The sequence below is a fragment of the Pseudomonas entomophila genome (assembly GCF_029478665.1).
Classification (GTDB): Bacteria; Pseudomonadota; Gammaproteobacteria; order Pseudomonadales; family Pseudomonadaceae; genus Aquipseudomonas; species Aquipseudomonas entomophila_F.
On the sequence record NZ_JARPQB010000002.1, the window covers coordinates 113,875 to 168,548 of the forward strand.

General features: G+C 65.2%; 40 protein-coding genes (1 of these 40 running past the window's edge). 22 read left to right on the forward strand and 18 right to left on the reverse strand.

Translation table 11 applies throughout. The features are described 5' to 3' along the window. From P5705_RS01975 to P5705_RS01985, 3 genes are all read left to right on the forward strand, one after another. On the forward strand, positions 1 to 1,221 hold the 3' portion of the coding sequence (locus P5705_RS01975; RefSeq protein ID WP_277459324.1) for an AMP-binding protein. 453 nt of this gene lie to the left of the window's left edge; only the last 1,221 of its 1,674 coding nucleotides appear in the window; its start codon lies off the left edge, out of view; its stop codon occupies positions 1,219 to 1,221. Continuing rightward, positions 1,218 to 1,751, forward strand: coding sequence for an acyl-CoA thioesterase (locus tag P5705_RS01980; protein ID WP_277459326.1), 534 nt, complete (start codon positions 1,218 to 1,220; stop codon positions 1,749 to 1,751). The genes P5705_RS01975 and P5705_RS01980 overlap by 4 nt, the downstream gene beginning before the upstream one ends. A gap of 200 nt (positions 1,752 to 1,951) precedes the next feature. Next, positions 1,952 to 3,478, forward strand: coding sequence for a sensor domain-containing diguanylate cyclase (locus P5705_RS01985; protein WP_277459328.1), 1,527 nt, complete (start codon positions 1,952 to 1,954; stop codon positions 3,476 to 3,478). Positions 3,479 to 3,501: 23 nt separating this feature from the next. On the opposite strand, the gene P5705_RS01990 is transcribed toward P5705_RS01985, so the two are convergent. Continuing rightward, positions 3,502 to 4,524 carry an aldo/keto reductase gene (locus P5705_RS01990; RefSeq protein ID WP_277459330.1) on the reverse strand — a complete coding sequence of 341 codons (1,023 nt, stop codon included), beginning with the start codon at positions 4,522 to 4,524 and terminating at the stop codon, positions 3,502 to 3,504. A gap of 92 nt (positions 4,525 to 4,616) precedes the next feature. Between P5705_RS01990 and P5705_RS01995 the strand changes: the two genes are divergently transcribed. Further along, positions 4,617 to 5,516: a LysR family transcriptional regulator gene (locus P5705_RS01995; protein WP_277459332.1), complete on the forward strand. Its 900-nt coding sequence runs from the start codon at positions 4,617 to 4,619 to the stop codon at positions 5,514 to 5,516. A gap of 300 nt (positions 5,517 to 5,816) precedes the next feature. Continuing rightward, on the forward strand, positions 5,817 to 6,278 hold the full coding sequence (locus P5705_RS02000; protein ID WP_277459333.1) for a bleomycin resistance protein: 462 nt from the start codon (positions 5,817 to 5,819) through the stop codon (positions 6,276 to 6,278). Here P5705_RS02000 and P5705_RS02005 read toward each other — a convergent pair. Then, positions 6,262 to 13,803, reverse strand: coding sequence for a glycosyl hydrolase family 18 protein (locus P5705_RS02005; protein WP_277459334.1), 7,542 nt, complete (start codon positions 13,801 to 13,803; stop codon positions 6,262 to 6,264). The two genes, P5705_RS02000 and P5705_RS02005, sit on opposite strands and share 17 nt — an antisense overlap. Before the next feature lie 480 nt (positions 13,804 to 14,283). Here P5705_RS02005 and P5705_RS02010 point away from each other — a divergent pair, with 480 nt between their 5' ends. The 5 genes from P5705_RS02010 to cprA all read left to right on the forward strand — a co-directional run bounded on the left by P5705_RS02010 (position 14,284) and on the right by cprA (position 19,277). Further along, complete coding sequence (locus P5705_RS02010; protein ID WP_277459335.1) at positions 14,284 to 14,469, forward strand: hypothetical protein; 186 nt, start codon at positions 14,284 to 14,286, stop codon at positions 14,467 to 14,469. A 160-nt stretch (positions 14,470 to 14,629) separates the two neighbouring features. Continuing rightward, entirely contained in the window at positions 14,630 to 15,319 is a 690-nt protein-coding gene (locus tag P5705_RS02015) for a response regulator transcription factor (protein WP_277459337.1), read from the forward strand. Further along, positions 15,319 to 16,500 carry a sensor histidine kinase gene (locus P5705_RS02020; protein ID WP_277459338.1) on the forward strand — a complete coding sequence of 394 codons (1,182 nt, stop codon included), beginning with the start codon at positions 15,319 to 15,321 and terminating at the stop codon, positions 16,498 to 16,500. The genes P5705_RS02015 and P5705_RS02020 overlap by 1 nt, the downstream gene beginning before the upstream one ends. Before the next feature lie 271 nt (positions 16,501 to 16,771). Next, complete coding sequence (locus P5705_RS02025) at positions 16,772 to 17,296, forward strand: acyloxyacyl hydrolase (RefSeq protein ID WP_277459340.1); 525 nt, start codon at positions 16,772 to 16,774, stop codon at positions 17,294 to 17,296. Positions 17,297 to 18,119: 823 nt separating this feature from the next. Further along, on the forward strand, positions 18,120 to 19,277 hold the full coding sequence (cprA, locus tag P5705_RS02030; RefSeq protein WP_277459341.1) for a cationic peptide resistance protein CprA: 1,158 nt from the start codon (positions 18,120 to 18,122) through the stop codon (positions 19,275 to 19,277). Between the two features lie 46 nt (positions 19,278 to 19,323). Here cprA and P5705_RS02035 read toward each other — a convergent pair whose 3' ends face one another. Genes P5705_RS02035 through P5705_RS02050 form a run of 4 tightly spaced genes read right to left on the reverse strand, consistent with a single transcriptional unit; the run spans position 19,324 to position 25,321 of the window. Further along, entirely contained in the window at positions 19,324 to 21,255 is a 1,932-nt protein-coding gene (locus tag P5705_RS02035) for a cation-translocating P-type ATPase (protein ID WP_277459342.1), read from the reverse strand. Between the two features lie 55 nt (positions 21,256 to 21,310). Next, positions 21,311 to 22,345: a protease modulator HflK gene (gene hflK / locus P5705_RS02040; RefSeq protein ID WP_277459343.1), complete on the reverse strand. Its 1,035-nt coding sequence runs from the start codon at positions 22,343 to 22,345 to the stop codon at positions 21,311 to 21,313. After that, a complete protein-coding gene (gene hflC, locus P5705_RS02045) occupies positions 22,338 to 23,360 on the reverse strand; it encodes a protease modulator HflC (protein ID WP_277459344.1) in 1,023 nt (340 codons plus the stop codon). Before hflC ends, hflK begins: the two co-directional genes overlap by 8 nt. After that, complete coding sequence (locus P5705_RS02050; RefSeq protein WP_277459345.1) at positions 23,357 to 25,321, reverse strand: protease modulator HflK; 1,965 nt, start codon at positions 25,319 to 25,321, stop codon at positions 23,357 to 23,359. Before P5705_RS02050 ends, hflC begins: the two co-directional genes overlap by 4 nt. Positions 25,322 to 25,615: 294 nt before the next feature. Here P5705_RS02050 and P5705_RS02055 point away from each other — a divergent pair, with 294 nt between their 5' ends. Continuing rightward, the gene (locus tag P5705_RS02055; protein WP_277459346.1) at positions 25,616 to 26,302 is read left to right on the forward strand and encodes a histidine phosphatase family protein; all 687 of its coding nucleotides are present in this window, start codon (positions 25,616 to 25,618) and stop codon (positions 26,300 to 26,302) included. Between the two features lies 1 nt (position 26,303). Beyond that, positions 26,304 to 27,137 carry a phosphatase PAP2 family protein gene (locus P5705_RS02060; RefSeq protein WP_277459347.1) on the forward strand — a complete coding sequence of 278 codons (834 nt, stop codon included), beginning with the start codon at positions 26,304 to 26,306 and terminating at the stop codon, positions 27,135 to 27,137. On the opposite strand, the gene P5705_RS02065 is transcribed toward P5705_RS02060, so the two are convergent. Next, the gene (locus P5705_RS02065) at positions 27,088 to 28,104 is read right to left on the reverse strand and encodes a transporter (protein ID WP_277459348.1); all 1,017 of its coding nucleotides are present in this window, start codon (positions 28,102 to 28,104) and stop codon (positions 27,088 to 27,090) included. The genes P5705_RS02060 and P5705_RS02065 overlap by 50 nt on opposite strands. A gap of 210 nt (positions 28,105 to 28,314) precedes the next feature. Here P5705_RS02065 and P5705_RS02070 point away from each other — a divergent pair, with 210 nt between their 5' ends. Further along, the gene (locus P5705_RS02070; RefSeq protein ID WP_277459349.1) at positions 28,315 to 29,277 is read left to right on the forward strand and encodes a ribonuclease Z; all 963 of its coding nucleotides are present in this window, start codon (positions 28,315 to 28,317) and stop codon (positions 29,275 to 29,277) included. Between the two features lie 79 nt (positions 29,278 to 29,356). Here the strand turns inward: P5705_RS02070 and ppk2 are convergent, their stop codons facing one another. After that, on the reverse strand, positions 29,357 to 30,175 hold the full coding sequence (gene ppk2, locus P5705_RS02075) for a polyphosphate kinase 2 (protein ID WP_277459350.1): 819 nt from the start codon (positions 30,173 to 30,175) through the stop codon (positions 29,357 to 29,359). A 233-nt stretch (positions 30,176 to 30,408) separates the two neighbouring features. Between ppk2 and P5705_RS02080 the strand changes: the two genes are divergently transcribed. Beyond that, positions 30,409 to 31,041, forward strand: a complete 633-nt coding sequence (locus tag P5705_RS02080; protein WP_277459351.1) for a hypothetical protein — start codon at positions 30,409 to 30,411, stop codon at positions 31,039 to 31,041. A 246-nt stretch (positions 31,042 to 31,287) separates the two neighbouring features. Further along, positions 31,288 to 31,485, forward strand: coding sequence for a hypothetical protein (locus P5705_RS02085; RefSeq protein ID WP_277459352.1), 198 nt, complete (start codon positions 31,288 to 31,290; stop codon positions 31,483 to 31,485). 14 nt (positions 31,486 to 31,499) lie between these two features. On the opposite strand, the gene P5705_RS02090 is transcribed toward P5705_RS02085, so the two are convergent. Then, positions 31,500 to 32,441 carry a DUF1848 domain-containing protein gene (locus tag P5705_RS02090; protein WP_277459353.1) on the reverse strand — a complete coding sequence of 314 codons (942 nt, stop codon included), beginning with the start codon at positions 32,439 to 32,441 and terminating at the stop codon, positions 31,500 to 31,502. After that, complete coding sequence (locus P5705_RS02095; RefSeq protein ID WP_277459354.1) at positions 32,438 to 33,292, reverse strand: hypothetical protein; 855 nt, start codon at positions 33,290 to 33,292, stop codon at positions 32,438 to 32,440. The genes P5705_RS02090 and P5705_RS02095 overlap by 4 nt, the downstream gene beginning before the upstream one ends. A gap of 430 nt (positions 33,293 to 33,722) precedes the next feature. Here P5705_RS02095 and P5705_RS02100 point away from each other — a divergent pair, with 430 nt between their 5' ends. After that, a complete protein-coding gene (locus P5705_RS02100) occupies positions 33,723 to 35,027 on the forward strand; it encodes an MFS transporter (protein ID WP_277459355.1) in 1,305 nt (434 codons plus the stop codon). Positions 35,028 to 35,199: 172 nt separating this feature from the next. On the opposite strand, the gene P5705_RS02105 is transcribed toward P5705_RS02100, so the two are convergent. The 8 genes from P5705_RS02105 to P5705_RS02140 form a co-directional block, all read right to left on the reverse strand. After that, entirely contained in the window at positions 35,200 to 36,687 is a 1,488-nt protein-coding gene (locus P5705_RS02105) for an efflux transporter outer membrane subunit (protein WP_277459356.1), read from the reverse strand. After that, positions 36,684 to 39,794 (reverse strand): efflux RND transporter permease subunit, encoded by a 3,111-nt coding sequence (locus P5705_RS02110; protein WP_277459357.1) that lies wholly within the window; start codon positions 39,792 to 39,794, stop codon positions 36,684 to 36,686. Before P5705_RS02110 ends, P5705_RS02105 begins: the two co-directional genes overlap by 4 nt. Further along, positions 39,791 to 42,889: an MdtB/MuxB family multidrug efflux RND transporter permease subunit gene (locus tag P5705_RS02115; protein ID WP_277459358.1), complete on the reverse strand. Its 3,099-nt coding sequence runs from the start codon at positions 42,887 to 42,889 to the stop codon at positions 39,791 to 39,793. Before P5705_RS02115 ends, P5705_RS02110 begins: the two co-directional genes overlap by 4 nt. Beyond that, the gene (locus P5705_RS02120; protein WP_277459359.1) at positions 42,886 to 44,178 is read right to left on the reverse strand and encodes an MdtA/MuxA family multidrug efflux RND transporter periplasmic adaptor subunit; all 1,293 of its coding nucleotides are present in this window, start codon (positions 44,176 to 44,178) and stop codon (positions 42,886 to 42,888) included. The genes P5705_RS02115 and P5705_RS02120 overlap by 4 nt, the downstream gene beginning before the upstream one ends. Before the next feature lie 211 nt (positions 44,179 to 44,389). Further along, positions 44,390 to 44,890, reverse strand: a complete 501-nt coding sequence (gene tpx, locus P5705_RS02125; protein WP_277459360.1) for a thiol peroxidase — start codon at positions 44,888 to 44,890, stop codon at positions 44,390 to 44,392. 167 nt (positions 44,891 to 45,057) lie between these two features. Then, on the reverse strand, positions 45,058 to 46,338 hold the full coding sequence (locus P5705_RS02130) for a serine/threonine transporter (RefSeq protein ID WP_248920014.1): 1,281 nt from the start codon (positions 46,336 to 46,338) through the stop codon (positions 45,058 to 45,060). A 280-nt stretch (positions 46,339 to 46,618) separates the two neighbouring features. Continuing rightward, a complete protein-coding gene (locus P5705_RS02135; protein WP_277459361.1) occupies positions 46,619 to 47,815 on the reverse strand; it encodes an amino acid aminotransferase in 1,197 nt (398 codons plus the stop codon). A gap of 349 nt (positions 47,816 to 48,164) precedes the next feature. Then, positions 48,165 to 49,190, reverse strand: a complete 1,026-nt coding sequence (locus tag P5705_RS02140) for an Ldh family oxidoreductase (protein ID WP_277459362.1) — start codon at positions 49,188 to 49,190, stop codon at positions 48,165 to 48,167. Between the two features lie 143 nt (positions 49,191 to 49,333). Between P5705_RS02140 and P5705_RS02145 the strand changes: the two genes are divergently transcribed. The 6 genes from P5705_RS02145 (at position 49,334) to P5705_RS02170 (ending at position 54,633) form a co-directional block, all read left to right on the forward strand. Beyond that, entirely contained in the window at positions 49,334 to 50,197 is an 864-nt protein-coding gene (locus P5705_RS02145; protein WP_277459364.1) for a MurR/RpiR family transcriptional regulator, read from the forward strand. Between the two features lie 26 nt (positions 50,198 to 50,223). After that, positions 50,224 to 50,976, forward strand: coding sequence for a transporter substrate-binding domain-containing protein (locus P5705_RS02150; RefSeq protein WP_277459365.1), 753 nt, complete (start codon positions 50,224 to 50,226; stop codon positions 50,974 to 50,976). Positions 50,977 to 51,129: 153 nt separating this feature from the next. Further along, positions 51,130 to 51,849, forward strand: a complete 720-nt coding sequence (locus P5705_RS02155) for an ABC transporter permease (RefSeq protein ID WP_213660993.1) — start codon at positions 51,130 to 51,132, stop codon at positions 51,847 to 51,849. Further along, a complete protein-coding gene (locus P5705_RS02160) occupies positions 51,846 to 52,556 on the forward strand; it encodes an ABC transporter permease (protein WP_277459367.1) in 711 nt (236 codons plus the stop codon). The genes P5705_RS02155 and P5705_RS02160 overlap by 4 nt, the downstream gene beginning before the upstream one ends. A 16-nt stretch (positions 52,557 to 52,572) precedes the next feature. Further along, positions 52,573 to 53,817, forward strand: a complete 1,245-nt coding sequence (locus P5705_RS02165; RefSeq protein WP_277459369.1) for an NAD(P)/FAD-dependent oxidoreductase — start codon at positions 52,573 to 52,575, stop codon at positions 53,815 to 53,817. Between the two features lie 24 nt (positions 53,818 to 53,841). After that, on the forward strand, positions 53,842 to 54,633 hold the full coding sequence (locus tag P5705_RS02170; protein WP_277459370.1) for an amino acid ABC transporter ATP-binding protein: 792 nt from the start codon (positions 53,842 to 53,844) through the stop codon (positions 54,631 to 54,633). The last annotated feature ends 41 nt before the right edge of the window (positions 54,634 to 54,674 follow it).

A 54,674-nucleotide genomic window follows, 5' to 3' on the forward strand; every position in this document is an offset into this window, starting at 1 on the left:
CCCTGCGATCACTCCGAGACCCGTTGCGAGGTCGCACTGGTCCAATACACCTCAGGCAGCACGTCGGACCCCAAAGGGGTGGTCGTGTCGCACAGCAACCTCATCCTGAACGTGCTCGCCATGCGCGAATCGTTCGCCATGAGCCCGACGTCCTCTGGCGTGACATGGCTGCCCTTCTTTCATGACATGGGCTTGATCGGCGGGTTGTTGCTGCCGATCGCCTCCGGGTCGGACGCATACATCATGCGAACCGCTGAATTCATAAAGTCCCCCCTGTTGTGGTTGAAAGCCATCTCTGATTTCTCGTTGGAAATTTCCCCGGCCCCCAACTTCGCCTACCGATACTGCCTCGAACGTCATGACCCTCAAGCGCCCTTGCAGCTGGATCTGAGCAGATGGCGCTCGGCAACCAGCGGCGCGGAGCCCATCAATCCGGGTGTCATGCGTGCGTTTTCGCAAGTGTTCGAGCCCCATGGTTTCAACCCCGCCGCGATCATGCCGTTGTATGGCATGGCGGAAGCCACCTTGGGCGCCACGTTTTCAACGCTGGGGCAAGGTATGCGAAGCGTCTTCGTAGACCGCGATGCCTTGCGCCAGGGCAACGTCTCGGTCGTCGCCGAAGGTGCCCCTGGCGCCAAGGAGGTTGTCTGCTGTGGCACACCTATCAGGCACGTTGCCGTGGCCATCCATGCCGAAGGGTCAGCCCCGTCGGCTACCCCCCTGCTGCTCGGTGAGATTGCCCTCAAAGGCGAATCGGTATGCAGTGCCTACGACAACGATCCCGCCAATACCGCAAGCATGCTCAGGGATGGCTGGTTCATGACCGGAGACGTGGGCTTCCTGTACAACGACAACCTCTATGTCGTAGGCCGGAACAAAGAAGTCATCATCATCCATGGTTCGAACTATTTCGCCAACGACATCGAAAGCTGCTGTGCCGAGGCCCCGGGCGTTCGCGGCGTGGCCGCCATTGCGCTGGTCGACTCGGACGAGGAAGGCTGCGCCCTGCTCGTGGTGCCAGCCAAAGGCACGGACCCGGCATACCTGGCCACCACCCTGCGACGCAAGATAAGTGGCGAGTTGGGCATCAATGTCCGCGACATCCAGTTCATCCAGGCCAGCCACCTGCTCAAGACCACGAGTGGCAAGATCGACCGCGCCAGGATGAAAGCTTTCTACATCGACACCTTCCTGACACCCATGGAGACTGCCGCGCCATGAACCTGTTCTTTCGCTTGCTGTGCCTGTTGCTGGTGGCGCTGTTGTCGCGTGGGAAAAAAGCGGAAAGCTATCGTCAGCCATCGACCCTTCGGCTGACCGTCGCTGCGCTGGATATCGATTTGAACATGCACATCAACAATGGCCGCTACCTCTCCTTGGCCGACCTGGGCAGAATCCAGTTCTTGCACAAGACAGGCGTGCTGCCAGGTATCCTGAAAAACCGCTGGATGCCCTTGGTGGGGAGTGTCGACATTGACTACAAGAAGTCGATCAAGCTGTTCCAGCGCTTCCATATCAAGACTGAACTGATGTACTGGGACGAGAAATGGTTTTATTTCCAGCACACATTCATCGTCAACGGCACGATTTCGGCGGTGGCAAACGTCAAATCGCTGCTGATCGACCGTTCACGCAAGACCGTGCCGCCAGCTGCGGTCTTTGCGCTGCTGGGCGACATCCCCACCCCACCCGAACTGCCCGAGAGCATTGCCGGCTGGGTGGCGGCCAAGGCCCCACGCCCTACCGCTTGAGCCCGGCCAGGCGCGGGACGCTTCACGTACATGCGGCCATGCGTACTGGCTACCTGGAAAACCTGTCCATCGATTCACTCGGCTGCTGAATCTTTGACGAGTGCCTTGTATCCTTGCCTGATTCGGAAAATAGCCTTGTGCCATGGCCATCAGGCAATGGCTGCCGCCACTGGCACTTAGACTTCCCTCCAGGTACTGACGTGAAGCGTGACATCCACCTTGTGTTCCTCCTGTTATTGGTCATCGCCTGTTCGCTGGCATCATTGACACTGTGGAAGGTGGTGGCTTCACGGGAACGGGCGCTGGAGGACATCAACACCCACAGCCTCAACTTGACCCAGGCCCTGGCTACCTATTCCGAAGGTATCGTCAAGCAAAGCTCGATGATCCTCCTCGGCCTGGTCGAGCGCCTGGAGACGGAGGGCAGCGGAGTGGTCCAGATCGAGCGCCTGAGCCAGTTGGTCAGCCGCCAGCAGCCCCTGATGCCGCAGATGAGCGGTGTCACCATCTACGACAGGGACGGTCGCTGGCTGATGTCCTCCAACCGGCCAATCCCGGCAGGCGCCAACAGCAGCGACCGCGCCTATTTCATCCATCACCGCGACGACCCGTCCCCCGAGCCCTTCATCGGCCCGCCGATCCGCAGCCGCTCCAACCAGGAGTGGGTGATCACCGTCAGCCGTCGGTTCAATGGCCCGGACGGCGAATTTGCCGGCGTGGTGGCGGTGACCCTGGGGATCGAGAACTTCCTGCGCCTGTTCGGCAAGATCGACGTGGGCCAGGACGGCGCGATCGGCCTGTCGCATACCGACGGTTCGCTGCTGGTGCGTTACCCGTTCCGCGAGCAGGACATGGGCCGCAATTTCTCCAAGTCGCCGATCTATGCCAAGTACCTGGTCGATCAGTCGGTGGGCACCGCGTCGTTCACCTCCAGCCTGGACGGCGTGGAGCGGTTGTACGCCTTTCGCAAGAGCGACAGGCTGCCGCTGCTGACCACGGTGGCCCTGGGCAAGCGCGAGGCGCTGGCGGCCTGGCGGCTGGAGGCGTTGCTGTCGCTGCTGGTGGTCGCCGGCCTGCTGGCCCTGACCGGGGTCATCGGCTGGATGCTGATCCGCGCTATCCGCCGGCGCATCACAGTGCAGGATCAGTTGCGGGAGGCGCAACAACAGTTGCTCGTCAGCAACCAGCAGCTCGAACGCCTGGCGATGAACGATGCGCTGACGGGCCTGGCCAACCGGCGCCGCTTCGACGAAACGCTGGCCCTGGAGGCCCGTCGGGCCCAGAGGGACGACACATCGCTGGCCTTGCTGATGGTCGATATCGACCACTTCAAGCGCTACAACGACACCTATGGCCACCCTGCCGGTGATGCCTGCCTGCAACGGGTCGCCCAGGTGCTGGCGGCGTGCATCCGCCGCCCTACCGACCTGCTGGCCCGCTACGGTGGCGAGGAAATGGCCGTGATCCTGCCCAACACCGACAGTGTCGGCGCGGCGGTGGTCGCGCAGCAGATGCTCGCTCGGTTGGCGCTTGAAGCGATCGTTCATCAGGGCAGCCCCTTCGCGCGGGTCACGGTGAGTATCGGTGTGGTCAGCGTTCCGGGGCCTGCACTGGATGGCTGGCAATCGTTGCTCGGCTCGGCGGACCAGGCGCTCTACCGCGCCAAGGAAGCGGGGCGCAATCGCTTGCAGATCGGCGAGTGCAGGCCCGTTGGCGCAAATCAATGACACGGTCACCGCAGAGCGGCGCCTCAGGCGGCCGGCTCGACCTGGGGGCCTGGCACATTCGTCCCCACGCCTTCAGGCAAGTACGGACGAATCTCCTCCAGTTCGTCGCTGCCCAGCCGTACCTGCATGGCCGCCAACAACCCCTCCACTTGCGCCGGACGCCGGGCACCGACGATAGCGCCCGTCACCACCGGCGCCCGCAGTACCCAGGCGATGGCCACCGCCGCGGCACTCACGCCGTGCCGCGCACCGATCTGCGCCAGGACCTCTACCAACGCCAGGTTCTTGCTCAGGCGAGGCTCCTGGAAGTCCGCGCTGCGTGATTTGCGCCAGTCATCCGCGGGCAACTGTGCAATCCGCTCGCGCGTCATGCTCCCGGCCAGCAGTCCGGACTGGAGGGTGGAATAGGCGATGACACCGATCCTGGCGGCCTCGCAATACGGCAGGATCTGTCCTTCGACATCGCGCATGAGCGCCGAGTACGGCGGCTGCAGGCAAGCGATCTCGGTCACCGCCTGGGCCCGTTCGAGTTGTGCGACATCGAAATTCGACACCCCGATCGCGCGAATCTTGCCCTGCTCTTTTGCCTTGGCCAAGGTGGCCAGGCCTGCCTCGATACCCTCACTGCTGCCGCCCGGCGGAAATGCCGGCCAGTGGATCTGGTAGAGATCGATCACCTCGACCGCCAGCCGCCGAAGGCTGTCCTCGATTTCTGTCATCAGTGATCGCGGTGCAAGCGAGTGGGAAATCTCACCGGTCGCACGGTCCCACACCAGGCTGCCCTTGGTAAACACCAGCGGGCGGCGCGAGCCCGGCAGCTTGCGCAGCAACTGCCCGACCACAGCCTCGGCATGGCCCAGCCCGTACACCGCCGCGGTGTCGATCCAGTTCACGCCCCGCGCCACCGCATGCTCCAGCGCCGCCAGGCTATCGGCGTCATCCTGCGCGCCCCAGCTGTACGCCCAGCCCTGCCCGGCCATGGCCCACGTTCCCATCCCGATGGGCGAAACCCACAAATCAGAGGTCCCCAGACGCTTCTTCTGCATAACCACCTCGTTTCAATGAAGGTACACAGTATCGAGGCGCCCAATACCAACGATAAGATAGGCAATCCAACACGAACTACTGAAGCAGGCTCATGAAAACACACTGCGACCTTTCCGAACTCGACGCTTTCGCGGCGGTCGCCCGACACCGCAGTTTTCGCAAGGCGGCGGATGAACGAGGTGTGTCGCCGTCGGCCCTGAGCCACGCCATGCGGGCCCTGGAACAACGCCTGGGGGTGCGCCTGCTCAACCGCACCACGCGCAGTGTGACGCCCACGCAAGCCGGGGACGAACTGCTGGCCACGCTGCAGCCCGCCTTGGCGGACGTCGTTGCCGCGCTGCAGAAGCTGACAGCCCGTCAGCAGGTCCCCACCGGCAATCTGCGGCTGAACGTCTCGCGCGCTGCCGCACGCCTCGTCATCGGGCCTTTGCTGGCCCCGTTCATGGCGGCTTACCCGCGTATCAACGTGGAACTGGTCGCCGACGATGGGCTGGCCGACATCGTGGCCGAAGGGTTCGATGCGGGGGTGCGCTTTGGTGAAAGCCTTGCCGGCGACATGATTGCCGTTCCGATCGGTCCCCCCCAGGTCTTCGTCACCGTGGCCGCGCCCGGGTATCTCGAGGCCCATGGTGTGCCACGGTCACCGCGCGACTTGCTTGAGCACCGCTGTATCGGCAGGCGTTTTCCCAGCGGCAAGCTCTACGCCTGGGAGTACCTGGCCAACGGGCAACCCACACGCCTGGCAGTGCCGGGAACATTGGTGCTGGAAGATGACGGGCTGATGGTCCAGGCAGCGAAGGATGGCGCAGGGATTGCCTATGTGTATGAGCAGTTGGCCAGGGAAGACCTGGCCCTTGGGCCGTTGCGGGAAATCCTCGCCGACTGCAAAGCCCTGCCCAGCCGGTTCTTCATCTACTACGCCAGCCGGCGCCACGTGCCGCCAGCGCTCCAGGCATTCATCGCGTTCGCGCGTGAGCGCACTGCGCCATGACCGCTCGCGCGTTGGCAACGAGGGGCCGGCTCACCCGACAACACCCGCGCGGTTCTTCAAGATGGCAATGACACCCTGGTCGGCACGCAGGTAGCCTTCGGCAGTCACGTGGTACTCCTGCAGCCGGGTGTTATCCCGAACCGATCCAGCGTATCGCTCGATCGCGCCGTCTGACGCGAATTCACTGGCTGAGTATCCGCCCCCCGGAACACGCCAATTGCCCCACCATTGAATGCGACAGGGTGATCACGTACCCTGCGAAACGCCCGCAAGACGGCCACATTGCCCATGGATGGAAGCATGTTCCCAAGAAGTAAGTTAGTTCCAGAACTGATCGTTACCGACCTTCAGAGAAGCTTGGCATTCTGGGTGTCTGATCTCGGTTTCCAAGTAGCCTATCGGCGCCCTGAGGAGGGCTTCGCCTACCTGGACCTAGGGGGTGCCCAGATCATGCTCGAACAAGTCAATCTGCAAGATCAATGGATCACCGGGCGACTGGAAGCCCCCTTGGGCAGGGGTATCAACTTTCAGATCGATGTCGGCGAAGTCGCACCTGTCATCGAGCGCCTGAACCGCCGTGGATGGCCACTGTTCCAGGCCTGCGAGGATGCCTGGTACAGGGCGGGGGCCGTCGAGGTAGGGCAGCGCCAGTTCCTGGTCCAGGACCCCGATGGGTACCTGCTCAGGCTTGCCGAACGACTCGGCGAACGCCCCCTGCCCCCTACAGCGCTCCCGTCGGATGCCGTCACTGCGCCGGCTTGATCCACACCCCCTCGAGCCAGACATCCTGCCCGCCCTGGGCGTCGCTGAAGCCCAGACTGGCCAGGTAATCGTCCTCGCCCTCAACAGCCAGGCTGACCCGCACCGCGACATCGCTGTCCAGGTCGATCCGTTGACTCAGCGTATGCCCTGCCACGCTGGTGGAGGTCAGGCTGAATTGGCCACTGCCGGCCAAGGTCAATGTGCAGCCAACGCGCATTTCGATGCCAAGCGGCGCCTCGAAGGACATGCCTGTGCTCAAGCGTTCGAACGGCAATCGCAACACGCCCTCTTCGTCACGGGCGCCCTGCGCGCGCAGCAGGTCACTCAGGTCATCACCACCCAGCCCACTGCGCAGCGTCCTGGATTGCTGTTCCAGCCCGCTCAATTGCGCCAGCAGCGAATGCCGCAGGCTCGGTAGCTCATCAGGTTGCGACGCCGTGGCGACGAGGGCGTTGAGCGTGGCGTCGACCGCCGCCTCGGCCTGTTTCGACAGCGCGCCGGTATAGGAGGCAAGCAGCGCGAACGGGGGCGACAGCTGCGCCTTGGTGTCTGCCGACAAGCCTGCCTGTGCTTGCAGATAGGCCACCACACGCTGACTGCTCCAGCACAACCCCAGTACCTGTTCCAACTGCTGTGCACTGGCCCCGGCCAGCGCCAGGAACAGGGCCAACCGCGACAGGCAGCCATCGAGCCGTTTCAACTCGCCGGCACAATCAAGCGCAATGCGCCCGTTGTAGGCGGCGATCCACTGCTGCTGAAGCGCGTGGCAATCCTGGCCAAGGGCAACGAACAGGCCGTTTTCGCGCAGCAACAAGGTGGCTTCGATGACCCGGTCGTCCTGGAACTTCATCTCCACCAGCGGCACTGGCGCGCCGCCATACTGCATGACCAGCTGGCGCGTCGTGTCGTCGCCGACCAGGCTCAGGTCGCAGGCATTGAGCGCATGGCCCAGGGCCAGGGCACGGCACACCTTCTGTTGACGCCAGCCACCGGCCGGGGCATTGAGGAACGCCTGCACGGCGGCAAGGTCACGCTCGCGCCATTGCTGGCGGTCCGACTCGATGGTTTCCAATGCCAGGTCGGTCAGGGCCAGCCGCGCAAAGCGGTCGAACATCAGCGTCAGCAGGAATGGCGTGTTGCTCAGTTGCGCCGTGGGTAACCGCAGGTTCTGCCCTGCATCGCGCACGACAATACCTCGGCTGGCGTGTTGCAGGGCCTGCGCGCTGTCCAGTACCTGGTCGAGCAAGCGGGCGAAGAAGCCCTTGTCCTGCTGCAGGCTCACCAGGAAGTGCCGGGACTTGGCCAGCGGTGCATCCACCAACTCCACCACGCTATCCAGGATGCTCAACGGGTTTTCCAGCTTGCCGGCATACAGCGTCTGCACATGCAGGTAGCGGCGGACCAGCGGGAACGCTACCGCGGTCGACAACCACACCTTGCTGGAGCGATCGATGCTGTCTGTGGTCTGGGCTGCATGGTAATAGGCAAAGCACTCGGCGAAGTGATCGGTGGCCATGACCCGGGCGCGGTTCATCACCTCGGCGCTTTCGAAGCTGTCGAAGCACAGGTTGGCCAGTGGCCGTTCGATTCCGCCCGCCAGCAGCTTGTGGCGCATGCCGCTTTCCAGGCGGTCGCGCATCTGCTGCAGGCGCTGTGGATCCTCGCTCAAGGCAATCAGGGCCGGGGTGTTGCCACGCTCACGCTCGGCGTTGCGGACCACCACATCGATCTCGTTGAGCTCGGCCAGCAGTTGGGTGTTCATCAGGGCATTCAGCCCGTCCAGGTCGGCCCTGAAGCCTTGGTTGGCCAGTTCGATGCGGTTGGCCAGGTCGTCATGGCTCCAGACGATGCTGGCCAGTACCTGCTGGGTGGACCCACGGATCTCATTACGGGTCATGCGCATGCCGCTGATCAGCGCCTCGTTCAACCGGTCGAGGTGCTGGGTCAGCTCCATGGACATGTCGTCCAGCTGGCGTTGCAAGCCATCGAAGCGGGCATCGACCTGATGGTTGAACACACTGATCTGCCAGGTCAGGCTCTGGTTCATGTTCTGCAACTGCTCCATGACCTGGTCGAAGCGCTTGTTCAGTGCTTCGTAGACCTGAGTGATCTGCTGGGAAATGGCCTTGGCCGCTTCCAGGTATGGATCGGGCTGCGGGTTGAACATGCTGTAGATGCTGGAGGCCAGGCTCACCACCGACATTGCCGCACCAAACAGCCCCATGGCGCCGCCACTCGACAGGGCATTGGAAATGGACTTGATGGTGTCGATGGTGGCGATCGTGATGCTGATGGTCAGGTCGACGTAATCCAGCACCGTGTTGAAGTCTTCCGAGCCACTCCAGTCACCGGCAAATTTATTGACCAGCGTCCGGGTGAACTTGCTGATCCCCTGTAGCCCCTGCAGCACCTCCCGGGTGTTGTCCAGGCCGCTGTTGAGCTTCTCCAGCGAGGCCTTGCGATTGGCCAACCGAGCCACCTCCTTGTCGGCGTTGACTTCGGTGGTGCGCTGCTCCTGCATGCGCTCGACATCCTTGCGGCGCTTGTCGACACTGCTCTTCATCCTGCCGATTTCGGCTTTCTGACCGTTGACCCAACGTGTGACTGCCTGCTCCTGGTCCGCCCGGGTCGCGTTCGGGTCGGGCCTGGTGCCGCTCTTCTTCGCCACGTACTCGTACTTGCGGCCGGTCGAGGGCAGCAAGTCCAGCTCATCCAGGTCATGGCTCTGGATGTTGATCTGTTTGTTGCTGCCGTCAATCTCCAGCTTGGCGATATCGATCTTCTTGCTCAGCGGGTGAGCGGACTCGGCCTTCGCCCGGGTGCGCTCGAAATAGTCGCTGAAGTAATCCTTGCCAGGGCTGGACTTTTCCGCCATTTCCTCGCCAGCGGCCCTGACCCTGGCGATGTAGCTGCTGTGGTCGTCGAAATCCGGGGCATCGGGTTCGTGCGACGGTTGCGCCGGAACCTGCGTACCCCCACCCTGCCCCGGCGCCTGCCAGTGGGTGTCGCTGCCCGGGGCCTGAGGCGCTTGCACCGGCACGGGGTTGGCGGTGCGGCTGGGCGGTGGATCGAACGCCCAGTTGACCCAGCCCAATGGCTGCCCCAACGGGTCCGGCGTGGGCGACCAGGGCGATGTGGCGTGTTGCTCGAGAAACGCCGCCGCCTGTGGCGCGCTGATCGGCGGGCGCACGGTGGCCACCAGCAGTTGGCGCATGGCCTGGTGGGCACTGTCGTAGGCGTCGCCTGGCAGGTCGAAGCTCTCCTGCGGCGTGTCGGTGATACCGCCGCAAGCCTCGCTCACCCGCTTGGCCAGCGCTGGGCTCCAGCGTTCGAGTTGGCTGGCCATCGACGCCCCCGCACGTGGGTACAGGGTCAGGAAGTCGAGGGTTGCCGATGGCAGGTCGCTGGCGCCAAGCGGCACCTCGAAACTCAACAGGTCACCCGCCTGCGGCGCGGCCAGGGCAGCAAACTGCTCCATCAGTTGTTTGTGCTGGATCGCCAGCAACGGTTGCTCCAGGGCGTGTTCCAGCAGCCATTGCAGCACCGCGATGCCCTGCTGGTAGATCGCCTCGCCGTAGCGGCCTTGCCCTGCTTGCTCCGGATTGACCCGCCGGGCAGCATTTTCTATTGCGTCCAGCGTCTGCGAGGTGGCTGCGGCGAGTTGTTGCGACAAGCTCGCACGTAGCGCAACGTCGTCCTCGAAAGCCTGCCGGTACAAGGGCGCCAGGTCAGCCACCACGCCAGGGCATTGCAGGCGCAGTTCGGCCAGGCAGTCATCATCGATGACGAAGTGCGACAACAGGTTTTGCAACTGCCGAGTCAGGGGTGGCATCAGCAAGTAGAGGCAGATTGCCAGGCGCCCAGTCAGCACGGGATAGTCCATCAACAGCCCAAGGTGCTGCGCCGGCAGTTGCGCCAGGCGGAAGTCCGCCTTGAGCCGAGCTATCCGCACCTGCGTCGGGAGCGTCGCCAGCAGCGCCTCGGGCATCAGTTGCGCCAGTAGCTCATCGGTCAGCAACTGGCCATGGGCACTGGCCTGGCCGGCTTGCCACAGCGGCGCTCCCGCTCGCAACAGCAGCGCTGCAGTCCCGGCCTGCCCGGCCGCCATCGCTTCGGCCAATAGCGAGGGGCCGTTACCTGGGATGACCGGGTCCGCTGGCGCGCCACTGGCGAGCAACTGCTCCAGGTTCTCCCCAACCGCTCGCCGAGCCAGCCAGTGCAGCGCCGTGCGGCCCTCTTTGTCGGTGGCTTGCCAGGGTGTGAAACGCGCCCCCTGCACCTGCGGCCAACCTGGGAAGTCCAGCCGGCGCAACTGCCCCCCCTGGGCGACCAGCAGATTGCCGTTGTCGAGTACCGCCAGCGCGCGCGCATCCTGTACGCTGATCTGCTGAATCACCTCATACGGGTGAGGGCTATGCGCCCCTTGCCACAGCACCAAGCGCTCACGGCTCAGCGAGGCGAAACCACCATTGGGCAGCGCAACGATGTCCAGCCAGCGACGAGCGCCACCGTTCCAGGGCTGTGGCGTGATGCTCAGGCCTTGGATGCGACCATTCTCGCGCACCACCTGCCACAACTGCAGCGTGCCGTCCTCCTGGCAGGCCAGCAAGCGCCCATCGGGCAGCAGCCGCAGCAGCCGCGGCACCGGCACCGCCGTGGCCCGGGGCAGAACGCGTAGCGCAGTGGTGCTGGCTTCCCAGAGCAATACCTCGCCGTCGAGGCTTACCAGCAACAGCTGCCCGCTGGCCAGTGGCGCCAGCACGGCCAGTTGCACCGGGCTGTTCAAATGGGCGATCGGTTGCAAGCCCGCGCGACCATTGCACCACACCTTCAAGGCCTGCCCTTGCAGCGCAGCCACCTTGTCCGGGCCGAAGCGCACGACCTTGGTTGTATCGTCAGCCAGTTGCGCTTGCACCTGGCAACGGCCACCTTGCAACTGCAGGCTGAGCAAGGCGCCATTGCCACGCTGTAGCAACAGGCTGCCGTCATCGAGCAACAGCAACTCGCTCCATGGCTCCTGCGTCTCGGCCAGGGCCAGCGAACGCTGGGTCTCGAAATCCTGGCGCTGTGACGTCAACAGGCGCACGGCACTGGCGCTGGCCACGGCGATGCCGCCACCGGGCAAGGCGGCCAGGGCCTGTACCGCCTGATCGCCCAGGGCCTGGATGTGGCTGCCAGGCACCGCGCCATACTCGCGCACCTGGCTGGCCAGGTGCGCGGTCGCCACCGGCTCGCCTGCCTGGGCCGCCACCAGCCACAGGTCCTGCTCCCGCGCTTCGAGTGGCTGGGTGGTGGCCGGGTGGCACTGGCGCAATTCGTCTGACACGGCGGCGATCAACGAGTCCTTGTGATCAGCGTGCAGGTCGCCGGAAAGGTCCCAAAGCATCACCCCGCCCAGTTGTGCCTTCAGTGCATGACGGACCTTTTCACGCAGCGAACGGGGGTCGTCATACGTCAGCGATATCGATCGATCCCCATTGATGGCATAGGCATAGGGCGCGCGGGCGATGGCCTCCAACTCGCTGACGAAGGTCAGGCCAGGCCAACCAACAGACGGGCTCGTGCCTTCTGCGGGCCTGTAGCCACCGGCCTCGCGTATCTCGACGATGTAGCGGTACAACAGCACTTCGTCCGGCTGGACATCTTTATTGACCAGGCAACGCAAGCCTTTGTTGTCATCAGTGGCGCCCTTGACCGTCACCGGGCGACCGTAAGCGGCCAGGCCCAATGCCAGTTGCCGGCGTGTCAGGCAGTTTTTCTCCACCAGGCCCAGAAAGCAGTCGATCGTTGCAGTGATGCTGAACGTAGGGTCGATAGCCGGCTCCGCGCCGGCGCCTGGCGTGCCCATCGGCGCATTGAACCAGGACTTGTCCGACCAGGCACCGTGGTAGTCGTAGCTCATCACGTTGACGTAATCGACCCTGTCGCCAATACCACGCCATTGCGCTTCGGTCAGGAACTTGACCTTTTCTGGCGAGGACGGCGCGGCAATGGCCAGCTTGCGCGTGCCCAAGGCATTTCGCAGGTCGTCCAGCAGGCTGACATAGCCATCGCCATCCTCGCTTTTGGGGTACTCCCAATCCACCTCGAAACCATCGAATGCCAAGGCGTCCAGGGCCCTGGCGGCGGACTGCGCCAAGCGCTGACGCTGCGCCGGGTCTCTGGATATCTGCCGAAACTGGTTGCTGAACGGGGCGATGTCCTGCTGGGCGTCGAACGCGTTGCTCAGCAGCCGCATCAGCTCGAGGTCGAGGGCTGTGGCTTCACCTTCGGCAGCGTCGATGCAACGCCCCTGGCAGAGGCTGCCGTGTTTCACCAGCCACGCCCAGAGCTCACGTTTGCCTGCCTCGTCGTCGAACAGCCCGCCGGGATCCTGCCGGGCGTAGCGATAGAGGCTTGGAGGACGCAGCAGATCAAGCGACTTTGCGGGGCTGTCGGCGTCTTCGGGCAGGTAGACGAGCTTCCATGCGCTCTCATTGTTCTGCTGCGCGATGTAGATGCCAAAGGCAGGGGTCGGCAACGCATGACACGCCGGGAAGAGCGCCAAGTCGTCCACCGTCGTGAAGGTGACCTTCGGGCTCTTGGGCCAGCCACCGACGATCAACGACACCTGCAAGTTGGGGTTGAGCTGCTTCATGAACTGCAGCGCCGCCACCTGGAAATTGTCGGACCACTCATCACTGCTGCATAGGGTACCGTCGCCCTGAAGGTTCATCATGCCGTAGGAGATGCAGTTGACGTGGTCGACCGGGATGTCCGTGACGAAGTAGTTGCGCTTGTACATGAAGTAATTGGCGTAATAGCCAACGAAGCGCCGGGTCAGGTCCGCCGACTTGGCCTTGCCGGCCATGCTGCGATCCAGCACCCGGCGCTCGCCACCTTCCTTCTGCAGGATCACCGCTTCCAGCGGCACCTCCTGCAGGCACTGCGGCGTGGTCATGGCTCGGGCCAGGCCGGCGCCCCCCTGTCCGCTGGTATTGGCATCCAGCAGTACGCTGACCTTGGGCAGGCATTGCACGCCAACGATCGGTGAACGCATGGGCAAGCCATAGAACGAGTTGGCATAGAACAGTTCAACTTGCTCATAGGGCCCGATCACCACCGGCTCTGCGTAACCGAGGGTCAGCAGGTAGTGATCGTCGAACTCCTCACGGACCAGAGGCGCACGCTTGGGGGCGTTGAACAGGCTACCCCAGGGACAGAAGAAGTCTTCGTACAGCGACTTGACCGTGTCATTCGGCCCTATCAGCTGGAGCGGATCCCAGTCGACCTGCACCTTGGATCGCAGGAAGGCGACTTTCTGCCGGTTCTCGATGTTGTCGTAGGGCTGCCCGTCGTTCTTCAGCCACTCGATGGTCTGGTCGGTCAGGTTGGCCGGGATGCCCTTGCCAACGAACACGTTGGTGCGGATGACCAGCTTCCTGAGTTTGATCGGCGATTTGCTGGCGTTGTACAGGTACAGGGAATCGACGCCTTTGTTCTTTTCGAACAGCAACTGCAGGCCTTCATTCGATTGCGCTTGCATGTAGGACTCCATGGCCAATGTCGTGGCCGCCAAAAAATGTCGCCCCTGAGGTCAGCGACCATCGCTGCAAGGGCCTGGAAAGTTGCATCGCGACAGGCAGATGGGCCGCTCGAAGGAAAGGCGACTTTGGCACCTGAAGGCTCGCCAGGGTGGTGAGCAGCATCAGGTTGCAGGCGAGCGTAAGTGGGGACGCAAGGCAGTCTTGGACCTGCAGCGGACGGCAGGAGACGAAATGAGTCTGCATGCGTGAACACTCCCTTGTTCAGCCTGCCAGCAACGTAGTTCAAGCATGCTGGTTTAGCAATGGCCAAATAATGGCACTGCTCTGACTTACCCATTCGAACCGGCCAGATCAGGTTCGGCGACTGATCTGCCAAAACGCAGGCAAGTCGTGCCAACCTGCCTGCCCCTGGCTGTGCATTCGCCCCCTGGACGTTATGGTGGTCATCACCTTCCTTCCGGGGCGCAATGGCCATGACCATGACTACCCTCAGCCGTCTCAGCCTGCTGGCATTGATCGTCGGCATGTTACTGGGCGAGATCGTCCTGGCCAGTCTCGGGCTGGCGGGCTTGTGTGGCGCTGCGGTCTACCTCGATGTGCGACAGGATGCCCAGGCAGAGGACTGCCAGGAAACTACCGCGTCGGATCCGCAGTTCCTCGCCTGATAACGTCCTGGTGCGCCAGGCCTGGGATATCTGTCGCCTGTTCCGGCCCTTTCGCCGGCAAAGCCGGCTCCTACCTGTCCAGCGTGGATAGCGTGAGGCGCAACCTCGCCACGCGCCATGCTAAGCTGCGCCGCCCTACCCCATGCCCCGAAGGAACGCCATGCTGCCCAAGCGCGTATTGATAGTCGAGGACGACGCCGATGGTGCCAGCATCCTCGAGGCCTACCTGCGCAAGGACGGCTTCGAGGTGGCGGTGGCCGAGGACGGCGCCAGGGGCCTGGCGCTGTTTCGCCAATGGTCGCCGCAGATCGTCCTGCTGGACATGATGCTGCCCAAGCTCTCCGGCCCCGAACTGCTGTCGGAGATCCGCCGCAACGACAACACCCCGGTGATCATGGTCACCGCCATCGGCGACGAGCCGGACAAGATCGGCGCGCTGCGCTACGGCGCCGATGATTATGTGGTCAAGCCCTGCAACCCACGGGAGGTCGTGGCCCGGGTGCATGCCGTGCTGCGCCGCTACGGCGCCTCCACCGCCACCCAGCAACGCTTCGAGTGCGCCGGGGTGTGGGTGGACAACGAACGCATCGTCGCCGGGGTGCGCCAGGCCAACGGCGACGAGACGATCCTGGACCTCACCCGCTCGGAGTTCCTGCTGCTCGCCGCGCTGCTGCGCGCACCGTCCAAGGCCTTCAGCCGCGAGGCACTGCTGGAGCTGTGCATGCCCGACAGCGATGCGCTGGTGCGGATCATCGACACCCATGTACACAACCTGCGGCGCAAGCTCGAGGCGGTGGGCATCACCGAGGTGCTGGTGACAGTGCGCTCGGTGGGCTACCGGTTCCGCTGATGGCCCTGGGCAGGAACTCGTTGTGGGCCTGGGTCGGCTCGCGCATGACCGTGCTGGCCATCAGCGCGGTGCTCACCGTCGTCGGCTGCATGTACCTGTACTACCACGCCGTCGAATACCACGTGATGGCCTCGATGACACCCGCCGACCGTGCGCAGTACGTCGCCGCGCTGGCGGACGTGAAACAGCACGAGGGGGTGCTCTGGGAGCTGCTGCAACGCTACTACGACGTCGAGAGCTTCCTGCCCGACATCGGCAACGACGCCGACTGGCTGGCGCTGTACAGCTTCGTCGCCCTGGTCATCCCGCTGGTGATCATCATCGCGCTGTGGCTGTCCCGGCCGCTGTCCCGGCAGTTCCGCAAGCTCGCCCAGGCGGCGCGCCAGGTGGCAGGTGGCGACCTGGAGGTGCGGGTGGTGCAGTACCCGGGCCAGCCGGCAGAGATGCAACGCCTGTGCGGCGACTTCAACAGCATGGTCGAGCGCCTGTCGCTATATGAACGCGAAGTGGCGCAGTCCAGCTCCAACCTCGCCCATGAACTGCGCACGCCGCTGAATGCCGCGCTGGGACGGGTCCAGGGCATGCTCGACGACGTGTTCCCGATGAGCCCGGAGCAGTTGCGCCTGGTGCAGAGCCAGTTGAACAACCTCAACACCCTGGTGGGCGACCTGCACCTGCTGTCGCTGGCCCATGCCGGCCAGTTGCCGTTGCACGTCACCGGGTTCTCCCTGGCCCGGTTGGTCGAGGAACGCCTGGACTGGTTCGCGCCGCAGTTCGAGGCAGCCGAAATGCGGGTCACCTCACGCCTGCCCGGCGCATTGGACATCGAGGCGGACAGGAGCCGGCTGGGCCAGTTGATCAACATCCTGATCGAGAACGCCATCAAGTACGCTTCCGACGGCCGCACGCTGGAGGTTACGGCACGTCGCGAGGGCGCGTGGCTGCGCCTGGAATTCCTCGACCGTGGCCAGGGCATCGCGCAGAAGGACCTGGGCAACATGTTCGTGCGCTTCTGGCGGGCCGAACAGTCCCGCGCGCGGGTAACCGGCGGCGGCGGCCTGGGGCTGTCGATCGCCCAGGCGATCTGCGAAGCCCATGGCGGGCATATCGCCGCGCAACGGCGCGACGAAGGCGGGTTGGCGCTGCTGGTGTCGTTGCCCCTTCACGACCTGCACCCGTAGAAACCAGCCACTGCCGCGCCTGCTTCGCGGGCCCCCCGACCATGCCTTGCGCGATCCCCGTAGGAGCCAGCCTTGCTGGCGAACACCGGCAACGCCGGTGCCAAACACCGCGCCGCTGATTCGCAGGCATCCCGACGATTACCTGCTGTTCTTGACCGAATCTTGATCATCCCTGAACCGCACCTTCAGCAACCGCCTTTAGCATGCCCGCCGGTCAGCCATGAAGGCTGGCGCCGCGCGCGGCCTCATTCAATTCGGTGCTGTGATTCTCATGCCAAGACCTTTCGCTCCAACCCTAGTCCTCCTCGCGCTCTGCGCGTTCACCGGCAGCAGCCAGGCCACGGACATCAGCGGCGCCCTCGGCACCACCGGGCAGAACGGCTTCGTCGGCCGCATCGGCCTGGGCTTCGACTGGGACAAGCGCTGGCTGGTGAGCGACACGGGCCACCTCACCGGTTACTGGGACGCCGGCCTGACCCACTGGGAAGCTGGCAAGCGCGCCTCGGCCCGCACCTCGCTGTCCTTCGCGCCGGTATTCGTCTACGAGTTCAACACCACCGGCAACGTCGTGCCCTTCATCGAAGCGGGCGTCGGCGTGGCGCTGTTCTCGGGCACGCAAGTGGGTGACCGAACCCTGGGCTCGGCGTTCAACTTCGAAGACCGTCTCGGTGTCGGCCTGAAATTCGCCAATCAGGACCGGGTCGGGCTGCGGGTCATCCACTACTCCAACGCCGGCATCAAGCAGCCGAACAACGGCATCGAATCGTACTCGCTGTTCTACCGCCACGCGTTCTGAGGTCCGCACGCTGCCATGAATCCAATTCGCATCGCGCTCGGCTGCCTCACCTCATCCATATCTCCGCCTGAAGTACCGGCATCGTAAGCACACTAACAGTCATCCCTTGCAAGGTCTTTGGACACAGAGGCGTGAGCGCATCAGGGCCGCCAGATGCCCACACGGATTCTTGCAGCGTCCATGAGATCGAGCGCCGCCTGCGCGGCGCATCGCGGATGAATCCGCTCCTACCTCTGTTGCAACGTGCCGCACCTGTGAGGCCATGATTGTTAACCGATAAACGCGTCGTACCCACACATGGCCTATCGGTCATGGCCACGTTGCTACGAATGTAGGAGCGGATTCATCCGCGATGCGCCGCGCAGGCGGCGCTCGATCTCATAGGCGCTGCAACGCCAACGTCGATCACCTTGAAAGGCCTGACACTGAAAATTAAAAATTCACCGGCGAACTTTAAACAAATTTACATCTTTCATACACAATCACATGTTTCCGAACACTCATTAAAATTCTTTCACCAAAAACGCCCACCTGTAACAGACCAAACAATTGAAAACCGGCGTCGAGCCAGGGAAAATGGCCCACCGCTTAATTTGAAGCGCCTGTTCTGCTGCCCATCCGGTCGGCAGGAAGTAGCCACTTACAACCAGCGCCATCATGGCCGCCAACACGCGCAACCCACGGCCCGCCGCATGGCCATCGAGGCTCGGCGAATACACAGGTTTGATAAAAACCTTGCAACCGAAATAACGACCCACTTTTCACAAAGTTTTTACATCAACTTTGCGTCGTCACGCGGGCAACTAAGTTGCCGAGGATATATATGAACTCCCACGTCACTGGTGCGCCACACTCGCTGCATCAACTCCCTGAACGCATCCTGCTGACCGGCGCCACGGGCTTCCTCGGCGGCTCGGTCACCGCCCAATTGATCGCCGACGGCCAAGCAGCCAACCTGTGCTTCCTGGTCCGCGCCGAAACCCGCCAGCAAGGCCTCCAGCGCCTGCGCGACAACCTGCTGCAACACGGCGTCAGCCACGCTGACAACCTGGCTTTGAGCGAAGAGCAGATCATCTGCGGCGACTTCCTCGACACCACCTGGCTGCCCCGCGAAACGCCACGCCTGATGCAGGTCGACCGGGTGATCAACTGCGCGGCCGTGGCATCGTTCTCGAAGAACCCGACCATCTGGCCGGTGAACGTCGAAGGCACCTACGCCTTCGCCGAAGTGCTGAGCCGCTCCAAGCGCCTCAAGCGCTTCCTGCATGTCGGCACGGCGATGTGCTGTGGCCCGGAGCGCGAATCGCCGATCAGCGAATCGTGGGAGTTCCCCGAGGCCGAGCAGCAACTGGTGGACTACACCGCGTCCAAGGCAGAGATCGAGCGACGCATGCGCGAACAGCTGCCGAGCCTGCCGCTGGTGGTGGCGCGCCCGTCCATCGTGGTCGGCCACCGCAGCCTCGGCTGCCAGGCCTCCGGCAGCATCTTCTGGGTGTTCCGCATGGGTTTCGCCCTGGAAAGCTTCACCTGTGGCCTGGACGAGCAGATCGACGTCATCCCGGTGGACTACTGCGCCGAGGCCCTGATCGGCCTGGCACTCAAGCCGCAACTGGGCCACGACCTCTACCATATCTCCGCCGGCCACGGCTCGGCCTGCACCTTCGCCGAGATCGACGAGGCCTTCGCCCTGGCCAATGGCGCCGAGCCTGTGGGTAAGCGTTACCGCAAGGTCGACGTCGACGACCTGAAATCGCTGGCCAGCAGCTTCGAAACCCGCATAGGGCCGGCCAACCCGCGCCTGGTGCTACGCGCACTGCGCCTGTACAGCGGCTTCGCCGACCTCAACTACCTGTTCGACAACAGCCGCCTGCTCGAGGAAGGGATCGCGGTGCCGCCGCGCTTCACCGACTACCTGGACGTGTGTGTCAAATCGTCCAGCGGCGTCAGCATCGCCACCCAGATGCAGTGGGACTTCAAGTAACGATGCCCCCCGGTGCCGCGGGTAACCGCCCGCGGCGCCCCCTCGCTCAGCCCTTCATGTCCCTTTCGTCATAGCGCAGCAAGCGCCCGGCATTACCCAGCACCAGCAAGGTACTGAGGTTGTGCAGCAAGGCCGCGATCATCGCCCCCGCCGCCCCCAGCCAGCCAAACGCCGCCGCCAGCATGATACCGAGCGTCCAGCCCAGCCCGATCAGCACATTCCATTGCAGGGTGCGCCGGCACAGGCGGCTGAGGCGAATGCTGGTGGCCAGGCGGCGCAGGTCGCCGTTGATCAGCACGATATCCGCCGCGGCCATGGCGATGTCGGTACCGCCCGCCCCCATCGCCACCCCGACCACGCCGGCCTTGAGCGCCAGTGAATCGTTGATGCCGTCACCGACCACCAGGGGCCGGAAGCCGGCGTGGATTTCCTGGTTGACATGGCGCAGCTTGTCTTCGGGCAAGGCCTCGGCGACCACGCGGGTGATTCCGGTCTGGCTGGCGACCGCCTCGGCGACACTGCGCCGGTCACCGGTGAGCAGCAGTTGCCGGCCCAACCCGAGTTCGCGAAGCTGTTCAAGTGCTTGCGGCGCCTCCTGGCGGATGTTGTCGGCCAGCAGCAGCCAGCCCTGGAAGCGACCGTCCAGGGCCAGCCCGGCGATGGGGCCGTCGTGTTCCGGCACCGACGGGATTTCGATGCCCAGGCGCACGAACAGCTCCGGGCGGCCCAGCGCCGCTTCGCCCCGCTCGGTGCGGGCAACCACGCCGAAACCCTGGCGCTCATGCAGCTCGCTGACCACCAGCTGTTGGTCGTGAGGCACCCGGCTCGCCAGGGCGCGGCTGACCGGGTGACTGCTGGCGGTGCCGAGGCTGGCGGCCAGGCGGATGATCTCGTCTGGCGCCAGGCCCGGCGCCACCGGCAGCACCCGCTGCAAATGCAGCGCGCCATGGGTCAGGGTGCCGGTCTTGTCGATCACCAGCGACGACAGGTCGGCCAGTTCCTCGAGAAACGCCGAGCCGCGGATCAGGATGCCGTGCCGCGCGGCCACGGCGATCCCGGCAATCGCCGTGGCCGGCGCCGACAGCACCAGCGCGCATGGGCAGGCGGCGACCAGCACCGCGAGCATGGCCTGGGCATCGCCGGTGACGAACCAGGTGGCGGCGGCGATCAACAGCACCAGCACCAGGTAGCGCCCGGCATGGCGCTCCAGCAGGCGGGTGATCGGTGGCTTGGCCTGCTCGGCGCGTTGCATCAAGGCGATAACCTTGCCCAGCGTGGAGTCGTCGCCGATGCCGGTGACCTCGACGCGCAGCAGGCCATCGAGATTGATCGCGCCACCGTACACCTGCGCCCCGACGTCCACTTCCTGGGGCAAGGCTTCGCCGGTGATCGGCGCAGTGTCCAGGCTGGCCTGCCCATGCAGCACCCGGCCATCGGCCGGCACCCGGTCGCCGGCGCGCACCTCCACCTGGTCGCCGGGTTTCAGGCTGGCGTTGTCGACCTCCCGCACCTCGCCGTCCGCGCCGATCAGCCGGGCCTGGCTGCGGGTCAGCCGGCCGAGGGCGCCGATGGCCTCCTGTGAGCCCAGGACACTGCGCTCTTCGAGGACATGGCCGAGGATCATGATGATCGGCAGCAGCGCCGCGGTGGCCAGGTCGCCGGTGGCCCAGGCACCGAGCATGGCCAGGGCGATCAACTGGTCGGTGACCCCATGCAGGGACGGCTGCAGCAGGCTGTGCCAGGCCGAGCGCAGCACCGGCACGGCCACCAGCAGCGACGCCACGCCCAGTAGCAGCTGTGCCACGCCATCCTGCGAAGGGGCCAGCCAGCGCCAGACCAGCCCGAGTGCCAGCAGGCCAAGGGCGAGCATGGCCAAGGTCAGTTGCTGCCCCGCTTGCCGACGCTCGTCAGCGGACAACAGCCCGGCGCCGAAGTGCAGGTGGCCATGGTGATGGCCGTGATGGTGGTGGGCGCTCATCGCAGTCGGCTCCGGAGGCAAGTGGTCGCAAGGCGCGGGTGGCGAAGTTCATGGTTCACGGCTTGGGGCCCTCGAGGATCAGGTGTCCGCTGTCATCAGGGTTGACCGTGGTGACGGCCCCGGCGCGGGACAGGATCGCCGGCATGCGTTCGCGGTACAGGCGCAGCATCAGCCCGGGGTCTTGCTGCTGCGCCAGGCCGGCGATGGTGGCGGTGTCGGCATTGGCCCGGGCCAGACGCTCGCGGGCCTCTGCCTGGGCAACCTGCACGGTATGGTCGGCGGCCTGGGTGGCCTGCTGCAGTTGCCGGGCGGCATCATTGCGGGCCTGGGCCACCTCTTTCTCGGCTTGCTGACTGGCGGTGAGCACCGCATTGAACGCCCCCACCGCCGACAACGGCAGCGAGGACTGCACATCGACCCGCACCACCTCGATACCCAGGTCAGTGCCCGCCGTCTTGAGCGCGGCGAGGCTGCGGTTAATGCCCCGTTGCAGGTCGCCGCGCAGGCGCTCGCGGCGCTCGGCGACCTGGGCGTCGGCGCCGACCAGCTCCGGGCGGGCCACCAGGATCGTGTCCATGTCTCGCGAGGCACAGACTTGCACGGCGTTGCGCTCGACCAGGCGATCCAGCGCCGGCTCCAGGTGCGCGCCCTGGCGAGTGAAGGCATAGGGTGCGTTGACCTTGTAGAACACCCGCACGTCCAACTGCACGATGCCTGCGTCACCGGTCAGCAGGTAGCCGGAGCCGGCCGTGGCGTCGCTGGCCAGGGTGCCGTTCTTGTCCGACTTCAGCGCCAACTCCGAACGCAGCAGCAGCTCGACCCGGCGTTCGCTGACCCGGTCGGCCGACGGCAGCATCAGCACCTGCTCGAACGGGCGCGGCCAGGCCAGCAGCAGGCCGGCCTCCTGGATGCGTTGCTCGGCGCCCAGCCGCAGCACCACCGCTCGGCTGTCGGGCCCCACTTCGCGAACATTGCCGAACAACCAGCCCAGCGCCGCGACCAGGGTCACCCCGTACAAGGCGATGAAGCCGATGCGCGCCGATTGCAGCCAGGGGTTGCCAGTGGCATCCATCCGACCGGGGCTAGTCATGGCCATGCCCTGCCCCATTGCCAATGCTCAAAGGCGCGGGTGGGCCATCGACCAGGGCGCGGAACGGCGCGGCATCGGTGCGCAACACCAGGCGCGTGCCGGGGGTGACGACCGTGCCCAGCGTGTCGAGCGAGCGCAGCAGCTTGTACAGCTCCGGCGCGCTGGCGTAGGCCTTGCCATAGACCTGCGCAGCCTCGACCTGGGCCTGGGCCTGGACCTGCGCCGCCTTGACGTTGGCGTCGGCCTCGAGGATCCGCGCGTCACGCTCCGCCGCCGAGCGGATCTCGGCGGCCTTGCGCTTGCCTTCGGCAGTGCGTTCGGTGGCGATGGTCTCGCGCTCGGCGCGCATGCGCTCGACCGTGGCTTCGAGGGTCACCTTGGGCAGGGTGAGGCGCTCGATGCCCACCTGCACCACCTTGATGCCATAGGTCTGCGCCAGTTGTTGTTCGATCTGCGCCTGCAAGCGCTGCTCGAAGGCATCGATCCGCACCCGGCTGGCATCGACATTGACCAGGTCCGCCAGCTCGAAGCCGCTGGCACTGGTTTCCAGCGCCGAGCCCACCAGGGTGCGGATCTGCCGTGCCGCCTCGTCGGGCTGGTTCTGCACCGCGCGCATGAAGCGCTGGATGCTCTGCGGGTCGGCGGCGACCTGCCAGGCGATATAAGCCTGCACGATGATGCGCAGGCCATCGCGGCTGCCGACATCCTGCAGGCCGCTGGAGGTGGTGCGCAGGCGCAGGTCGACCGGCACCGCGTTCTCGAACGGCAATGGCCAGCGCCAGGCCAGCCCAGGCTCGGTCAACACTCGCGAAGGGTTGCCGAAACGGGTGATGACCGTGGCCTCGCCCACCCGCACCTGGACGAAACACGCCGCCGTGGCCAGCAGCAGCACCAGCAGCAACGCGGCGAGCACCCGCCAGCGCGCGCCCTTCGCCGGTGGCGCATGGGGATGGTCGTGGTCATGGGCATGATCGTGGCCGCACGCGTGGTGGGCATGGGGGGCGTGAGAGCTCAATGGGCGCGCTCCTGCTGAGGTCTGGAAGTGGTCGGGTCGACGGGAGAGGCAAAGGTGCGCAGGTCCACGGTCGGGGCCTGCGCCGCGGTCAACCGGTGGTCGATGATCAGGGCATTGCCGGCGGCCAGCCCCTGGCTCAGGCGCGCCAGGTACTGCTCGAGGATGAAGGCCTGGCCGGCCTGGCGCCAAGCCGCGCCTTCGGCCTTGAAGGCGATGTCCTGGGCCTGCGCCCTGGCGGTGATCTCATGGGCATCGGCGCTGGCCTTGTCGGTCTGCACAACGGCGTTCTGCCGGGCCAGGGCCGCCTGCCGGGCGGCCTGCCCACGTTCCTCGGCAACCAGCGCCTGGGCGCCGATCTGCGCCGCCTGCACGCCGTGATAGGCATTCGCTGCGCCGGCCGGTGGGTGGATCGCCTCCACCGCCGTGGCGAGGATCTGTACGCCGCTGTCCAGCCGATCGAGGTCGGCTTGCACGGCGTTGCCGATGTCCCGGCCAAGGGCTTCGCGCTGCGCGCCCAGCAGCCCGTCCAGCGAGCGATTGGCGAAATCGTGGACCAGCACCCGGTTGGCGATGCTGCGCACCAGTTGCGCAACATCGCTCGTGTGATAAGTGGCGGCGATTGCCGAGGCATCGTCCAGGCCGATGCGGTAGATGAAGCGCACGTCCATGTTGACGATCTGGAAGCTCTGCCGGCCGCCATCACTACCCGCGATGACCTGGGCGTTCTCGGCGGCGTGGGCGGCATCCCACAGGCGGTTGGCGCTAGAGGGCGGTGGCCCTTCGGCATCGGTCAGCGGGTCGGCCAACGCGGCGTCACCCGAGGTGGCCAGCTCATGGAGCGTGCCGTTGTCCACCGCCAGCACCCGCCCCAACGGCCAGGGCAACCCTATATGCAGCCCGGGCGGATAGACGTCCACGGGGTCGCCGAAGCGCTCGTATACACCCCGGCCGTTCATCGGCACCTGCACCACGCCCGTCAGCAGCCACCCCAGCAGCGTTACCAGACCAGCCACCGGCAGCAATGCCCGGCGCATGAAACCGAATGCCCAGACCTGCCGCAGGTCGATACCCAGGCGCTGGTGCAACTCGCCCTGGAGGAACGCCAGTGGCCGCGGTGGCCACTGCAACAGCCCTGCCGTCAGGCTGTTCGCCACCAACGTCGGCTCCTCGCGCGGGCGCTGTGGGCGGAACACCGAAAGCACGGCGCGCAGCAACAGTTCCAGGGCCAGCAGGCCAGGCAGGATGGCGATCAGCACCGCCAACCGCGCAGGCCACAGGCGCAGGCCGTCGGCGAACACCAGGCAGGGAATGGACAGCACCTGGACGGTGATGACCAGCCGCACCACCGCGGCCAGGGTTCCGGCCTCCGGCCAGTCCGTGGCGGGCGTTGCCGCCAGGTGACGCTCGAACACCAGCAAGCCGAAGGCGATCGCGCCGAACACCGCCACCGCGACCCAACCAGGCTGCCCCGCCAGTGCCGGCGCCGGCAGGTCGAAGCGCCAGGCGCCCGCCAGCACGGCCAGGGCGAGCAGCGCCAGGGCCGCCAGGCGCAAGGCGTCGTAGCCGATCCGCCGCAGTTGCTTGCGCCAGGCATCAGCGATACGCGCCAGCCAACGTTCATAAGCATTCGCCGGTGGCTCGTCGTCGTGCGCCAGGGCGCGCCAGAATGCCAGTGGCGCCGGCCGCTCGCCCAGGGCCTCGGCGCGCCAGCTGACCGGCGTCCACACGGACTGCGCCACCGCGCCAAGCAGCATGAACGCCGCAGCGTTGACGGCCAGCAGCACGGGCCAGTGACTGGCAGGTGCGAACAACCCGACCAGGAAGGCCAGCAACCACAACGCACCCGCGACTGACAAGGCGCAGTAGCTCAACAGCACCAGGCGCCGCGCCTGGCCGAGCGATTGCTGGAAGCGGGGCATGCCCTCCAAGTCCAGGTCCGTGGTATCCAGATTGACGCTCATGAGGGCTCCAGGCTTGGTGCGCAGCCGAACGGGATGTAGCGGCCGTGCATTTGACGACGGGCGAGTTTATTTCGTTATGTTATAGCGACGCACGTGAAAATATCGTCCGTCGTTTCATCCAATCCCCGCCCTTGCGACTCATCCATGAGGCTGACAAGCCGCTGGGCTGGTCTCGCACTTTTTTCACATCCGCCTCACTCTTCGCCAACATCTGCCTTCATACAGTGCAGCCACTTTCGGATGGGCTGCCGTAGCGCGCCTTGTCCGCCCCTTCCGCTTCCATGGAGTGTTTGCATGTTGCAGGGCACTATCGATAAACCCGCCACGCTGAAAACGCCCAAGGTGTTCCGCTGGTCCTCCCTGGCACTCGTCGCGGTCGGCTTGTGCGCGTTGCTGGCCCTGGTGGCGGCGACCCGCTGGGCAACCGCCACGCAGGTCGCCGACCTGGGCAGCGCGCAGCAGATGCGCAGCCAGGGTGTGTACGGCGAATGGGCAGCCGGTTCGGTGATCGTCCTGGTACGCCATGCCGAGCGGTGCGACCGCTCCCATGGGGCCTGCCTGAACGACCCCACCGGTATCACCGTTGCCGGCAGCCAGGCCGCCGAAGGGGTCGGCGCTGGCCTGCGCCAGTTGGGCCTGGACAGCGCGGACCTGCTCGCCAGCCCCGAGGTGCGCACCCAACAGACAGCCGGCTTCATGTTTGCCAAGCCCATTGCCACCCAGGAATGGCTGGCGCAATGTGACCAGGATTTCAGCCAGGCGGCCTTCGCCCACAAGCGTGCCGGGCATAACCTGGTGCTGGTCACCCACAGTGGTTGCATCGACCAGCTTGAGCGCACGCTAGGGGTCGCCGGCGGCGAACGTTCGAGCAGCTACGCCAGTGCCTTGTTCGTCACCCTGGGCAGCCATGGCAAGGCCAGGATCCTTGGCCAGATGAACGCCACCCAGTGGCGCAAGCTCGAAGTCGGCAAGGGAGCCTGACATGCCATTCACACCGCGCGCGCGTTTCTACCTGAACAACCTCGGCCTGCCGCTGCTGCTGTCGGTGCTGGTCTTCGTGCTGTTCGACCTTACCCGCCTGGACCGCTGGCTCAGCGACCTGCTGCTGGACCCAGCCAGCGGCCAGTTCATCTTCCAGCACAACGTCTGGTTCGAGAAAGCCACCCACAAGTGGCCGCGGATTCTGCCGGACTGGACCGGCGAACTGGCCGTCATCGGCCTGCTGCTGTCATTGCTGTGGCCGTTGTTGCGTCGTTCCGCACAAGCGACCCGCGCCGTCGAAGGTATTCGAATCGCCCCGCTGCTGCGCTTTACCGCCGATCACCGGCGCGACTTCCTGTATGTCGTGGTGGCCTTTGCCCTGTGCACCGGCGTCATCCATTACCTCAAGAGCCACACCGGCGTGTACTGCCCGGTGGAAACCACCCTGTACGGGGGCAGCGAGGCGCACCTGGAGTGGTACCAGCAGTTCACCTGGCTGGACAAGGCCGGGCCAGGCCGCTGCTGGCCGGGCGGCCACGCTTCCAGTGGTTTCACCTTGCTGGCCCTGTACTTCGTCGCCCTGCGCCACCGCTGGCCACACGCCCGCAAGCTATTGCTGGCGATCCTCGTGGTCGGTTTCATCTACGGGACCACCCGTGTACTGCAAGGCTGGCACTACATGTCGCACACATTCTGGGCCGGGATCTTCGTCTGGCTGACCAGCTGGGGCACCGCGCTGGTGTTCTACGGCCGACCGGCGCTGCAGGCGTCGGCCGTCGCCACGGTCAATAGTCCCCGCGCTTGCGAAACGCCCAGCGCCCTGCAATTACCGTGAAGGTCACCACCAGCGCCACCAGCACCCAGAAACCATGAGGGTCGTCCGCCAGCGGCACGCCGCCCACGTTCATGCCGAAGAAGCCGGCGATGATGTTGATCGGCAGGGCCAGCACCGTCACCACGGTCAGGGTGAACAGCGTGCGGTTGTTCTCCTCGGTGAGCTTGGCGGCGATCTCTTCCTGCAGCAGCTTGATCCGCTCGACCAGGCTGGTGAGGTCGTTGATGATCACCGAGAACTCCTCGGTGGAGGCCCGCAGCTGGCGGATATCCTGTTCGCCCAGCCACTCGGGCGGGCGGTTGAGCAGGCGCAGCAACGAACCGGGCTCCAGTGCCAGCAGGCGTTGCAGGCGCACCAGCACGCGGCGCAGGCTGCTCAACTCGGCACGGTTGTCGCTCAAACGCAGCGATAGCAGCTGGTCTTCGATACGGTCGACCTTCAGCGTGGTCTCGCGCACCACCTGGGTCAGCAGGTCGCTCTGGTCGCGCACCAGATGCACCAGCAGTTCCACCGTGGAACCGAAGCACTCCCCGCGCTTCACCGAGGAGCGCAGCTCGTCCACCGAGTGCAACGGCTGCCGCCGGGCACTCACCAGCAGCCGGCCGCGGGCGCAGGCCCATAGCGTCGAGACATCGGAAGACACCAGACCAAAGCTGAACACCAGGTCGTTGACCACCGCCAGCAAGGCTGAGTCGACGTGCTCAATTCGCGTGGAGCGCGAACCCTCGCGCAAGGTCTCGAAGAAGGTTTCCGGCAGGTCGAGGTTGCTCTTCATCCAGCGCTCGCAAGCGGCGTGGGCAAGGTTCAGGTGCAACCAGAGGAACTCGTCGCTGTGGCCGGGCGCGAGCAGGCGAGCCGTCGCTTGCGTCGCGTCGAGTTCGCGCCCCGGCAGGCCGGGGCGAAACACATAGGCGTAGAGCAGGCCGTGCAGGTCCGCTTCGTGGTGTGGCGTGGTGGCGTTGAGCATGCGCGATGCGATCCGGAGGTGTCCTGGCATCCTAGAGTCAGCCTCATGACAAGCGCATGACAGTTTCACGGCCCTGCCCGCCCGCCGAGCGGCATTACACTTCTCACACCTTGCCTGCATCGCTGAACAGCTTTGCTCGCGGCCGCAGCCATGCTAGCCTCCGCGCGCGCCGCGCAATGCGGCGCGTCGTAAACGTCAAGGAGTCAGGCAATGGACCTGCAGTTTCTGGGCACCTCCTCCGGTGTGCCCACCAAGGCCCGCAATGTAAGCGCAACCGCCGTCATCGAATCCACCGGCCACGGCTGGTACCTGGTCGATTGTGGCGAGGGCACCCAGCACCAGCTGCTGCGCAGCCCGCTGTCGATGCGCGACTTGCGCGCGATCTTCATCACCCATGTCCACGGCGACCACTGCTTCGGCCTGCCGGGGCTGCTGGCCAGCGCGGGCATGTCCGGGCGCAAGGCGCCGCTGCCGCTGATCATGCCCACCGCCCTGCACGACTGGGTGCGCCAGGGCCTGGCGGTCAGCGATACCTACCTGCCGTTCGAGCTGCAATTGCAGCCTCTCGAAACCTTCGATGGGTTCACCAGCGGCAATATCCAGGTCGGCAAGGTCGAGCTGTCCCACCGGGTGCCGTCCTATGGCTTCGTGTTCGATGAACAGGACCCCGAGCCACGGCTGGATACCGCGCGCCTGCAGGCCGATGGCGTGCCGGCCGGGCCGCTGTGGGGTCAGCTGGCCCGTGGCATGACGGTGGAGCATGAAGGACGCCGACTGGACCCTCAGCACTACCTTCAGCCCCAGCGCCCGCCGCAACGCATCATCGTCTGTGGCGACAACGACCGCCCTGAGTTGCTGGCCGAGCTGGCCAAAGGTGTGGATGTGCTGGTGCACGAGTCGACCTTTACCGAGCCGGTGGTCGAACGTGCCCAGGCCACCTTCGGCCACAGCACCGCCGCGGCGGTGGCGCGGTTTGCCGAAGCGGCGCAGGTGCCGAACCTGGTGCTGACCCACTTCAGTGCGCGGTATCAGGGCGCTGGCGCGGCACGTGGCAGCTCGATCGAGGATGTGCGTGAAGAAGCGGTGGCGCATTACTGCGGCAATCTGGTCCTGGCGCAGGATCTGCAGCGCTATCACCTGGGGCGCGATGGCCGGCTGATCGAGGTCTTGTAGCGGCTTTAGCCGCGATACAGGCACCACGGTGGTGGCACCCGCTTCGCGGGTGATCGCGGCTGAAGCCGCTCCTACAGTTTCAAAACCGCTCCGCGACCATCTTGAACGGATAAGGCGCAGCCTTGTATTTACCGATCTTGCCGCGCTTGGGCAGCGTGACCTTGTGCGCCTGGCTTAAATCCTTGTAGGAAATCTGCTGTAAGAAGTGACTGATAATGTTCAGCCGCGCCTTGCGCTTGTCTTCCGACCGCGCCATGTACCACGGCGCCCAGGATGAATCCGAGGCGGCGAACATCTCGTCGCGGGCGCGGGTGTACTGATCCCAGCGGTTATAGGACTTGATGTCCATCGGCGACAGCTTCCACAGCTTGCGGCCGTCGTCGATGCGGTCTTGAAGGCGCCGCGCCTGCTCCTCGGCGCTGACTTCCAGCCAGTACTTGATCAGGATGATCCCCGACTCGACCATCATCCGTTCGAACATCGGCACCACGGTGAGGAACTTCTGCGCCTGCTCGTCGCTGCAAAAGCCCATCACCCGCTCGACGCCGGCGCGGTTGTACCAACTGCGGTCGAAGATCACCACTTCACCGGCGGCCGGCAGATGGGTGAGGTAGCGCTGGGCGTAGATCTGGGTCTTTTCCCGCTCGGTCGGCGCCGGCAGCGCCACCACCCGGAACACCCGCGGGCTGACCCGCTCGGTGATGGCCTTGATCGTGCCGCCCTTGCCGGCGCCATCGCGGCCTTCGAAGACGATGCACACCTTCAGGCCCTTCTCCACCACCCACTGCTGCAGCTTCACCAGCTCCACATGCAGGCGCTTGAGTTCGCTTTCATAAGCCTTGCGCCCCAACCGCTTGCCGTCGTCACCCTTGCGTTTCTTGCCTTCGGCCTTGGCCATCTGCCTGCTCTCCTGGAAAGTCCCCGGTTGCCCCGGTGACGCCGGGGCGGATCAGAGCAGTATGGATGACCCCTGGTTTTTCACCCGTCCCAACACCCTGCGGTGCGCGCATAACCCCGCCGATATGTCCAGATGCCATGATTGCGGCTGCTCTGGCTTGCGGGTTCTAATCCCGATCCGACCGGCCCGGCCGGTGTTCGCTGCGCAATTGGCAACTACAAGGAAGCCTTACGATGAACAGGAAGATCGTACCGCTGGCCCTGCTGGCCACGCTGTTCGGCTGCTCGGCCGGCCAGGACACCCGCGAAGCCAGCTTTCGCCAGGCCGCCCAAGCCTACCTCGACACCCAGTACCCGCACTGCTTCGTGATCACCGCCTTCCCCGCCCGGACCCGTGACTTCGACGTCGATGGCACCAACAAGGCGCTGCGCGCCCTGGCCAAGGTCGGCGTGGTCAGCGAACAGGAGATTTCCCGCACCGAGGTGCCCGAGCGCCTTTGGCAGCCCGCACGCACCGACATCTATTACGCCTACGAACTCACCGACGAGGGCCGCAAGTACTACCGCGCCGAGGCCGCGAAACGTGCGGATGGCGGCAGCACCGGCGGGTTGTGCTTCGGCAAGGCCCGGCTCACCGAGATCACCGCGTTCAGCAAGCCGGCCGAACGCGAAGGGCGCAAGGTTTCTCAGGTGACTTACCGCTACCAGGTCACCGACCTGCCGAGCTGGGCCGGCGATGAGGCGGTGCAGGCCGGCGTCATTGGCCTGGGCCAGGCCGCCGGCAGTGCCGCGAAGCCGCTCGAGGAGACCCGCGCCATGGTGTTGACCGACCAGGGCTGGGTGCATGAGCGGTTGATCACCCGGTGATCGTGAGACTGGCTCGATCCCTGTAGGAGCGGCCTTGTGCCGCGAAAGGGTCGCAGAGCGGCCCCGGCGATCTTTGCCAAAGCTGAAATCCTGGGGCTGCTACGCAGCCCTTTCGCGGCTCAAGGCCGCTCCTACAGATGCCACGCTGATCCTGCGTCTTAATCCGGGGAAAATCCTGCTCCGCCATCATGCCCGTCAACAGGTCGCTACCCGACCGCACTGCCCCCCATGATGGAGATGACTTCGATGAAACCCCTGCTCTGTGCCCTCGCACTGCTGACCATGACCGCAATGACCACGGCATTTGCCGAGGGCGGCGCAGACCGCCTCAAGGAGCGCAGCGATCAATGGGCCCTGCAACGCCAACAGGCCCAGGAGGCCTTGGCCAAAGAATTGCCCCGGCAAGATCAGCATCAGGCCGAGGCCTCCGACTCATCGAGCTGACCGCCGCGGTTGCCTCAGAACAGCGTCGACTGACTTTTGCGCGGCTCCAGCAACGCTGGCGATACCCCTTCCGTACCACCAATGAGGAATGGGCTGGCCGGATCGTGCTGCTGACGCTGGGCAAGCGTCTTCTCATGGTTGAACGTGGCATAACAGTACGCGCAACCATGCAGACAGGTGTTGTAGACACCGATATCGACGCTCTTGATACAACCACAGGCCGCACGCTGACCGACGTCCTTGGTGCCTTTGAGCGTAATACCGAACAAGTCCGCCAGCAGTCGGTCATCGATGCATTTACCATGAGCGATACCCGCCGCGTCGGTATCCACTTCTTCGGCGCAACTCTGTATCTGCATGCCGTGCGCCTGTGCGACCTGCGCCATGTAGTGGGCAAGGTCGAGCAGTGCGTCCGGGGTGGCCAGTACATCGGAGCAGATCAACCCCTCCACCTTGGCCAGGTTGCTGCTGGTTTTCTTGTAGAAGTCGGCAAAACTGATGACCACCCGCTCGGTATGGCCTGCCAGCAGGCCAGCGATCTTGGCGAACAGCCGCTTGTGCTCGGCAAGGTCGATCAGGTTGGACACCAGGATCGGGTCGTAGCGCCAGATCACCTTGCCAGAGCCCACGCGCTGGCTCAGGTCGATGAAGCAGCGGATGGCGTCCATCGGCCGCGGGACGGACTTTTCAATGGCACGCGGATAACCGGTGATCGTGTAGTGGAAGTAGTAGCGCAGCCCGCGAGCGTCCAGGGTGTCCAGCGATTTCATCAGGTGGCGGGGGTTGCGGGTCCAGAACACGATGGCGTCGACATCGGCCGGGGCGAGGGAGACCCGGGAGATCTGGTGATAGTTGAACGGATTGCGGGTCAGCAGGAAGCCCTGCTGGACACGGTTCATGAACCAGTCGGCATAGAACGCAGGGATATCAGTCCGGCGACTGGCGCTGATGATCATGTACGGGTGTACTCGAGCAGTTGGTAATCCATGAAGCGATTGGTCATCACGGGCAGTTTCACGACGTTGCAGCCCTCACACGATGGAAACTTTCCTTGGTCAGCGCATTTTAGTTTCAGCTCATCGGGGTAACAAAAATCCCATGAAACCTTTCTGAGACCTTCACCAAACGTACCCTTGAATCGGGTTTTATACCTGTCGTCCTGAGTGCTGAAACCCACTTTGCTCAACGCCTCGTGAACGACATCAAAATGACGAAGATTTCCTGAGGACTTTTTACTTTCACTGCCGTTGGAAACGTAAGAGTTAAGGAAAAAAATCCGATCATTCTCTGTTGCCGAGATGCTTTTCGCCAGGCGTTCCAGCCCGCCACTCGCCGCAATGTCGCTGATTGACTTCGGGAAGACGAAAACGTCGATCTCCTCGAGATCCACCCGCTTCAGCGCCTTCGTATTAAGGTGATGAAAAATCAGGTTATCGTCCTCGTTCTCCGGAATCAGCCGCTGTGTGGACCATTGGCAATTGTCGAAGCCATAGTAATCGAACTCGACATCCCCAAGGTTATCTCGCAACGCGTAGTAGTCGGGGCAGATACCACACCCGAAAGACGCGACCTGAATACTCTTGCAATCCGTTGGCAAGCGCTGTTTCAGTTCACTGGCCAACAAGCAATACTCAAGATAGTACGCGGGAAAAAAACGTAGCGTGTAGAGCTTCTGGTACATTTTCTTCTTGTAGGCATTACCCTCGGGTCCTACTTGAGAGATAGTGCACCACTTGTCTTTGTTCTTGAGAAACGATGCATGGAAATTACCCAACAACTCGTTGACGAATTCAGCATTGTATATCACGCCCTGCTCTCCCTGAGTACGTAGCGGATATAATCCTACCGCAGATAATATCAATGAGCTACCACACAAAAGCCAGGACATGTAAGAATGATTATCGATTGTATTCTGATGATTAAATACAGCTCTTATTGAGCGTGGCCCTGACGTCTTCCCTGCGTCCTCTCGCCGCAGCCTCGTCCCCCTTGGCAAATCCCCCACAGCCCGTAAAATCGCGCTTCCTTTTCGCCCGTCGCCCAATCCGGTGGCAAGCGCCCGCAAGGACCGCGTCCGTGCCTCGCCACATCGCCCATGTGCACCAGGCTCAACCGCCCCCGCCCGGCCTTTCCCGCAACAGGCCCAGCGGTTGACCCTTGCCAAGGTCGCAGCCTCTCCGGCTCGCCGGCTGTAACCGAAAAGGCGCACATCCGCGTTTTCCAACCTTGAGGTACGTATGTCTCCGCGTTTGCTGGCGATGGCGCTGGCACCCCTGCTCGGCTTGTTCATCATTGCCCTGGGCAATGGCTTCATGTCTTCCCTGACCACCCTGCGCCTGGGCGCTGCCGGCGAGTCGGCCACTACCATCGGCGTGGTGTCCTCGGCCTACTTCATCGGTTTGACCCTGGGTGCGGTGTTCAACGACCGGCTGATCCTGCGCATCGGCCATATCCGCGCCTATAGCAGCTTCGCCGCGCTGATCGGCGCGACCATCCTGCTGCAGGGGCTGTTCTACGACACCACCTGGTGGTCGGTGCTGCGCCTGCTCAACGGCTGGGCCGCGGTGGGCGTGTTCCTGGTGATCGAAAGCTGGCTGCTGCTGGCCGGCGACGCCAAGATCCGGGGTCGCCTGCTGGCGCTGTACATGATCGCCTTCTACGGCGCCGGGGTGATCGCCCAGGCCACCCTCGGCGAGATCACCAGCTGGGGCGATACCGCGCCCTTCATGCTCGCCGGCATGCTTGCCACCCTGTCGGTGCTGCCGATCGTGATCCTGCCCCGAGTGTCGCCGTTGCTGGACCAGGTCGAACCGCTCAAGCCACGCCAACTGCTGGGTGTGGCGCCGACCGGGCTGGTCGGCTGTTTCGGTTCGGGTGTCGCCATCGCGGGCATCTATGCCCTGCTGCCGCTGTACCTGCAGCGCATCGGCCTGGACATCGGCGAGATCGGCGACATGATGGCCTGGGTGATCCTCGGCGCCATGCTGCTGCAATACCCGGTCGGGCGCTGGTCCGACCGCAAGGACCGCCAGGACGTGCTGATCACCCTGGCCGGCGCGTGCGTCGTGTTGTCGGTGCTGATCGTGCTGCTGCCGACCGACACCGTGCTGCTGCCGGCGTTGCTGTTCCTGCTGGGCGGCGGCGTGTTCGCGCTGTACCCGGTGGCGGTCAGCAGCGCGGCCGACCGGGCGCCGGCCGATGCCCTGGTGCCGATGATCCAGGGCCTGCTGTTGATCAACTCGCTGGGCTCGGCCATGGCGCCGCTGGCCATCTCGCCGATGATGACCTCCTATGGCGAAGTCGGCCTGTTCTGGGCCTTTGCCGTGATCAACCTGGCCATGGTCGGCTTCTTCCTCTGGCGCCGCGGCAAGCGCCCGGCGCCGGAGCACCCTGCCCCGTTCGCGCCAACCGCGACCTTTTCGCCGACCGGCGCCGAGCTGCGGGTGACCGAGGATCTGCGCCAGGCGGCGCAGGAGCATCCGACGCTGGATGCGATGGATGGCGGCACGGCGGCGCCATCACCGCGCCCTGAAGGGCACTGAACAGGCACAAAAGGACCAGGTGTTTGCACCCATGGTTCGCCGGTAAAGCCGGCTCCTACAGGATGATCGCAGACGCGGACCTTGTAGGAGCCGGCCTTGCCGGCGAATACGACCTAAAGGCCACGAACAATCCCGCTGGCGACAGCTGCATAAGCCTGGGCGCCGCTGAAATTCAATCTTCACCCGCCAACGCCTGCTGGGCATCCCACCCGCCCCCCAGCGCCGCGATCAACTGCACACTCGCCACCAACCGCCCCTGCAGCAGGTTCAGCACGCTGCGCTCATTGCTGAGCGCCGTGGTCTGCACGTTCACCACATCCAGGTAGCCGATCAAACCCGCCTTGTACTGGTTCTCGGTCAACCGCAGCGACTCCCGCGCCGCCTCCAGCGCCTCTTGCCGCACCCCTGCCTCGTCGGCATACACCTTCAGCTGCACCAGATAGTTCTCCACCTCCTTGAAGCCATCCAGCACGGTCTGGCGGTACTGCGCCACGGTCTGGTCATAGACCGCCACGGTGCGATCAACCTCGGCGCTGCGCTTGCCGGCGTCGAACAGGTTCAGCGCCAGTTGCGGCCCGACCGACCAATAGCGGTTGGGCAACTCGATCCAGTTGCTGAAGCTGCTGCTGGAATACCCGCCGCTCATGCTCAACGACAGGTCCGGGAAATACGCCGCCCGGGACACGCCGATATTCGAGTTGGCCGCCATGACCTTGCGCTCGGCCGAAGCGATATCGGGCCGGCGTTCCAACAACTGCGATGGCAGCGAAACGGGAATCTGCGGCAAGGCCGGGATGGCGTTGGTGGCGGCCAGGGCGAAGTCGGCCGGGGCCTTGCCCATCAGCACGGCGATGGCGTTCTCGTACTGCGCCCGCTGCCAGGCCAGGTCGATCAGGTCGGCCTGGGTGCTCTTGAGCTGGGTGCGCGCCTGGGCGACCGCGTCGGGGCCGGCGACCCCGGCGCGGTACTGGTTTTCGTTCATCTTCAACGAACGCTCATAGGCGGCGACGGTAGCCTCCAGCAAGCGCTTCTGTTCATCGATCACCCGTAATTGCAGGTAGTTCTGCACCAGTTCGGACTGCTGGCTCAGGCGGATGGCCGCCATGTCGGCGAGGCTGGCCTCGGCGCTGGCTTCGTTGGCATTCATCGTCTCGCGCAACTTGCCCCACAGGTCGATCTCCCAACTCACGCCAAGCTGGGCGTTGTAGGTGTTGCGGATGCCGCTGCTGTTGTTCGACAGGCTGGAGCTGGAACTGCCGGTGCCCTGGGCGGAACGGTTCTTGGTGGTGGTCAGGTCGAGCGAAGGGAACAACGCGGCTCGGCTGCTGCGCACCAGGGCCTGCGCCTGGCGGTACTGGGCTTCGTACTGCGCGACGGTCTGGTTGCTGCGATTGAGCTCCTCGACCAGCGTGTTGAGCTGCCGGTCGCCATAGATCTCCCACCAGGCCCCCCGGGCGATGGCATCCGACGGGTTGGCCTGGGTCCAGCCTTCGGCCTGCTTGAACTGCGCCGGGGTGCTCAGCTCGGGGCGGTGGTAGTCGGGGCTCAGGGTGCAGGCGCTGAGCATCGCCACGCACAGGCCCGCGCCGAGCAGGCGCGAACCGCGCCCCTCGGTCAGCAGCTTGAGGGCACGGTGCAGGCGGGTCTGGGCAAAGTTCATAGCGGGGTATCCAGGGCAGCGTCGGTGCGCACGCCGCGCCAACGGTTGAAACGGTGGCGCAGGCGGTCGAGGTACAGGTAGACCACGGGCGTTGTATAGAGGGTGAGGACCTGGCTGAACACCAGGCCACCGATGATGGTCAGGCCGAGCGGCTGGCGCATTTCGGCGCCCTCGGCGCGGCTCAGCAGCAAGGGCAGCGCACCGAGCATGGCGGCCAGGGTGGTCATCAGGATCGGCCGCAGGCGCAGCAGGCAGGCACGGCGGATCGACTCTTCCGGCGACAGGCCCTCATTGCGCTCCAGTTGCAGGGCCAGGTCGATCATCAGGATGGCGTTCTTCTTCACCACACCGATCAGCAGGAACAGCCCCAGCAACGAGATCAGGCTGAACTGCCCGCCCGTCAGGTACAGCGCCAGCAAGGCGCCGACACCGGCCGAGGGCAGCGTGGAGAGGATGGTCAGCGGGTGGATGTAGCTCTCGTACAGGATGCCCAGCACCAGGTACACCAGCAGCAACGCGCCGAGAATCATCAGCGGTTGGCCTTCGGTGGTCTTGCTGAAGGCATCGGCCGTGCCGCCCAGCTTGGCGATCACCGCCTCGGGCAGGCCGAGCTTGGCCACCGCGCGCTCCAGCGCCGCCAGAGCCTGGTCGGGGCTGTAGCCCTCGGCCACGTCGAAGTTGATGCTCTCGGAGGCGAACTGGCCTTCGTGGCTGACGCGGTCGTTGGCCAGCGAGTTCTCGTAGCGGGCGAAGCTCGACAGCGGCACGCGGGCGCCGTCGGCGGTGATCACCTGCACCTGTTCCAGGGTGCTCGGGTCCCAGGCGTACCTGGGGTTGATCTCCAGCACCACCTGGTACTGGTTGAGGCTGTCGTAGATGGTCGAGATCTGCCGCTGGCTGTAGGCGTTGTTGAGCACGGCGGTGACCATGTCCATGTCGATCCCCAGGCGCTTGGCCTGGTCGCGGTCGACCACCAGCGTCACTTGCTGCGTGCCGGCGCCGTCGCGGGCGTCGATGGCAGTCAGCTCCGGCAGCTTGCGCAGCTCGGCGGTGACTTTCGGGAACCATTCGCGCAAGGCTGCCAGGTCGCCGCTCTGCAGGGTGTACAGATACTCGGAGGTACTCTGGTCGCGGCCGCCGCCGCCCAGTTGCAGGTCCTGGTCGGCCATCAGGTACAGGCGCCCGCCTGGCACCTTGGGCAACGCCTTGCGCAGGCGGTCGATCACCTTCTGCGCGTCTTCCTTGCGTACGTTGATGGGTTTCAGGCGCACCAGCACGAAGGCGTTGTTGGTGCCGCTGTTGCCGCCGATGAAACCGGCGACGCTCTCCACGGCCGGGTCCTTGAGCAAGGCGCGTCGATAGATTTCCATCTTCGGTTGCATCACGCTGAACGACAGGCCATCGTCGCCACGGATGAAGCCTTGCAACTGGCCGGTGTCCTGCTGGGGCATCAAGGTCTTGGGCACCACCACATAGAGCGCGATGTTGAGCACGATGGTGGTCAGCAGGCTGAGCAGGGTGAGGCGCTTGTGGCGCAGGGCCCAACCCAGGCTCCGGTCATAGCCGGCCACCATGCGCTGGTGAACGCGGTCGCTCCAGCGTTGCAAGCGGGTCTGCTGCTGCGGGCCATGGACCTTGAGCCAGCGCGAACAGAGCATGGGGGTCAACGTGAGCGACACCACCAGCGAGACGATGATCGCCGCCGCCAGGGTGATGGAGAATTCCTTGAACAACCCACGGACGATGCCGCCCATGAACAGGATCGAGACGAACACCGCCACCAGCGACACGTTCATCGACAGCAAGGTGAAGCCCACCTCCTGCGCGCCCTTGTAGGCGGCGCGCAGCGGTTTCTCGCCGTTCTCGATATGCCGGGAAATGTTCTCCAGCACCACGATGGCATCGTCCACCACCAGCCCGGTGGCCAGAATCAGCGCCATCAGCGACAGGTTGTTCAGCGAGAACCCGCACAGGTACATGACCGCGAAGGTGCCCACCAGCGACACCGGCACCGCCAGGCTCGGGATCAGCGAAGCACGCAGGTTGCCGAGGAACAGGTAGACCACCAGGATCACCAGCACCACGGCGATCAGCAACGTGTGCTCGGCCTCCTTGAGCGTGGCCTTGATCACCGGCGAGCGGTCCATGGCCACGTTGAGCTTGACGCTGGCCGGCAGCAGCGACTGCAAGGCCGGCAGTTCGGCCTTGATCTGCCCGACCGTCTCGATGATGTTGGCGTTGGTCTGGCGGTTGATCACCAGCAGCACCGCGCTTTCATCGTTGAAGAAGCCGCTGTTGTAGCGGTTCTCCACGCCATCGGTGACCTTGGCCACGTCGGACAGGCGCAGGATCGCGCCATTGGACTGGCGGATCACCACCGGTTTGTAGTCCTCGGCCTTTTCCAACTGGTCGTTGGCACGCACCTGCCAGTTGCGTTCCTGGTCCTCGACGAAGCCCATGGGCCGGCGCTGGTTGGCGTTGGCCACGGCGCTGCGCACGTCGTCCAGCGACAGGCCGTACTGGTTGAGCAACTGCGGTTCCAGCTCGATGCGCACGGCGGGCAGCGAGCTGCCGCCGATCTGCACTTCCCCTACCCCGCTGACCTGGGACAGGCTCTGGGACAGGATGGTGTCGGCCAGGTCGTACAGCTTGCCTTTCGAAAGCACGTCGGAGGTCAGCGACAGCACCATGATCGGCGCCTGGGACGGGTTGATCTTCTTGTACGTGGGCATGCTGCGCATGCCGCTGGGCAGCAGGTTGCGGGTGGCGTTGATCGCCGCCTGCACTTCGCGCGCCGCGCCGTCGATGTCGCGGCCCAGGTCGAAGCCGATGATCACCCGGGTCGACCCCTGGTTGGAACTGCTGGTCAGGGTGGTGACACCGGCGATGGCGCCCAGCTTGCGCTCCAGCGGCGTGGCCACGGTGGAAGCCATGACTTCCGGGCTGGCGCCCGGCAGGTTGGCCGACACCACGATCACCGGGAAATCCATCTGCGGCAGCGGCGAAACCGGCAGCAGGCCGAAGCTCACCGCGCCCAGCAACATGATCGCCAGGCTCAGCAGCATGGTGGCTACCGGCCGGCGAATGAACGGTCCGGACAGGTTCATGCTTCGGCCTGCTGTTGCTCGGTGGCTGGGCGCCAACGGCGCGCCAGGCGATCGAAGTACAGGTAGATGACCGGCGTGGTGAACAGGGTCAGCACCTGGCTCACCAGCAGCCCGCCGACCATCACCAGGCCCAGCGGCTGGCGCAGCTCGGCGCCGGAACCGGTGGCGAGCATCAGCGGCACGGCGCCGAGCAGCGCGGCCAGGGTGGTCATCAGGATAGGCCGGAAGCGCAGCAGCGCCGCCTGGTAGATCGCGTCGTGCGGGGTCATGCCCTGGTGACGCTCGGCCTCCAGGGCGAAGTCGATCATCATGATCGCGTTCTTCTTGACGATGCCGATCAGCAGGATGATGCCGATGATGGCGATCATCCCCAGGTCATTGCCGCTGAGCAGCAGCGCCAGCAAGGCGCCCACCGCCGCCGATGGCAGCGTGGAGAGGATGGTCACCGGGTGGATGTAGCTCTCGTAGAGCACCCCCAGCACGATGTACATGGTCACCACGGCGGCCAGGATCAGCAGCAAGGTGCTCGACAGCGAAGCCTGGAACGCCTCGGCGGCGCCCTGGAACTGGGTCTGCACGCCGATCGGCATGCCGATCTCCTGCTGCACCTGCTCGATCACCTTGACCGCCTCGCCCAGCGACGCGCCATGGGCCAGGTTGAACGACATCATCACCGCCGGGAACTGGCCGATGTGCGAGATGGCCAGTTGCGCCTGGCGCTGCTCGATGCGCGCCAGCGCCGACAGGCGCACCTGGCCGCCGTCGGCGGCCTTGACGTGGATCGACTCCAGCGCCTGCGGGCCGAGGCTGGCGGCGGTCTGCGACTGCAGCACCACGCGGTACTGGCTGGCCTGGGTGTAGATGGTCGAGATCTGCCGCTGGCCGAAGGCATCGTACAGTGCGCTGGTGATCTGCGAGACGTTGATCCCCAGGCGGCTGGCCATGTCGCGGTCGATCACCAGGTACACCTGCAGGCCCTTGTCCTGCAGGTCGCTGGCCACGTCGCGCAATTCAGGCCGCTGCTGCAGGGCCTGGACCAGCTTGCCGCTCCACTGCGCGAGCAGTTCGGCGTCCGGCGAACTGAGGCTGAACTGGTACTGGGTACGGCTGACCCGGTCCTCGATGCTCAGGTCCTGCACCGGCTGCATGAACAGGCGGATACCCACCAGCTTGTCGAGCTGCGGTTGCAGGCGGCTGATGACCTGGGCGGCGCTGACGTCGCGCTCGCCGTGGGGCTTGAGGTTGATCAGCAGGCGGCCGCTGTTGAGGGTGGCGTTGTCGCCGTCCACGCCGATGTACGAAGACAGGCTCTGCACCGCCGGGTCCTCGAGGATGACCTTGGCCAGGGATTGCTGGCGCTGGCTCATGGCGGCGAACGAGGTGGACTGCGGTGCCTCCGAAATCCCCTGGATCACCCCGGTGTCCTGCGCCGGGAAGAAGCCTTTGGGCACGATCAGGTAGAGCACTACGGTCAGCGCGAGAGTGGCCACCGCCACCAGCAACGTGAGCGGCTGGCGCTTGAGCACCCAGGTCAGGGCGCTGCCGTAGTGCTTGATCAGCCAGTCGATCCAGGCGCCGCTGGCGCGGTAGAAACGGCCCTGCTCCTCTTCCTTCGGTTCGCGCTTGAGCAGGCGCGCGCACATCATCGGCGTCAACGTCAGCGACACCACCAGCGAGATCAGGATGGCCACCGCCAGGGTGATGGCGAACTCGCGGAACAGCCGCCCGACCACATCGGCCATGAACAGCAGCGGGATGAGTACCGCGATCAGCGAGAATGTCAGCGAGATCAGGGTGAAGCCGATCTGCTTCGCGCCCTTGAGCGCGGCCTGCAAGGGCGTCTCGCCTTCCTCGATATGCCGGGAGATGTTCTCGAGCATGACGATGGCGTCGTCGACCACGAAGCCGGTGGCGATGGTCAGGGCCATCAACGTGAGGTTGTTGACCGAGAAACCGGCCAGGTACATCACCCCGAAGGTACCGATCAGCGACAGCGGCACGGCAATCGAAGGGATGATCGTGGCGGAGACGCGGCGCAGGAACAGGAAGGTGACCATCACCACCAGGGCGACGGCGAACAGCAGCTCGTGCTGCACGTCGCGCACGGCGGCGCGGATGGTCTGGGTGCGGTCGGTGAGCACACTGACGTCAAGGCCTGCCGGCAGGTTGTCGGTGATCGATGGCAGCAGTTCCTTGATCCGGTCGACCACCTCGATGACGTTGGCGCCGGGCTGGCGCTGGATGTTCAGCAGCACCGCCTCGTTCTGGTTGGCCCAGGCCGCCAGGCGCTCGTTCTCGGCGCCGTCGACGATCTCGGCGATGTCCTTCAGACGCAGCGGCGCGCCGTTGTTGTACTTGAGGATGAGGTTGGCGTATTCCTCGGGCGAGCGCAGCTGGTCGTTGGCGTCGAGCATCGACACCCGGGTCGGGCCGTCGAAGTTGCCCTTGGGCTGGTTGACGTTGGAGGCGCCGATCAGGGTGCGCACGTCGTCCAGGTTGAGGCCGTTGGCGGCCAGGGCGTCGACATTGACCTTGATCCGCACCGCCTGGCGCTGGCCACCGGCGATGCTGACCATGCCCACGCCGCTGATCTGGGCGATCTTCTGTGCCACGCGGGTGTCGACCAGGTCGTTGAGCTTGGGCAACGGCATGGTTTTCGACGAGATGGCCAGCGTCAGCACCGGAGTGTCGGCCGGGTTGACCTTGTTGTACACCGGAGGCGCCGGCAGGTCGCTGGGCAGCAGGTTGCTGGCGGCGTTGATCGCGGCCTGCACCTGCTGCTCGGCGACATCCATGTTCATGTCGAGGCTGAAGCGCAGCGTCAGCACCGAGGCGCCACCCGAGCTGGTCGAGGCCATCTGTGTGAGGCCGGGCATCTGCCCGAACTGGCGCTCCAGCGGCGCGGTGACGGCGCTGGTCATCACCTGCGGGCTGGCGCCGGGGTACAGGGTCATGACGCGGATAGTCGGGTAGTCGACCTGGGGCAAGGCCGCCACCGGCAGCATTTTGTAGGCGATCAGGCCGGCCAGGACGATGGCCAGCATGCTCAGCGTGGTGGCGACCGGCCGCAGGATGAACAGGCGCGAGAGGTTCATGCGCCCGCCTTGTCGCTCGGCTCACCGACCTGGGCCGAACCTTTCGCACCCTGCCCTTGCAGGTGCTGGCCGGGGGTGGCCGGCACTTGCGAGCTGTCCTCGACCACCTCGACCTTGGTGCCTTCGCGCAAGCGGTCGGTGCCTTCCAGCACCAGACGGTCGCCGGCGGCCAGGCCTTCCACGACTACTGTGTGCTCGCCATCGCTGGCGCCCACCTTGAGCTTGCGGATGTTGACCTTGCTCTCATTGTTGACCACGTAGACGAAGGTGCCGTCGTTGCCGAACTGGATCGCCGCGCTCGGGGCCAGCACCACCTGCTTGAGGGTGTCGGCCAGCAGGCGCACGTTGACGAACTGGTTGGGGAACAGGGCGTGGTCCTTGTTCTGGAAGGTGCCCTTGAACTTCAAGGTCCCGGTGGTGGTGTCGATCTGGTTGTCGAGGCTGCCCAGCACGCCACTGGCCTGCAGCTTCTGGTCGCCACGGTCCCAGGCCTCGACCGGCAGGCTGGCGCCGCTGCGATAGCGGGCGAGCACGGTGTCGAGCTGGGTTTCAGGCAGGGTGAAGGCAACGCTGATCGGCTCGGTCTGGGTGATCACCACCAGGGCGGTGGTGTCGTTGGCCGCCACCAGGTTGCCCAGGTCCAGCTGGCGCAGGCCCACGCGGCCGCTGATCGGCGCGCGGATCTGGGTGAAATCGAGGTTCAGGCGGGCGTCGTTGACCTGTGCCTGGTTGGTCTTCACCAGCCCCTGGAACTGGCCCACCTGGGCCTCGGCGGTGTCGAGGGTCTGCTTGGCGATGCTGTCTTCGGCGTACAGGCCTTTATAACGGGCCAGGTCGACCTGGGCGTTCTTCAACTGCGCCTGGTTCTGCGCCAGGGTGCCTTCGGCCTGTTGCAGGGCGATGCGGTACGAGCGCGGGTCGATTTCAGCGAGCAGGTCGCCGGCCTTGACCTGCTGGCCTTCCTTGAAATGTATCTTGACCAACTCGCCGGCCACCCGGCTGCGCACGTTGACCGTGTTGGTCGCGGTCACGGTACCCAGGGCCTTGTAGTACAGCGGGAAGTCACCGACCCGCACCGGTTCGACGCGCACCGGCACCGCCTCGGTGGAGGCACCGAAGCCTGGACGGCCGCCCATGCCCATCCCCGCGCCCCGGCCCGGGCGACCGCCCGTGGCTTCGTGGTGGGCCGACGGCGCGGGCCACTGCCACCAGGCCAATACGGCCACCAGCAGCAGGATCAGCAGGCCGAACAGCCAGCGACGGAGGGAACGGGAATTGGAGGCTTGCATGGGTCGAACGAACCTTGTTCAGAGAAAGACGGCGTGGAGAGCCTGAACGATAAGCACTGGCATCGGTTTAGCAAAGTGGCTTTACCCGCGCTTTACCTTCGGCTGACGTTGAAAAGACGGTGAACTTTAAATGAAAACGGCCTGGAACAGGGTCCAGGCCGTTACCGGGTGTTACCTGGTTCGCCGGCAAGCCGGCGAACACTGCGAACGCTTACTTCAAGACAGCCAGCGCCGCCTCATAGTTCGGCTCGTCGGCGATTTCGCCGACCAGCTCGCTGTGCAGCACCTTGTCGTTCTCGTCCAGCACCACCACGGCGCGGGCGGCCAGGCCGGCCAGCGGGCCGTCGGCAATGGCCACGCCGTAGTTCTGAAGGAACTCTGCGCCACGCAGGGTCGACAGGTTCTTCACGTTCTCCAGGCCTTCGGCGCCGCAGAAGCGCGCCTGGGCGAACGGCAGGTCGGCGGAGATGCACAGCACCACGGTGTTCTGTACGTCATTGGCCTGGGCGTTGAACTTGCGCACCGAGGTGGCGCAGGTCGGGGTGTCGACGCTCGGGAAGATGTTCAGCACCTTGCGCTTGCCGGCGAAGTCCTTGAGCGACTTGTCGGACAGGTCGCCAGCGACCAGGGAGAACGCCGGTGCCGCGGCGCCAGCCTTCGGCAGTTCGCCTTTGACCTGAACCGGGTTGCCTTTGAGAGTCACTTGAGCCATGGCGGAATTCCTTATGCGGGTTTGAAAAAGACCCTGAGTTAAGCATGAAGCCGCGCAAGTGCCTATAAGCAAACATGAAATTGTTCTATTGCCGGACAATTCCTGTGGACAAAAAAATGCCCGGGTGGCGACAACCGCCCCGGGCATTTGTATCGCTCAGGCGTGGATCAGGCCAGCAGGCCGTACACCACCGAGGTCAGGGCCACCAGGCCGACGACCACCACGAACACGTTGGACAGCGCGCCGCTGTACTTGCGCATCGACGGTACACGACGGATGGCGTACATCGGCATCAGGAACAGCAGCACGGCGATGATCGGGCCGCCCAGCGACTCGATCATGCCCAGGATGCTCGGGTTGAGGGTGGCGACGATCCAGCACACCACCAGCATCAGCGCGGCGACCACGCGGTCCAGGGTCTTGGCGCCTGGACGCATGCCGGCCTTGACGATCATGCCCTTGAGGCCTTCGCTGGCACCGATGTAGTGGCCCAGGAACGACTTGGCGATGGCGATGAAGGCGATCAACGGCGCGGCGAAGGCGATGGCCGGCTGCTCGAAGTGGTTGGCCAGGTACGACAGGATCGACAGGTTCTGCGCCTTGGCTTCGGCCAGCTGGGCGCTGCTCAGGGTCAGCACGCAGCTGAACACGAAGAACAGCACCATCAGCACCATCAGCAGGTGGGCGCGGCGCAGGATCTGGCCGCTGCGCTCGTCGGCGTGGTCGCCGTAGCGGCGTTTCTGGTCGACGGCGAAGGCCGAGATGATCGGCGAGTGGTTGAACGAGAACACCATCACCGGAATGGCCAGCCACACGGTGTGCAGGAACGCCGAGCCCGACGGCACTTGCGCGGCGGTGTCGAGGATGCCGCCGGTCCAGTGCGGCACCAGGTACAGGGCCAGCATCGCCAGGGCGACGATGAACGGGTACACCAGCAGGCTCATGACCTTGACCGTGGCCTGCTCGCCGCAGCGGACGATGGCCAGCAGGCCGAGAATCAGCACGAACGAGAGGATCGCCCGCGGCGGTGGCGCGATGTGCAGCTGGTGCTCGAGGAAGCTGCTGACGGTGTTGGTCAGGGCCACGCTGTAGATCAGCAGGATCGGGAAGATGGCGAAGAAGTACAGCACGGTGATCAGCGCGCCGGCCTTGATGCCGAAGTGCTCTTCGACCACCTCGGTGATGTCGCCGCCGTTACGCCCGGAGAGCACGAAGCGGGTCAGCCCGCGGTGGGCGAAGTAGGTCATGGGGAAGGCCAGCACGGCCAGGACCAGCAGCGGCCAGAAACCGCCGAGGCCGGCGTTGATGGGCAGGAACAGGGTTCCGGCGCCGATGGCCGTGCCGAACAGGCCCAGCATCCAGGTGGTGTCGTGACGCGACCAGCTGCCGAGGGTGGCGGGGGTCGATTCTACAAAGCGTTGTTCAACGCTTGGGGCCTGCTCATTCATCCGGGTGAAGCTCCACTCGCAAGACTGCAACAGGCTGAGAATGGCGAACTAGACGATTCGCCCAACTCAACCGGGGAAGAGGGGCGCGATTGTGCATGCAAAGGTTGCACTTGGGGAAGCCCCGTCCGAGAGACGGTTGCACTTGTCTTTACAAGCGGGTTGTGCTGGACGGGGCTGCTTTGCAGCCCTTTCGCGGCACAAGGCCGCTCCTACAGAGAAACGCAAACCCTGTAGGAGCGGCCTTGTGCCGCGAAAGGGTCGCAAAGCGACCCCTGGCAGGTTACCGCTGAACGGCGGCGAACGCCTCGGCCACCTGGCGCAGGTTGGCCGGGCGCAGGCCGGACATGCACATGCGGCCGCTGTCGATCAGGTACACGCCGAACTCGTCGCGCAGGCGGCGCACCTGTTCGACGCTGAAACCGGTGTAGCTGAACATGCCGCGCTGGCGCAGGAAGAACTGGAAGTCCTGGCCCGGCAGCAGTTCGCCGAGCAGGTCGACCAGGCCCTGGCGCATCTCGAGAATGCGCTTGCGCATCACCTCGACCTCCGCCTCCCACTGGGCGTTCAGGCCAGGCTCGCCGAGCACGCCGGCCACCAGTTGCGCGCCGAACGCGGGCGGGCTGGAGTAGTTGCGGCGCACGGTGGCCTTGAGCTGGCCCAGCACGCTGACGGCGGTGGCGGCGTCGTCGCAGACCACCGACAGGCCCCCTACCCGCTCGCCGTACAGCGAGAAGATCTTCGAGAACGAGTTGCTGACCAGGCAGGGGACGCCGGCACGGGCCATCTCGCGGATGGCGAAGGCATCTTCCACCAGGCCTTCACCGAAGCCCTGGTAGGCGATGTCGAGGAACGGGATCAGCTGGCGCGCCTTGACCACTTCGACCACCTGCTGCCACTGCTGGGCAGTGAGGTCGGCGCCGGTGGGGTTGTGGCAGCACGGGTGCAGCAGGACGATGCTGTTGGCCGACAATGTCTGCAGGGCGCCGAGCATGCCGGCGAAGTCCACGCCACGGGTGGCCTGGTCGAAGTACGGATAGGTGTGCACCTTGAAGCCCGCGCCTTCGAAGATCGCCCGGTGGTTGTCCCAGGTCGGGTTGCTCACCCAGACTTCGGAGCCTGGGAAGTAGCGCTTGAGGAAGTCGGCGCCGACTTTCAGCGCGCCGGAACCGCCGACGGTCTGCACCGTGGCCACGCGGCCGTCGGTGACGGCTGGGTGGTCGGCGCCGAACAGCAGGGCCTGGATCGCCTGGCGGTAGGCGGCCAGGCCTTCCATCGGCAGGTACAGCGAAGCCTCGTGGGGCTGGCCGGCCAGGCGTTTTTCCACCTCGCCCACCGCCGCCAGTTGCGGCACCACGCCGGCTTCGTCGTAGTACAGGCCGATACTCAGGTTGACCTTGTCGGCGCGCGGGTCGGCCTTGAAGGTTTCCATCAGCGAGAGGATCGGGTCGCCGGCATAGGCATCGACATGTTTGAACACAGCGTGCAGCTCCTTGGAAATCAGGACAGTTCAGGGAAGGCTCTGGCGAGGATACCCGCAGTCGGGCGCCAGGAACATCACCGATGCGCAAGCGGTCGATGCAGGGGTGCAAAGGCGCGGAGGTTCAAGGGGGCGGCGGGAGCCTTGTGGCGCTCTCGAGATCGAGCGCCGCCACGCGGCGCATCGCGGATGAATCCGCTCCTACACAGGTTTGTTTCGGGCCAGCAGTGCGGCACGTTGCAACCGATGTAGGAGCGGATTCATCCGCGATGCGCCGCGCGGGCGGCGCTCGATCTGATAGGCGACGCAACGACTGCGTCTGGCGCCTGGAGGCCCCATCCGGCCAATCTCACCCCACCAGCGCCTTCAACTCGTTCCACTCCCGCTCACCCAACGCCACCCCTTCCCGCCCAGCCACCTCACGCTCCCGATAGCGCCGCTCCCCCGGCATGCGCGTCAACCCCGCCGCCTGCATCTGCTCCACCAGCGCCCGACTGCGCTGGGCAAACCGCTCCCCTTCGGCCTTGCTCGGGTCGATGACGATGATCAGTTGCCCGGTCCACGGCGTCTTCGCCCCCGGATGCCCGGCCCAGTCGAATTCCCAGGAGAAATTGCCCCCGGTCAGCGCCGCCGCCAGCAACTCGACCATCATCGACAGCGCCGAGCCCTTGTGCCCGCCGAACGGCAGCAGCGCCCCACCCTCGAGAATCGCCTTGGGGTCGATGGTCGGTTGGCCGTCGGCATCCACGCCGATGCCCGGCGGCAGTTGCTCACCGGCACGGGCGGCGATCTGCACGTCGCCGTGGGCCATGGCGCTGGTGGCCATGTCGAAGACGATCGGGTCATGCCCGGCGCACGGCGCGGCAAAGGCGATGGGGTTGGTACCGAACAGCGGCTTGCGCGCGCCATGGGGCACCACGCAGGTCATGCTGTTGACCACGCTCAGGGCCACCAGGCCTTCGTCGGCGAACGGCTCGACATCCGGCCACAGCGCGGCGAAATGGTGGGAATTGTGGATCGCCAGTACCGCAATGCCCGCCGCCCGGGCCTTCTCCACCAGCAGCGGCCGGGCCGCCGCCAGCGCCGGCTGGGCGAAGCCACCCTGGGCATCGACCCGCACATAGCCGGATGCCAGGTCGGTCACCTGCGGCTCGGCGCGGCCATCGACCCAGCCGCTGGCCAGGGTCGAGACATAGCCGGGAATACGGAACACGCCATGGCTGTGAGCCCCATCGCGCTGGGCGCTGGCGCAGTTGTGGGCGAGCACGGCGGCCACCGCCGCGCTGCAACCATGACGCTCGAAGATCGACTGCAACAGCACCTGCAATTCGTTGAACGCTACGCGCACGACAGGGCCGGTGGACGGTGAGGACATCTGGAGCTCCTTTCTTGGAATTGGAATAGCTACAGCGCAACGACACAGACTTTCCCGCCAATGACAGCAATCTGTCAAATATTGACTTGATGACAGAAAACATCCATTTTCTATCCCACGCCAGAAATCAGCCGGAGCCGTCCATGAGCCAATCGATCAAGCAACGCCTGGAAAGCAGCCTGCACACCGCAGCCGCTTCGGGCCGCCAGATCGCCAGCTACATGCTCGCCAACCTCCACGAACTGCCGTTCCAGACCTCGGCGAGCATCGCCGGCAAGCTGGGGGTGAGCGAATCGAGCGTCGGCCGGTTCTGCCGCTCCCTCGGCTATGCCCACCTCAAGGCGCTCAAGCAGGACCTGCAGAACGACCTGGGCGACGGCCCCTGGCTGGTGGGCGATCGCCTGCAGGAGTTCCGCCAGCAACCCGAGGACGACCAGCGCTCGGGCAGCCTGGAGCTGGAGATGGCCGCGCTGGTGCGCGTGCATGAGTACAGCCGCGGCGAAGCCTGGCAGCAGGTCGCTCGGCGCCTGGCCGACAAGCCCCGGGTGTTCATCGCCGGGTTCCAGACCGAACGCGGCATCGCCATGTGCATGAGCCACCTGCTGCAGTACCTGCGCGACGGCGTGCAACTGGTTGATGGCAGCGCCGGGCACTTCGGCGAAGTGCTGCTGGGCCGCCCGGAGCATTGCGCGCTGGTGGTGTTCGAGGCGCGCCGCTACTCGCGCCACGCCCTGCAGCTGTGCCAGAAGGCGCGCGCGCTGGGCATCCCGGTGACGCTGGTCACCGACACCTTCTGTGACTGGGCCGATGCCAACGCCGACGAGGTGTTCCGCATCCCCAGCGAATTCAACCTGTTCTGGGAATCCACCGCGACGATGCTGTCGTGGGTGCACCTGATGGTCAACGAGGTCTGCAAGCAGCTTGGACCGGATGTTGAAAGACGCTTGGAAGCAACTGCCGCTCTACATAACGAGTTCGTCGGCTACACGGCGGGCAAACAACAATAGCAAGAGTGCAACGACCGAGGTGCGAGATGAAAAGAACCATGGCTGTGGTGGGTGCGTGCGCCCTGTGGCTGGCGGGCAACGCCAGCGCCGAGACCCTGCGCTTCGCCACCGAGGGGGCCTACCCGCCCTTCAACTACGTCGACGCCAATAACCAGCTGCACGGCTTCGACATCGACATCACCCATGCCCTGTGCGAGCAGATGAAGGTCGAGTGCACCCTGGTGGCGCAGGACTGGGAAGGCATCATCCCGGCGCTGATGGCGCGCAAGTATGACGCCGTGGTCGCCTCGATGATCGACACCCAGGAGCGGCGCAAGAAGATCGCCTTCACCGACCATTACTACCGCACCCCGTTGACCGTGGCGGTAGCCAAGGACAGCAAGATCAGCGACGCGCAGACCGACTTCAAGGGCTACACGGTCGGCGCGCAATCCTCCTCGACCCAGGCGATCTATGCCGAGGACGTGTACGGCAAGGCCGGTGCCGAGGTGAAGCTGTACCCGACCATGGACGAAGCCAACGCGGATCTGGCCGCCGGGCGCCTGGACGGGGTGATCGCCGACAAGTTCCCGCTGCATGAATGGTTGAGCAAGAACGGCCAGGATTGCTGCAAGGTCCTCGGGGATGTCGCCAATACAAAAGCCGACGCGGCGATTGCCGTGCGCAAGGAGGACGAGGCCCTGCGCACCCGGTTGAACGAGGCGCTGGCGGCGATCGTGGCCAATGGCACGTACCAGAAGATCGCTGGCAAGTACTTCGCCTTCGATATCTACAACTGATTCAGTTGACTGATAGGCACCTGGGGCTGCTGCGCAGCCCTTTCGCGACATACGGCCGCTCCCACAGGGAGTACACCGCATCCGTGGGAGCGGCCTTGTGTCGCGAAAGGGGCACAGCGTGCCCCCAAACATGCCGAACCTGAGGGTGAATTCATGCTCGATCAACTCTCCCTGCTCTCCTTCGCCAGCGGTGGCTGGGGCCAGGCGTTGCTGGCCGGCGCCCTGGTGACCGTGTCGCTGGCCCTGGCCTGCCTGCCCATCGGCCTGCCGCTGGGCCTGGTCGTGGCGCTGGCCGCCCGTTCGCGCAAGCGCCTGCCGCGGGCCTGGGCGACCACCTTCTCCACGGTGTTCCGTGGCCTGCCCGAACTGCTCACGCTGCTGATCATCTACTACGGCTGCCAGATCGCCGCGCAGAAGATCCTCGCCGCCCTGGGCTACCCGGGCGAAGTGCTGATCAACACCTTTCTCGCCGCGATGATTGCCTTCAGCCTGGTGTTCGCGGCGTTCTCCAGCGAAATCTGGCTGATGGCCTTCAAGACCCTGCCCAAGGGTCAGCTGGAAGCCTGCTCGGCCCTGGGCCTGGGCCGGCGCACGGGGTTCTTCAAGGTGGTGCTGCCACAACTGGCGCGCATCGCCCTGCCGGGCCTGTCGAACAACTGGCTGAGCTTGCTGAAGGACACGTCGCTGGTCTCGACCATCTCGCTGATCGACCTGATGCGCCAGACCAACCTGGCGGTCAGCGTGACCAAGGAACCGATGTTCTTCTATGGCGTCGCCTGCCTGGTCTACCTGCTGTTCTCGGCGCTGTCGGGCAGGGTCTTCGCCCTGCTCGAGCGGCGCAGCAACCGCCACCTGCAAGGAGCCCGCCCATGAGCCTCGAGCAATTGCTGGCCTATGTGCTCGACCCGGACCTGCTGGAGCGCTATGGCCCGCGCTTCGTCGACGGCCTGCTGGTAACCGCCAAGCTGGTGGCGATCTCGTTCACCCTCGGCGCGCTGCTGGGGATGCTGCTGGCCCTGGCGCGGTTATCGCGCAGCCGGGTGCTGCAACGCCTGGCCGCAGGCTATGTGTACTTTTTCCGTGGCTCACCGCTGCTGGCCCAGCTGTTCCTGCTGTACTACGGCCTGGGCTCGCTGAAAGGGTTCTGGCAGGACATCGGGCTGTGGTGGTTCTTCCGCGAGGCCTGGTACTGCGCCCTGCTCGCCTTCACCCTCAACACCGCCGCCTACCAGGCCGAGATCTTCCGCGCCAGCCTGATGGCGGTCGCACCCGGGCAGTACGAGGCGGCCAGGGCGTTGAACCTCAAGCGCTCCACCACCTTCTTCAAGGTGGTCCTGCCGCAGTCGCTGCTGGTGGCCATCGGGCCGCTGGGCAACGAGCTGATCATGATGATCAAGGCCAGCGCCATCGCCTCGCTGGTGACGATCTACGACCTGATGGGGGTGACCAAGCTGGCCTTCTCGCGCAGCTTCGACTTCCAGATCTACCTGTGGGCGGCGGTGCTCTACCTGCTGATCGTCGAGCTCGTGCGTCGCACCCTGAAACATCTGGAGGCCCGCCTGGGCCGCCACCTGAACTGACCGAGGGAACCGCTCCATGCATTGCCAAACCATCGTTCTGGGCGCCGGCATCGTCGGCGTCAGCACCGCGCTGCACCTGCAGGCGCGTGGGCGCCAGGTGATCCTGATCGACCGCGACGAGCCCGGCAGCGGCACCAGCCACGGCAATGCCGGGCTGATCGAGCGCTCCAGCGTGATCCCCTACGCCTTCCCGCGAAAGTTCGGCGCATTGCTGCGCTACGGCCTGAACCGCCAACCGGACGTGCGCTACAGCCTGACACACCTGCCCAAGGCCGCCCCCTGGCTGCTGCGCTACTGGCAACAGTCGGCGCCGGGGCGCCTGGCCAAGGCCGCCGCGGACATGCTGCCGCTGGTGCAGCGCAGTGTCGAGGAGCACGACGCGCTGATCGACGCCGCCGGGTTGCAGGACCTCGTGCAGGCCAAGGGCTGGATCGAGGTGTACCGCGACAGCGCGCTGTTCGAGCAGGCCAAGCATGAGCTGCCTGGCCTGGCCCGCTATGGGCTGCGCTACGAAATCCTCGAACGCGATCAGCTCCAGGCCCGCGAACAGCAGCTCGACGGCGGCGTGGTCGGCGGCATCCACTGGCTGGACCCGAAGACCGTGAGCAACCCCGGCGGCCTCACCCGTGGCTATGCCGGGTTGTTCGTCCAACGCGGCGGGCAGTTCCTCCACGGCGATGCGCGCAGCCTGCGCCAGCTCGACGGTGGCTGGCAGGTGGACACACAGCGCGGCCCGGTCCGCGCCGACGAGGTAGTGGCCTGCCTCGGCCCGCAGTCGGCCGAGCTCTATGAAACGCTGGGCTATGACTTCCCCCTGGGGATCAAGCGCGGCTATCACATGCACTACGCCACCCGCGACGGTGCCGAGCTGCGCCACTCGGTGTGCGACACCCAGGGCGGCTATGTGCTGGCGCCCATGGTCCGAGGCGTGCGCCTGACCACCGGTATCGAGTTCGCCGCCAGCGACGCGGCCGCCAACGAGATCCAGCTGCGGCGCTGCGAAGCCTTGGCCCGCAAGCTGTTCCCGGCCCTGGGCGAGCGCCTCGACGACAAACCCTGGCTGGGCCGGCGCCCCTGCCTGCCAGACATGCGCCCGGTAATCGGCCCGGCACCCCGGCACAAGGGCTTGTGGTTCAACTTCGGCCACGCCCACCACGGTTTGACCCTGGGCCCGGTCAGCGGCCGCCTGCTGGCGGAACTGCTCACCGGCCAGCATCCCTTCACCGACCCTGCGCCCTACAGCGCCGCACGCTTCGACTGAAACCAGAGCGGGAGAACAAAAACGATGTCCGCATCCTCCAGTCTTGCCAGCCTTGCCCCGTTGCACCCCGCACCCGACCCGCGCCCGGAGCTGATCCGCATCGAGCGGCTGAACAAGCACTACGGCGCCTTCCATGTGCTGCACGATATCGACCTGTCGGTGCGCGAGGGCGAGCGCATCGTGCTCTGCGGCCCTTCCGGCTCGGGCAAGTCGACGCTGATCCGCTGCATCAATCGCCTGGAGATTGCCGAACAAGGCAGCATCCAGGTCGGCGGCATCGACCTCGCTACCACCACGCGCCAGGCCGCCCAGGTGCGCAGCGAGATCGGCATGGTGTTCCAGCACTTCAATCTGTTCCCGCACATGAGCGTGCTCGACAACTGCCTGTTGGCGCCGATGAGCGTGCGTGGGCTGTCGCGCAAGGATGCCGAGGAGCGGGCGCGGATGTACCTGAGCAAGGTCGGCATCGAGAGCCAGGCGCACAAGTACCCCAGCCAGCTGTCCGGCGGCCAGCAGCAGCGCGTGGCGATTGCCCGGGCGCTGTGCATGAAGCCGCGGATCATGCTGTTCGACGAGCCGACCTCGGCGCTGGACCCGGAAATGGTCGCCGAAGTGCTGGATGTGCTGGTGCAATTGGCGGGCACCGGCATGACCATGCTCTGTGTCACCCACGAGATGGGCTTCGCTCGCCAGGTGGCCGAGCGGGTGCTGTTCCTGGAGGGTGGGCAGATCATCGAGGACAGCCCGCCGGAGGTGTTCTTCGGGCAACCGCGCACGGCGCGGGCACAGGCGTTTCTCAGGCAGATCCTGCATTAGCGAACGGTGGCACCGGCTTTGCCGGTGTTCGCTCCTACAGG

Coding starts and splice junctions, on each gene's coding strand:
- P5705_RS01980 (WP_277459326.1), top strand. CDS start 1,218: ATGAACCTGTTCTTTCGCTTGCTGTGCCTGTTGCTGGTGGCGCTGTTG.
- P5705_RS01990 (WP_277459330.1), bottom strand. CDS start 4,524: ATGCAGAAGAAGCGTCTGGGGACCTCTGATTTGTGGGTTTCGCCCATC.
- P5705_RS01995 (WP_277459332.1), top strand. CDS start 4,617: ATGAAAACACACTGCGACCTTTCCGAACTCGACGCTTTCGCGGCGGTC.
- P5705_RS02000 (WP_277459333.1), top strand. CDS start 5,817: ATGTTCCCAAGAAGTAAGTTAGTTCCAGAACTGATCGTTACCGACCTT.
- P5705_RS02005 (WP_277459334.1), bottom strand. CDS start 13,803: ATGCAAGCGCAATCGAATGAAGGCCTGCAGTTGCTGTTCGAAAAGAAC.
- P5705_RS02010 (WP_277459335.1), top strand. CDS start 14,284: ATGACTACCCTCAGCCGTCTCAGCCTGCTGGCATTGATCGTCGGCATG.
- P5705_RS02015 (WP_277459337.1), top strand. CDS start 14,630: ATGCTGCCCAAGCGCGTATTGATAGTCGAGGACGACGCCGATGGTGCC.
- P5705_RS02020 (WP_277459338.1), top strand. CDS start 15,319: ATGGCCCTGGGCAGGAACTCGTTGTGGGCCTGGGTCGGCTCGCGCATG.
- P5705_RS02025 (WP_277459340.1), top strand. CDS start 16,772: ATGCCAAGACCTTTCGCTCCAACCCTAGTCCTCCTCGCGCTCTGCGCG.
- cprA (WP_277459341.1), top strand. CDS start 18,120: ATGAACTCCCACGTCACTGGTGCGCCACACTCGCTGCATCAACTCCCT.
- P5705_RS02035 (WP_277459342.1), bottom strand. CDS start 21,255: ATGAGCGCCCACCACCATCACGGCCATCACCATGGCCACCTGCACTTC.
- hflK (WP_277459343.1), bottom strand. CDS start 22,345: ATGACTAGCCCCGGTCGGATGGATGCCACTGGCAACCCCTGGCTGCAA.
- P5705_RS02050 (WP_277459345.1), bottom strand. CDS start 25,321: ATGAGCGTCAATCTGGATACCACGGACCTGGACTTGGAGGGCATGCCC.
- P5705_RS02055 (WP_277459346.1), top strand. CDS start 25,616: ATGTTGCAGGGCACTATCGATAAACCCGCCACGCTGAAAACGCCCAAG.
- P5705_RS02060 (WP_277459347.1), top strand. CDS start 26,304: ATGCCATTCACACCGCGCGCGCGTTTCTACCTGAACAACCTCGGCCTG.
- P5705_RS02065 (WP_277459348.1), bottom strand. CDS start 28,104: ATGCTCAACGCCACCACGCCACACCACGAAGCGGACCTGCACGGCCTG.
- P5705_RS02070 (WP_277459349.1), top strand. CDS start 28,315: ATGGACCTGCAGTTTCTGGGCACCTCCTCCGGTGTGCCCACCAAGGCC.
- ppk2 (WP_277459350.1), bottom strand. CDS start 30,175: ATGGCCAAGGCCGAAGGCAAGAAACGCAAGGGTGACGACGGCAAGCGG.
- P5705_RS02080 (WP_277459351.1), top strand. CDS start 30,409: ATGAACAGGAAGATCGTACCGCTGGCCCTGCTGGCCACGCTGTTCGGC.
- P5705_RS02085 (WP_277459352.1), top strand. CDS start 31,288: ATGAAACCCCTGCTCTGTGCCCTCGCACTGCTGACCATGACCGCAATG.
- P5705_RS02090 (WP_277459353.1), bottom strand. CDS start 32,441: ATGATCATCAGCGCCAGTCGCCGGACTGATATCCCTGCGTTCTATGCC.
- P5705_RS02100 (WP_277459355.1), top strand. CDS start 33,723: ATGTCTCCGCGTTTGCTGGCGATGGCGCTGGCACCCCTGCTCGGCTTG.
- P5705_RS02105 (WP_277459356.1), bottom strand. CDS start 36,687: ATGAACTTTGCCCAGACCCGCCTGCACCGTGCCCTCAAGCTGCTGACC.
- P5705_RS02110 (WP_277459357.1), bottom strand. CDS start 39,794: ATGAACCTGTCCGGACCGTTCATTCGCCGGCCGGTAGCCACCATGCTG.
- P5705_RS02115 (WP_277459358.1), bottom strand. CDS start 42,889: ATGAACCTCTCGCGCCTGTTCATCCTGCGGCCGGTCGCCACCACGCTG.
- P5705_RS02120 (WP_277459359.1), bottom strand. CDS start 44,178: ATGCAAGCCTCCAATTCCCGTTCCCTCCGTCGCTGGCTGTTCGGCCTG.
- tpx (WP_277459360.1), bottom strand. CDS start 44,890: ATGGCTCAAGTGACTCTCAAAGGCAACCCGGTTCAGGTCAAAGGCGAA.
- P5705_RS02130 (WP_248920014.1), bottom strand. CDS start 46,338: ATGAATGAGCAGGCCCCAAGCGTTGAACAACGCTTTGTAGAATCGACC.
- P5705_RS02140 (WP_277459362.1), bottom strand. CDS start 49,190: ATGTCCTCACCGTCCACCGGCCCTGTCGTGCGCGTAGCGTTCAACGAA.
- P5705_RS02145 (WP_277459364.1), top strand. CDS start 49,334: ATGAGCCAATCGATCAAGCAACGCCTGGAAAGCAGCCTGCACACCGCA.
- P5705_RS02150 (WP_277459365.1), top strand. CDS start 50,224: ATGAAAAGAACCATGGCTGTGGTGGGTGCGTGCGCCCTGTGGCTGGCG.
- P5705_RS02155 (WP_213660993.1), top strand. CDS start 51,130: ATGCTCGATCAACTCTCCCTGCTCTCCTTCGCCAGCGGTGGCTGGGGC.
- P5705_RS02160 (WP_277459367.1), top strand. CDS start 51,846: ATGAGCCTCGAGCAATTGCTGGCCTATGTGCTCGACCCGGACCTGCTG.
- P5705_RS02165 (WP_277459369.1), top strand. CDS start 52,573: ATGCATTGCCAAACCATCGTTCTGGGCGCCGGCATCGTCGGCGTCAGC.
- P5705_RS02170 (WP_277459370.1), top strand. CDS start 53,842: ATGTCCGCATCCTCCAGTCTTGCCAGCCTTGCCCCGTTGCACCCCGCA.